The sequence below is a fragment of the Microcoleus sp. Aus8_D2 genome, from assembly GCF_036702665.1.
In the GTDB taxonomy this organism is placed as follows: Bacteria; Cyanobacteriota; Cyanobacteriia; order Cyanobacteriales; family Microcoleaceae; genus Microcoleus.
This window is the reverse complement of sequence record NZ_JAUBUN010000006.1, coordinates 15,377-68,429: the sequence shown is the minus strand read 5'-3', so window position 1 is coordinate 68,429 and position 53,053 is coordinate 15,377. Positions and strand designations below refer to the sequence as shown.

The window sequence follows — 53,053 nt, the reverse complement described above, 5'->3', positions numbered from 1 at the left end:
ACAGGAACTCTGGGATTAGGGCGACAAGGTACAAGCCTGGTAGTTGACCTCAACAAAGACGGAATCACCCGGGCTACGGATGACGTGGTGATTTTAGACTTCTTCGGTGCATCGCCGACTGTCGCAGGTGCTGGCTTTATCGAAACCATTAACAACCTCTCTGGTACTGCGATCCTTGCTGCTAATCTCACTGACGCTACGGCGCCAACAACGCCAACGCCAACAACACCAACCCCAACAACACCAACCCCAACAACACCAACCCCAACAACACCAACCCCAACAACACCAACCCCAATACCGAGAAGAATACCTACAACGCCTACACCGGAAACAACGCCCACACCACCCACACCAACAACCGGCACAACCACAACGTTAGTCACGGGTACAACCACAACGTTAGTCACAGGTACAACCACAACGTTAGTCACGGGTACAACCACAACGTTAGTCACAGGCACAACCACACCTGCACCCGTTTTCAATCCGTCGCCGGATCTGTCGATCGCACTGCCGATCGCACCCACAGCCACGCCTACACCCACGCCAAGCGGCTCACGGCCTTCTACCCAGGGCAGCAATCGCGACGACATTCTAGCTAGCACCGCCAGTAACAATCTCCTGTTTGGCAATGGCGGAAACGATTCCTTGGTAGGCAATAGCGGTAACGACACATTCTTCGGAGGCAAAGGCGACGACGCCCTATTTGGCAACAGCGGCAACGATAGCCTGTTTGGCAATCGTGGCAACGACACCCTTGTTGGGGGCGACGGCCAAGATACCGCATCAGGAGGCAAAGGTGATGACGTTATTTTTGGTGGCGGCGGCAACGATCTCCTCAATGGCGATCGGGGTAACGACTTCTTGGTTGGTGCTGACATTACCGCTGCTAATCCCGGCCGCGGCGAAATAGATACGCTGATTGGCGCGGATGGTAACGATACCTTCTTGCTGGGAGATGCAGTCAAGTTCTACTACAACGATGGCATCGATAGCAGCACTGGCGCAGCCGACTACGCTTTGATTGTCGGCTACAACCCCAGTCAAGATCTCATCCAACTTCAAGGCGCTCCCAGCACCTACGTGCTAGGCGCTTCTCCCGCTGGATTGCCCGCTGGAACGGCTATTTTCAAGAAGACTCCGGCTGCGGATGAATTGATTGCGATCGTCCAATCTGTTTCTTCCCTGAGCCTTGATAGCAGCTCTTTGCGCTTCGTTTAAGCGTTGAGGGCGATCGATCGGGCGATCGATCGCCCGATCGATCGTTTCTCCAATAGCCTCGGCGGTTGAAACCGCGACGACACAAACGATGTCCGCCGGACGCCGACTCAAGAGTAGAATCTGTAGGGTGCGTCAGTTCTCAGGTTTGTACGAAAAATTCCGGCGATCGAGACTGACGAACCCTACTAATTTTGTCTGGATGGGCGATCGACAACCCCCAAAAATTCATTCTCAAAATCATTGACTAAAAATCCGAAAATCGTCGTATAATGTTTATCTAGTCATTGTTTACCGCAATCCCTAAAAAGTAAAAGCCAGTAAAACAGACTAAGCGCGGGCGTAATTCAGTGGTAGAATGTCAGCTTCCCATGCTGAACGTCGTGGGTTCGAGTCCCACCGTCCGCTTTGACTGAATTTTCATATAAATATGAAAATCAATTAGTGCTATCAATTCGATCTATGGCTAATTTCTTAACCGCTGCATTATATAAGTTCGTTGAACTATCCGATTTTGCCGACCTAAAAGCACCGCTAATCGATTGTTGCGATCGCAACAACGTCAAAGGCACCATCTTGTTAGCAGCCGAAGGCATCAATGGCACGATCGCCGGTTCGTCGGAGGGCGTGCGCGCAGTGCTCGCATTCTTGCGTAGTGACGCGCGTTTTGCTGATTTGGTTCACAAAGAATCTTTTTCCGAAAAAGCACCGTTTTACCGCCTGAAAATCCGCTTAAAACGCGAAATCGTCACGATGGGCATACCCGATATTAATCCATCTCTCATGGCTGGCAAATATGTCAAGCCCGATGAGTGGAATCAATTGCTTGACGATCCTGATGTTGTCATAGTTGATGTGCGTAACGACTACGAAGTATCTATGGGTACTTTTGCAGGCGCTATCAATCCCAAAACCAAAAGCTTTTCCGAGTTACCTGAATGGGTGCAGCAAGAAACTGCTTTGCGCGATAAACCCAAGGTGGCAATGTTTTGCACGGGTGGCATTCGCTGCGAAAAATCTACTGCTTTTTTGCGATCGCAAGGTTTTCAGGAAGTCTATCATCTGGAAGGCGGGATTTTAAAATATTTGGAAACGGTTCCGGAAGCAGAAAGTCGTTGGGAAGGTGAATGTTTTGTCTTTGATGAACGGGTTTCTGTTGTTCACGATCTAAAACCTGGTAACTATGAACTTTGTCGCGGTTGTCGCCATCCGATTAGTCAGGAAGATAAGGCTTCTGAATTTTTTGTGCTGGGCGTGAGTTGTCCTCATTGTCATGACTCGAAAACCGAAGCTAAAAAACAAGCCTTATTAGAGCGGCAGCATCAGATTGAGCTTGCTAAGCGTCGCAACCAAGTACATATGGGCGCGTGCTATGATGCTAAGGAAAAATTCGAGGGTGCGATCGATTAATTAGTATTAGCACTAAGCTGAAAGAAACCGGGTTTCTCTGAAAACTCTGGTTGGGTGACGTGAAATCTAGAAAGAAACCCGGTTTCTGACTCCTGTAATATTAGCGCGTTTCTCCAAGAAACCGGGTTTCTCTGAAAACTCTGGTTGGGCGACATGAAATCTAGCAAGAAACCCGGTTTCTGACTCTAAAGCCTTCATTCTTCCTTCTTCCTGACGACTAAGGACTACTGACTAAGGACTACTGACTCATGACTACTGACTACTGACTAAGGACTATATGTCAACAATATATCCAATTTTATATTCATTCCGTCGCTGTCCCTATGCTATGCGCGCACGCTTGGCGCTAATGGTTAGCAATCGCGCGTGTGAGTTGCGGGAAGTTGTTTTGCGAGACAAACCACAGGAAATGTTGGATGTATCTGCAAAAGGTACGGTACCGATATTGATTGATGTTGACGGGCGCGTACTAGATCAAAGTATTGATATCATGTTGTGGGCATTGGAACAACACGATCCTGAAAAATGGTTGATTCCTGAGCAAGGTTATGTTGCAGAAATGCTAGCACTAATTGCTCAATTTGATGATAAATTTAAATATCATCTCGACCGTTATAAATATCCCGAACGTTATACTGGTGTTGATTCCCAAGTGCATCGATCAGAAGGTTCTGTATATCTAGACAAACTCAATGCACAGCTAAGCATGAACAAATATTTGTTTGGTAATAATGTAGCATTGGCTGATATGGCGATCGCACCTTTTGTCCGTCAATTCGCCCATACCGATAAAATTTGGTTCAACGAACAGCCCTGGATTCCCCTACAAGCTTGGTTAACAGCCTTCACAGACTCGGAAATTTACGCCTGTGTGATGCAGAAATACCCGAAATGGGAATCGGGGAATGCAGGCGTTATTTTTGGGCGATCTTAATTACCTATCAAGCTGTTTGATCGTGAGGAATGCGAGTCCGCAGAAAAGAGAGGAGTAAAGTCCTCACGATCGAACCTTGTGGTTCGATCGTGAGGAATGCGAGTCCGCAGAAAAGAGAGGAGTAAAGTCCTCACGATCGAACCAATGTTATTCTAGTCCCTCAGGCGTTAGTGTATTCTAATAGATATTGTCAGGCTAAAATTATGATTGATGTTGGTTCATTAGTTCGATCGCCCAAAAACGATATGGGAATCGGAAAAGTCGTCGAGGTATCCCACCCAGACGCCATAGTTGAATATTTTTGCTCAGTAAAAAACCGCATCCGCAAAACTGTACCCCTCGGTTTGCTACAAGAAGCCAGACTTCAGCGCCAAACCCGCTGCTATCTCTGGAGTACAACTCAGGAAAGATGGATAATTGGTCGAGTTTATGACTGGGACGAAGATAAGTTAGAGTACGAAATTGACCTCCCCGACAGCCAAAGTTTGCAAGCTGTCGAAGCCGAGCTTTACGTTCGCTGCAATATCCCGATCGCCGATCCGATCGACATTTTAGCAGTCAAAGGCCAAGAAACGCCGTATTTTCACGATCGCCGCTTGGCATTTGTCCAATCTGCGATCGAACAGCGCGCCGTCAGCCGCGGTATGACCGGGCTAATTTCTGCGAACATAGACCTGTACCCGCACCAAGTTGAAGTCGTGCGGCGCGTCCTAGAAGACCCAATTGTACGCTATTTATTGGCAGATGAAGCAGGACTCGGCAAAACAGTAGAAGCCGGCACAATTCTCCGCCAATTTCTGCTCGACGATGCTAACGGACGTGCTGTGGTAATCGTTCCCAAATATTTGCTGGAACAGTGGCGACAAGAGTTAGAAAATAAATTCTATTTGTCTCATTTTGCTGATAGAGTGCAGCTTGTTGCTCTTAGCGAAATCAATCAAATTAGCCGCAATGCTAACCTAGATTTTCTGATTGTTGATGAAGCGCACGAGCTCGCAGCAATGGCCAAATCGAGCGATCGCAATCAGCAACAATCCTTTCAACTCTGCCAGAAACTAGCTCACAAAAGCAAAAACTTATTGTTATTATCTGCAACGCCAGTTCTCGGCCGCGAGCAAGATTTTCTAACAATGCTGCACTTGTTAGATCCGACAACTTACCGTCTTGATGATTTGGAAAGTTTCAAAGAACAGGTGCAAAACCGTCAGGAAATCGGGCGCGCCTTGCTGGATTTCCGAGAAACAGCACAGACTTCTGTTTGGGAAACAAAACTCGATCAACTCCGCAATTTGTTTGCCAAAGATGATTATTTAATCGGATTAGCAAATGAGTTAGAAACTTGTTTTAAAACCGCAGAAACTACAGAACAATCTCGCCTTGTCCGAACTATTCGCACTCATGTTAGCGATACCTACCGCCTGCACCGCCGAATGCTCCGCAATCGCCGGGATGCGGTGGAAGATGTGATTTTCGATCGCGATGCTGTCCCCAAAGCCGAGTACGATTTGAATGACGAACAGTGGTCAGAAATTCAAACTATACTCGATAAATGGCGCGCTGCTGCTCCCAAATCCAGGGAATATCAGAGAATTTTTCTGCTGTTTTTCCGCGCTTCTGGTACTTGGCTGAATGTTTTGGAACGGGTTGTAAAAGCTCGTTTGCAGAAAAAATCCAGTCCAGAGCTCGATCGCGAATTCGGACAAAGCGACACCGCAATTTTGACCAGAATTGCACTGTTTCCAGAAGAAAGGGCAATGCTCGAAACCTTGCTCAACACTGTCGCAAAGCCCCAGGAAGGGTTCGATCGACCGGGTTTGTTACGAATCGCAATTTTGCGATTTTTGGCAGTTGCTTTGAAGGTTCCGCGCGAGTATCACAGCAATCCTCGCGATTTGCTCTCCAGAATTCAGCAGCAAATTAAACGGCCGATTCCGGGCGAGCGTTTCCCGAAAATTGTGATTTTCACCAGTTTTACGGTGACTTGTCAAGAGATTGCCGAAAATTTAGCTAAAATCTTTGGTAAAAAGGCGATCGCCAGCCATGACACGAGCAAGTCTGCGGATGATGTTGAGGCGAGTCTCCATCGGTTTAAGACTGAACCGCACTGTTTTATCTTAGTTTGCGATCGATCGGCTGAAACAGGCGTCAACCTGCAATTGACAGATTGGTTGATTCACTTCGATTTACCCTGGTTTCCCAACCAGTTAGAACAAAGACTCGGCAGAGTCGATCGCATTGGCAGCAAAATGGGAGTACAATTTTGTTTGTTTGCAGGCCCAGATCTGCCCGATAGTCCCCACGAAGCTTGGTTTCAAGTTTTAAAAGACGGGTTTGATATCTTCAACAAATCTATTGCTAGCCTTCAGTTTTATGCCGATCAAAAACTGATCGAGCTTGAAGAAAAGTTGTTTGCTGAGGGAGCAAAGGGCTTATCCAGCGAACTTGAATCGATTCAAACTGAAATCGAACAAGAGAAAATCAAAATAGACGAACAGTACGTTCTAGATGAAATTGATATTCTCGATGACAGCGCATCTCAGTATTTTGAATCCCTCGATAACTGCGATGCTCGCCATAAAGAAATGCAGCGGGCGACAGAAGGTTGGCTGTGTCAAGCTCTCCACTTCAAACAAATCGAACATCCGAGTATATCGGGGTTGATGCGCTATCAACCTACTCAAAAAACCTTGATTCCCTCGAAGGATTTGACAACTCGATTGGTTCCGTATTGTCAGCAGTATGGTAGCTACAATCGGCGCATTGCTCATCAGAATACAGATGTCGTTCTTTACCGAACAGGAGAGGGATTAATTGATGCACTGGGCGCTTATGTTCGCTGGGACGATCGGGGTCAAGCTTTTGCGATGTGGCGCCACGATGAAAGTTGGGACGCTGCGGAAGGGAAGGAATGGTTCGGCTTCCAATTTAATTATTCAATCCAGACTGATGTGCAGCCTGCTGAGCAAATTTTGCAAGCACAAAACATCGAAAATTACAACTTAAAAGCTTTGCAGCGGCGGGCTGATGCTCTGTTTCTCCCAACTTTTGAAACTGTGTTTGTAGATGCTCGCAGCGAGCAGATGTCTCTGGTGGAAAATGCGGAACTTTTGGCGATTTTGCAGCGGGCTTATAAGGGGAAAGGCGGGCCGAATCGGGATTACAATTTGTCTAAAAATCGCACTTCGCTGATTGACAATTTTGTGGATTCCCTGGATTGGGATGATTTTTGTCAAAAGGGGCGGGTGGTATCGGAGGAATTGCTGCGCGGGCGTGAGGCTTTTGTGGAAATGTGCAATAGTTCCGCTGTCAGTGCTGCTGTTCAACTCGAAAACCGGGTGAATCAATTGCAATTGCGCTTGAATCGACTTTCTCAATCGGAACAACTTTTAGCATCGGTTTTGGCTGATGAAATTAGTACCGAAAGTTTGTTGAGTCAAGCGGTTTTAGCGGGAATTCGCCGCCCGCAGTTGACCCTGGAATCGGTGGGATTTATTGTGATTTCTGGCCGTGCTCCTGTGAAATCGGAGGATGAGGCATAATTTAGCTATAATATCAAATCTGCTCTTCACCGGAATGATTCATTTCTCTATTCTCTCCCTCTGTGTCCTCTGCGGCCTCTGCGGTTTAATCATTCCGGTACAGCCGGATTTGACATAAATCGAAAAGAATACGCAGTCTTTCCTCTACCATCATTAATGTTGTTGGAGAGACTGCACCCCACTGTTCAGAAAGCCTGTACTATCATCTAAACCTCCTCAAAAATTGCTCCCCGCTGCTGTAAATTCAGCTTCACATCATCCGCAAGTCCCGAGTTATTCCCAAACCTGGCTGACTTAACATTCGCACCGCTAAAATTAGCGTTTGTTAAGTTAACTTCGAGCAGATTTGCGCCGCTCAAATCCGCACCGCTGAGGTTTGCTAAAGCCAGACTGGCGCGGTACAAATCTGCGCCGCTCAAATCGGCATTTCCTAAGAAAGCGCCGCTCAAATCTGCACCGCCGAATTTGGCGTTTTGCAGGTTGGCGTCGCTGAAATCGGCATCGTTTAAGTTTGCACCCCGGAAATTTGCCGCCGGGAGATTTGCGCTGCTAAAATCCACTGCACTTAAACTCGTCCCGCGCAAGCTACCACCCGCGAAATCCTGTGCGGGATTGAGATTGGCGATTTTTGCCAGTTGTGTAAAATCGTCGGTTTCAGCGGCTATAATACGATCGACTATTTGCTGCAATTGGGCTTCATCCTGCGCGACAATTTCCACCTCTGGCGGTTCCACCGGAGGCAAATCATAGGATAATAGCGCCCAACTGAGAGCAGGTTGCAGTTTATTTCCTTGCAAATATACAGTCAAGATTCTTTCTAAAACCGAATGTTGATTTGGCGTAATATCGTGCGGCCACAAACCCTCAGCATCTGTTAAATAAATATCTTCTTTCGCAATTTCAAAACTCGCTGCAATCCGCAATGGTTTCGCGACAAACTCTCCCAGTTTAACACTTGTGAGCAAACCTTTTAATACGGGTTTTCCCCGTTCTAATGAAAAAATCCAAACGGGCTTTGTATCGTCCCCGATTGTGGAAACATGACAAAACGTGCAGTCAGTTTCCTTAGTATTTTCCGAATTTTCGCTGTCTCGGACTTCCCCCTGACTTTCGGTTGACGAAATTCCTTTACTGCTTTCGATTGGCGACAGCTTGAAATCTCCGACTAACTGACGCGATGCTAGGGGAATTTCGCAGTTTTCCAGATTTAGCTTGAGCGTTCCGCCTTGGAGACCAAATTTGACGCGGCCGCCCAGCAGCGGTTCCCAATGCTCGTTAAAATTGAGGCTCAAGTGAATGTCGAGCTGCTGGGTTTGGGCTGCAACCGATGGTACTGGAATTGCTTCTAGTTGCATCCACAAGCAATCTGGGTATTTGTTGTGAGACTCTAGCGATCGCATATCGGTAGAAGTGCTGGCTCTGCCAGACTGTGATGGAGTTTTTGACGAGTGCTTCATTTCTAATTTATCACAAGTTGGCAAGTTTTTATTGGTTATGATTATGATTTTTTTTAGTAGTTGGTGATCGGCGCCAATCGCAAGTTAATTGGTTGGTAGTATTTCGCTTTTGACCCCATTCCGAAATGCTTTAACTAATTCTAAATAATCCATTGTTTCCGCCTGGTGCAAAAACTCGACAATTTCTAAAATATGTACAGTGGGGAATGCTAAACTGCGATCGCACGAAAAGTATTCTGTCTTTTCTAATTTGTTGATAATCAGCCGTTCCCCGTTATAAATCCAAACTTCCGGTACGCCGACATCGGCATAAACTTGCAAGCTATTTTCCCAAAAACTCGTGAGATCGAGTTCCACTACTAAATCTGGTGGCGGATTTTCATTCGTGTCGATGCTTGTTTGGCCTTTAATTGCACATAAATTCTGGATGTAAAAACATTCATTTGGTTCTGCAATGCTGAGTTCTGGACGCTTGAAAGTTGTGGAACCGACGGCTGCAATGTTCAGTCCCAATTCTTCAGCGAGGGTTTCAACAAATCTACCGATTATTGTTTGGTAAAATTGGTGTTCTGGAGAAGGTTCCAGAATCTCTAGATTGCCACCATTGTATTTCAGTCGCAGTGGCAGGTGACTGAATTCGGCGACCAAGGTTTCGTAGGTTTGCCAAGTGATACCCGATAGCTGGATGTTTTGGGTTGGCGAGGTGAGATTTTCAGCGGTCATAGCGGTATTTTGCTGAGTAGTTAGATCGCACTTTTGGATTATACCATCAATCCGGGCGATGGCTACGCCCCGGCTTGCGCCTACGCACTCCTCACCTTCACTCACCCATCTGCGCCGGAAATACCGCAGATAAATCGAGAGACAAATCTGGGAAACCTGGAATTACCACAACCTCATTCCGCAAAACCACTCGTTTGACTCGATAATCGAAACCACCTGTTTGTTTCTGATAAGGTTCGCTGTGCATTTCCAGTTGAATATCTACCAAATTAAATATCCAATAATCAGAAATTCCCGATTCAGCATAGAGAGATAACTTGGTTATCCTGTCGTATTTCAAAGTAGAATCAGAAACCTCAATTACCAATAAAATATCAGCAGCTAGAGGGTGAGAAGATAAATAATTATCAGAGCGATTGCGGGCAATCACCACATCAGGCTCAGGTTCGCTATCATCAGACAAGATAATTGGGTCTTGACCGCGCACGATCGCTCGTTCTTCCAGCAGTGGGTACAATTTTTTAAGCAAGAGCGAGTTGCAAACAGAGTGAAACGTACCTTTTGCAGCCATTTTGATAATTTGTCCGCGAATCAATTCAAATCGGTTATCGGACTCAAAAAAACCCAGTTCTGCCAAACGGTGATATTCGGCGATCGAGAATCGTTTTGCAGTTACGGCAGTCATAGTTTTTAATTCCCCTCTACCATTACCAACATTCCCATTCTACTCAAAAATCCCGCCCCGCGTCCTCAATTCAACTTTGACCGCTTCCGAAATCCCCAAACAACCAACAAACCTCGCATTCTCAACCACCACATTTTTTAAATCAGCGCGACTCAAATCTGCACCGTTTAAATTGGCACCGCTCAAATCAACACCGCTCAAGTCAGCATTTTTGAAATCAGTGTTTGTCAAATTCGCATTAACTAAAATTGCATTCGGTAAATAAGCACTGCTCAAATTAGCCCCGGTTAAATTTGCACCGGTTAAATTTGCCCTCGGCAACTTGGTTCGCAAATCTGCACCGCTCAAATTCGCGCTGCTGAGCTCAGCATCCCGCAAATTAGCATTGCACAAAGTAGCATCAATTAAAATAGCAGCGCTCAGCAAAGCACCGCTGAGATCCGCCAAGGTCAAATCTGCACCTTGGAGGTTGGTTTCGCGCAAATCCGCACCGTTCAAATCAGCGTAGTTCAAGTCAAAATTCCTTAAATCAGCTCCGGCAAAATCTTCGACTGGATTCAAACCAACTGTTTCTGCAAGTTGGATAAAATCATGATGTTTATCGGTTAAAAACAGTTCCCGCACGATCGCCAATTGCTGCTGTCGGTACTCGTCGGCTTTCTCGTAATCGGCTAAATACTTGTAAGCCAGCTTCAAACTCTTGAGAGCACTGCGCTCAACGCGATCGTCCTTGTGGGCGCGCGCGATCGACAATTGCTGCTGATAACACTCGATCGCACCGGGCAAATTTCCATTAGCATCGCAAGCCAGGGCCAAATTGCCCAAAGCTTCCAACTCTCCGCGAAAGTCGCCAGTCTCTCGCGCGATCGCCAAACGCTTCTGCTGGTAATCAATAGCACCAGAAAAATCCTCAAGGGCACAGCAAGCATTACCCAGATTTCCCAAAGCATTCGCCTCGCCCCGGCGATCGCCAATTTCCCGCGCTAACACCAAATGCTGCTGATAACAGTCGATCGCGCGATCGTAATTCAAGAGCGCCTCGTAAGCCACGCCCATATTACCTAGCGCTGCACCCGATCGGCGCTTATCGTCCATTGAGCGATACAGCGTCAGGGCTTCCTGCCAAGAATTCAGCGCCGCCTCAAATTGGTGCGCCTGATATTGCAAAATCCCTTGCTTGATTAGCTCGCTAGCTTGTTCGCTCATACTGTCAAATTTATTTAATAACTGAAGTTGATATTAATCGGTAATTGGCAATCGGTAATCGGTAATCGGTAATTGGTAATCGGTAATCAGTAATCGGTAATCGGTAATCGGTAATCGGTATGGCCAACTCTCACCAATCTCCCAATCTCCCCCTCTCCCTCTCCCCTCTGGCAATCTCCCCTTCTGGCAATCTCCCCCTCTCCCCAATTCTGACAAAAAAAAGGAGAGTCACCGAAGTAACTCTCCCAACCATCAGGGTGCATCTTAGTAACATAATATAACATATTGAGAATGAGGGGCAAAACCCATTTTGTCAGGTTTTGATGAAAAAGTAGAGTTAGCCCAAAGATTTAAACCTTCCGGCCTGAAGATTACCAGAAAGAATTGGTTTAAAGCGAAGCCCTTGTAGGGAGAAATTAAAATCAGGCTGTTCGTTGCTCCAATCCTCGGACTTCCAGGTAAAGTGCTGTCCCAGGTCAACTGTCCCAGGTCAACTGAACTGCTTCTTATTTTCTATTCCTTTGTGTCCTTAGCGTCTTCGCGGTTCCCAAATTCGGTATTTTTCCACGGAGAAACCACTCGTCGGTATTTTTACGTCCGTGCTCCACAAAAAAAAGACAAAAAAAAGAGAGAGCTACGGAAGTAACTCTCCCTGCCATCAGGGTGCATCTACATAACACAATATAACACGAGGGGAATGAGGGGTGACACCCCTAAATGTGAAGATATTGTCAAGAAATGTAGACTTAAGTGTAAAGTTATCATGAAGCGGGAAGGGCGATCGCGCAGCGGACTCAGGAAAAACCGATCGCCCGCCGCTCGCGTCCGCTACAAAAAAACCCTTAACGGCTGCTTAGGCTGGGCCGTTAAGCTTGGCTGCCAGCAGCTCGTTGGTCAATTTGGGATCGGCCCGGCCACCTGTCTCCTTCATCACCTTGCCGACGAAAAAGCCCAGCAGTTTAGTTTTGCCAGCCCGGTACTGTTCGAGCTCCTTGGGATTGGCGGCCAACACAGCATCAATTGCCCGATCGATCGCCCCAGTATCCGAAATTTGAATCAAACCCTTACTCTCAACGAACTTCTGAGGCGAACCGCCGCCCGAGAGCAACTCCGGCAAAATATCCTTAGCGATTTTGCCGCTGATCGTGCCAGCATCAATTAGCGCCAGCAATTCGGCCAAATCCTGCGGTTGAAACGGAATTTCTGCGATCGCCAGTTTCTCATTTTTCAGATAAGCAGTGATATCGCCCATCACCCAATTCGCAGCTTGTTTAGCCACAGCACCGGCAGCGATCGCTTTTTCAAAATACTCCGCCACCGCTTTGTCGTCAGTCAACACCCGCGCGTCGTAGGGAGAAAGAGCGAGTTGAGTTTCGTAGCGGTATCGCTTTTGGGCCGGCAATTCCGGCAGTTGAGCTTTCCAATCGTGCAGTTGATCTGCCGAAACTTCGATCGGAGGCAAATCCGGTTCCGGGAAATAGCGGTAATCGCTCGCACCTTCCTTAACCCGCATACTGAAAGTACACTGCTTGTTTTCATCCCAAAGCCGCGTTTCTTGGACGATGGTTTCGCCATTTTCGATCGCTTGAATTTGGCGCTCGATCTCGTAATCGATCGCCCGTTCGATCGCATTAAAAGAGTTCATGTTTTTAATTTCCACCTTAGTGCCGAACTCTTGGCGGCCAACGGGGCGCACCGAAATATTCACGTCGCATCTAAGCGAACCTTCCTGCATATTCCCGTCGCCAACACCGATGTAGCGCACGATCCGGCGCAATTCTTGACCGTATTCGGCAGCTTCCGCGCCCGTTCGCAAATCCGGTTCCGAAACAATTTCGATTAAAGGCACGCCGGCGCGGTTGTAATCTACCATTGAATAGGTAGAACCGTTGAGGCGATCGCTGCCGCCGTGAACCAATTTCCCTGCATCTTCCTCCATGTGTAAGCGAGTGATGCCGATTTTTTTTCTAGTAGAATTTCCCGTCTCGTCCACCAGTTCAATTTCTAGCCAACCGTTAGTAGCGATCGGCAAATCGAACTGAGAAATTTGATAATTTTTTGGCAAATCGGGATAGAAATATTGCTTGCGGTCAAACTTACTGTAAGGTGCGATTTCGCAGTTAAGAGCTAGCCCTGCTTTCACTGCATACTCCAGCACTTTTTGATTTAATACTGGCAACACTCCAGGCATTCCCATACAAATGGGGTCAATGTTAGTATTTGGAGCATTGCCAAATTCTGTAGAAGAACTGGAGAAAATTTTAGTATTCGTACTCAATTGACAGTGAGTTTCGAGACCGATAACAGCTTCGTACTGAGTTTGGTTTTTTATCGAAGAGGGTGCAGCAGCAGTCATAAGCGACCTATAAAGACTGAATAACTTTAAGATTATATTTTAGCTGTTTATTGACGAAACCGACTTGAGATTATTTGTCGGGTAGGGACAATTTCATGGGTGTCAACCAGACTGAAACCCCTCACAAATCTCGCCGATCCCCTAGTCTCCATCTCCCTCGCATCCCCCTAAAAAAGACTCACTTTGAGGCTCTTGTCCCCTTTTTTAGGGGGCGCCTGGGGTATCTGGAAGACTTTGAGGCTCTTGTCCCCCCCTTGTCCAGGGCGATCGGCCTTAACAATCGCGTATTGAGATCTAGGCAAGCGAGCTGGACGCACTCGTAAAAAACACTTTTTACCAAATCGGGATGCTCCCCAAAAAAGATTGAGCGGCCATTTGGGCAACTTGCGGCGAATAATTCACCTGATTGCTTGCTTGTGGAGCGCCGCGCTCATCTGGTGGCGATCGGCACACCCAACGCCCTGCTACAGATTGGCGAGCGCCCGACACCCCGAGTTCCGTCGGTATCTTTTCGATCGTCCCCAAACAACAATCCTGTGCGAGAATATACTTAGCGCCGATCTCGCCCCCACGCTTGCCCAGGAGAGTTTTGGGGCGATCGACCGCAATTGCCGATCTGCTGCACGCCAAACCCTTGAACGGGAAGGCTTTAATAGCGCCGCCCCCATCCAACGACCCGAGCCGCGCAGAAATTAATAATTAAAAATGTATAATTTAACCAGAAAGTACATATTTTTAATTCTTAAAAATTAATTTTTAATTCTAAAAGTAACACTTGTCTAACTGTCAAAAATATGCCGGAAATTACAGTTGAAAGTGCCGCACTGTTTCAGAACAGCATCACTGAGCTAGAGCAGGCGGAATCAGCCCTCGAACTCGCTTGGAACGAACTCGAAAAACAAACAGCAGAAATCATCGATCAGATAGTCAAAGCAGGCTCCGCAAACGCACAGGAAATCAGCCAGCGCTTCGCAAACGCCAAACAACTGCGCCAGCAACTTCAAACCAAAATAAAACAAGCCAACTCGCGACAGGAATTTCACCTAGAAAACTCGCCAATGGCAGTTATAGAGTGGGACAGGGAATTTCGGGTAGTGCGGTGGTCGCCAATGGCAGAACAAATATTTGGCTGGAGTGCAGCAGAAGTAATCGGCAAATACTGGCACGAATGGTCAATAGTTCATGAATTCGACTTCGAGCAAGTGTGCGCCGTCACAAATCAACTCTTGCACGGCCAAGAATCCCGCAACGTTTGCCGCAACCGCAACTATACTAAAGATGGCTCGGTAATTCACTGCGAATGGTACAATTCTGCACTAATCGATGCAGAGGGCAAAGTAGTTTCAATTCTCTCTTTTGCCAGAGACATAACCGAACACCACCGTACTCAAGAAGAACTGCACCGGCGCGAACAGGCATTCAGGGCGAGCGCCGAAAATGCCACCGATATCATAGCGCGGTTCGATCGAGAACTGCGCTACCTTTACATCAACCAAGCAGTCGAAGCTGTTACCGGAAAACCCGCAGCACAATTTATCGGCAAAACTACCCAAGAATTGAGACTATCGCCGCACTTGTGCAACCAGTTAAACGCAGCCTTCCCCAAAGTTTTCGGCACAGGTAAACCAGAAACTATAGAATTTGACTATCCAACTCCCAGCGGCACAAAATATTACCACTGTCGAATTATTCCCGAATTTGCTGAGGACAATTCAGTAGAAACAGTTTTAGCGATCGCCCGCGACATCACAGAAATCAAACAAGTCGAAGCTCTGTTGCGCCAAAGCGAGGCTAAATTTAGGCGCCTCGTCGATTCTAACATCATCGGCATAGCATTTTGGAACATCAACGGCAACATTGCAGACGCTAATGATGCCTTTTTGAACACCGTAAAATATACGCGAGAAGACCTGATCTCAGGAAAAGTTAGCTGGAAAGAAATGACACCGCCCGAATACGGCAGCCAAGACAAAGAAACACTTGCAGAACTAGCAGCTACTAGCATAGCTACGCCCTATGAAAAAGAATACATCTGCTCGGACGGGAGTCGCGTTCCGGTGCTGCTCGGCGCTGCATTTTTAGAAGGAACGCAGGAATTTGGGGTAAGTTTTGTGCTAGACTTGACACACCGCAAACAAGCCCAATCGGAACTGCAAAAACATCAAGAATTTTTAGAAAGCATCATTAAAACCCTCCCCAACTTTTTGTATATTTACGACACAGAAGCACAGCAAAATATCTATGCAAATGCAGCAGTTACTGCCATGCTCGGCTACAGTCCTGAAGAATTGCAAGAGTTGGGTTCAGAAGCTATCTCTACCTTGGTTCACCCCGAGGATATGTCCACGTTAATTGCAGGTATGCAGCGGCTGGAAAACAGCACCAACCCCCACGAAATCCAGGAAATCGACTACAGGATCAAACACAAAAACGGGGAATGGCGCTGGGTTCACGATCGCTCGACAATCTTTAAAAGAACCCCAGAGGGACAAATAAAACAGATCATCGGTTCCGTACTCGACATCAGCGATGCCGTGGCAGCAGCTACGCAACGCAAACAAGCCGAATCAGCCTTAAAACAGCAAAAAGAAGTGCTGCAAACAATCTTCGACAACGTGCCGATCATGCTGTCATTCTTGGGTAATAGCGGTGAAATAGAGTGGGTAAATCGCTACTGGGAAAAAGTGCTGGGCTGGAGTTTTGCAGATATCAAAAACCACGATATCTTTACCGAATGTTATCCGCAGCCAGAATACCGCCAATACGTTATCGCTCAAATTAAAGCAGCAACTGAGAACTGGGAAGACTTCAAAACAACAGTTAGAGATGGTCGAATTCTGGACACTACTTGGGCAAATATTCGTCTCTCAGACGGCAGATGTATCGGCATCGGTCAAGATATTAGCGATCGCAAGCGAGCCGAGGCAGAACTCAAACAGCTCAACGAAACTTTAGAAGCTCAAGTCGCCCAGCGTACTGCCGAACTAGAGACTTTTTTTGATGCTTTGCCCGATCGCATTTTTGTGGTAGAACGCGAAGATATGCGCCAGCCTTTTGTCAATAAACCTTTGGCAACAATGGCAGGTTTCAACAGCAGAAAAGAAATGCAGGGCAAAACTGTGTATGAATGTTTTCCCCCTGAACTAGCCACAAAATTTGTGCAGGAAAACTTGCTGGTATTTGAATCAGGCGAAACTCTACACTTGCAGGAAAAATATGTTTTGTCCGAGCGCAAAACTACTTACTTCGATACTTTTAAAATTCCCCTGAGAAATCTCGCCGGCGAGGTTTATGCTTTAATTGGCACTTCTCGCGATATCACTGAGTTGGTTGAGACGAAACAAGCTTTGTCGCAACGCAGTGAGCAATTACAGGCTGCCAATCAAGAATTAGAATCTTTTTGCTATTCTGTTTCCCACGATCTCCGCGCTCCTTTGCGCCATATTTCAGGTTTTGTTAATGCTTTGAAACAGCGGTTAGAATCAACTGAGGCCTTGAACGATCATAAAATTGTTCACTACATGGAAGTAATTGAGGACAGCAGCCAAAAAATGAGCTTGTTGATTGACGGTTTGCTCGATCTTTCGCGGGTGGGCCGCACCGAGTTAACGCACATTCCGATCGATCTCACCCGTTTGGTGCAAACTGCGATTAAATTGACTAAACCCCGAACAGCCGGAGATCGGGGCCCAACTCCCGACAGCGTTGAATTTGCAGTCGGAAATTTGCCGGTGGTGACGGGAGATCCCACCTTGCTCCAACAGGTGTTTAGCAACTTGATTAGCAACGCCGTCAAGTTCAGTCGCGGACGCACTCCGGCTACAATAGTTATTGATTGCTTACCTGATGGAACGATTTTTGTCAAGGATAACGGCGTGGGTTTTCCTTCAGAATATGCCGATCGACTGTTTGGAGCATTTGTGAGACTGCACTCCCAGAGAGAATTTGAAGGTACGGGCATCGGTTTGGCGATCGTCGGGCGGATTATTCACCGCCACGGCGGCACGATTTGGGCAGAAAGTATACCTAGTCAAGGAGCCACGTTTTACTTTAAACTAGGGCAGATCATCTCAAACGTTCAGTTGACCTGGGACCTGGGACCTGGGACCTCGGAGGGCGACCTCTACCCTTAAGTCCGAGGATTGGAGTAATGAATCGTCTTCTTTTAATTTCTCCGGATCGGGCGGGCGGGCTTTAAACCGATTTTTTCTGGTAATCTAGATTCTTGACACTCTCGGGTCTAAAGACACCCTCGATTCTTGATTCGTAGAGGCAAATTGCTGATACAGGATTTATCCAGATACATTTAACCCGGTAATTCCTGGCAATCCAAGGTTACTGAGTATGGTAAGATTTGGAAATCGTCAAGAATTCCAGTCAAAGAGGTATCTCTCAAAGCTTTCCACAGGATATTAAAAGCGCCATTTAAGTCACGATCTAATTTGTGACCACAGTCGGGACAAGTAAAATGCTTGTTGCCTCCCAGTTTTTGGTGAATATGACCGCACTTTGAACAGGTCTTAGAAGTATATTCTTCTGTTACGTCTACTACAACACAACCGTATTTGGATGCTTGATGCTTCAACGTTTGCTTGAATTTATAATGGCTTAGTGTGACCATTGCTCTAGCTGTTTTCGTAGCCAGACGACGCTTACCCTTCTTGACCATTTAACGAGTCATGGCAGTTACTTGTGCTTTTTGACAGGCTACCAGACTTTGCAACTATATTCCAGGAATTAGTAGCAAATGGCTTACTTTGCGTAAGCAGCATCAGTAGAGGTCATCTCTGCACAAGCGTTCACCTCGACTTCGCGGGCGTGAGCGGAGCCGAACCGAAGTTCCGGTATGCCCTACCGTACTTGATTAATCTTCTCGATCTAGTTCAGTTTTTGTTCTAATGCGAGTTTTCCTAGACGGCAACACCTATCGGTGTGACGGGAGCAATCAACAATCCAGTTAAGTTTTTACGTTGTCTAGTTATACTCAATTTTCAACAACTTATGACGATCGTATCACACCTAGTACAAGACTCATGAGCACTCGCTCGACTGAGAGTCCTTTGAGACGTTCGGACTTCGACTACGCTCAGTCGAGCGAGGTAGCAGAGTGTAGCCGAAGTGTCGAGCCGTCGCTTTCATCGAGCGGACTAAAGTCACAGCTTTCCGCTGACCAGGTTTTCCCTGTAAGTTACCAGTATGGTAGTTTTAAATTCAGAATTTCCCACTATTATACACTTAAATAAGTTATAGTCGGTTCTGCCAGCCCTCGGTTGCACGTGCTAAATAAATGTCGTAACAGTATAATTAAATTTGCTAAAAATAACTAAAAATTCCGACGTTCAATTAAAACTCCATCTAAAAAATGCCAGTTAGGAACAACACAAACAACCAATTAAAGACTCCCAAATACCGTATGCTAGAGCGAAATCAGACCAACTATCTACTAAAAATGGTAGCAGAATCAACATTAAACTTGTTGATTGTCGAAGATATGGCAGAAGATATGGAATTAATAGCGCTCGCCTTAGAAGCGGGGGGAGTAAATTTTAAGTACGACACTGCCGAAACAGCAACAGAGTGCAGACAACTGCTCGAGAATTGCCAGTACGACGCTGTGCTGTCAGATTACCGCCTCCCAGGCTTCAACGGTTTAGAAGTGTTGAAATTAATGCAGGAATTAGGGCACAACATACCATTTATTTTAGTAACGGGAAGTTTGGGAGAAGAAGCGGCAGTTGAGTGCATCAAAGCCGGAATGACCGATTATGTATTAAAAGGGCGGCTGTTTAGGTTGCCAACAGTCTTAGAACGATCGCTCCAAGAATACAAAATGCGCCGCCAGCAACAATTCGCGATCGCCCAAATTCAGCGCCAAGCAAGTCGTGAGGCGATCGTTAACCGCATCGTCCAAGCCATGCGCTTCACCCTTGTACTCGACGAAGTGCTGCAAACCACCGCAGACCAACTGCACGAAGCTCTCGCAATCAGCGGCTGCGCGATCTTGCAGCCCGATACTGAAGGCGGCATCATCGTTCGCTACATCAGCTCATCCGCAGACAAACAAGGACTGATCGGGCTAAATTGCGAATTTTCAGAACACTACCGAACCTCCCTCGCGGCAGGAGAAACCCTCGTCATCGAAGAGTTATCGACTCTGTGCCCGTCCCTGCAAGCATCAGCAGAGTTTATAGGGTTCCGCGCCGTCACGATCGCACCGCTGCTCTACCAGCAGTCATTTTTGGGAGGAATTAGCATCTACCAGTGCGATCGCGATCGCTCTTGGAGCGCCGAAGAACTGTCGCTACTCAAAGCGATCGCGGATCAATGCGCGATCGCGATCCACCAAGCCGAACTCTACCAACAAGCCCAAACCGAACTCGCAGAACGCAAGCGCGCCGAAGCAGAAGTGCGCGGCATCCAGCAGCAGCTAGCCACAATGGCAGCCAACATTCCCGGCTCAGTCTACCGCGCCGTGCTGCATCCAGACGGCACCACCTCCATGCCCTACATCAGTCCGGGCGTGCGCGAAGTTACAGGGATCGCACCAGAAGAAGTAATGGCGCGCCCCCAACAGTTGACCGAAATCATCCATCCAGACGACAAAAGCTCGTTTGACAGCAGCGTAGCAGCATCGAGTGCCAGTCTGTTGCCCTGCGATCGCCAGTACCGGATCGTTCTCAACTCTGGGGAGGTCAAGTGGGTGCAAGACAGCGCCAGATTTTCCAAAAACGAAAACGGCGACATAATTGTAGACGGAGTAGCCCTTGACATCAGCGGACGCAAACAGGCAGAATCAGCCCTCAGACAAAGCGAACAGCGATTTCGCTCGCTGATTGAAAACGCCACAGACATCACGATCATTCTCGACGGCGAGGGCATATTCCGCTACATCAGCCCTTCCGTCAAGCGAATTTTAGGATACGCGCCCCACCAGACGATCGGGCGCAGCGCCCTAGGGACAGTTCACCCCGACGACTGCGCGGCGATCGCCCAAACCCTCCACAAAACCATTGAAAACCCCAAAAGAAGCCAGTCCCCAGTTGAGTACCGAGTCCGCCACCGCAACGGTTCCTGGTGTTATGTAGAAGCAGTAGCCACCAACTTACTGCACGATCCCGCAGTCAAAGGCATCGTGATCAACTGTCACGACATCACTCAGCGCAAACTCGCCGAGGAACAACTGCTGCACGACGCTTTTCACGATGCCCTCACCGGATTGCCCAACCGATCGCTATTTACCGATCGGCTGGAACACGCTCTGAGGCTGGCAAAACGGCGCAAAGACTACTTGTTTGCCGTCCTGTTTCTCGATTTAGATCGATTTAAAGTAGTCAACGATTCTCTCGGCCACGCGATCGGCGATCAACTGCTAGTTGCGATCGCGCGGCGTCTGGAAACTTGTCTGAGGGCCGGAGATACAGTCGCCCGCCTCGGAGGAGACGAGTTCGTGCTGTTGCTCGAAGACATCGGCGGCGTCAACGAAGCTACCAACATTGTCAACCGCCTGCAAAAGAAAATTACCTCCCCCATCCTGCTAGACGGACACGAAGTATTTATCACCGCCAGCATCGGCATTGCTTTGAGTTCTGGCGAATACCTGGAACCGACCAGCCTGCTGCGCGATGCCGACACAGCCATGTACCGCGCCAAAGAACTCGGTAGAGATCGACACGAAGTTTTTAACAGTTCCATGCACGCCCATGCTTTGAAGCTGTTGCAGCTAGAAAACGACCTGCGGCGGGCGATCGAATCTATTAGAGACCCAGCCAGAGAAGAAGACTCTCCCCAATCAGCCCCATCAGCCTTACCTCCCTTATCCCCAACACCCCAGTTTATCATTCACTACCAACCGATTATGTCGATCGCCAATAACATAATTATCGGTTTTGAGGCTCTTGTGCGGTGGCAGCATCCAGAACGAGGCTTAGTTTCGCCCAACGAATTTATTCCCATAGCCGAAGAAACCGGATTGATCGTACCGCTGGGCCGCTGGGTACTGCGCACAGCTTGCCAGCAAATCCGCCAGTGGCAGCAGCTAGTTCAAAACAACTCGCCCTTGAGCGTCAGCGTCAACCTGTCAGTCAAACAGTTTTCTCAGCCAGATTTAATCGAATATATCGATCGAGTTCTCGAAGAAAGTCACCTCGACGGCAGCAGTTTAAAACTAGAAATTACCGAAAGCGTACTCATAGAAAATTCCGAATCAGTAACAGCAATGCTGGTACAGCTAAGAGCCCGAAACATACACTTGTGCATCGACGACTTCGGCACCGGCTATTCATCCCTCTCCTACCTGCACCGCTTCCCCACCAATACCTTAAAAATAGACCGCTCTTTTGTCAGCAGGATGGGAGGCGACTTCGACCTCGGCAAAGGAGGCATCGACCCCACAGAAATTGTGCGATCGATCGTTAGTTTGTCGCACAATTTAGGCATGGACGTAGTAGCCGAAGGAGTCGAAGAAGCCTCGCAACTATCGATACTCAAAGGATTAAAATGCGAGTTCGCCCAGGGATTCTTTTTCTCAAAGCCAGTAGACTCTCAAACAGCAGCAGCCCTAATCCGACAGCAAGCAGAAAATCAGAATTTGCTCGCATTTAGTCTGTTAGAGAAAAGCAGTTAAAAAAACACTGCACTTTGTGCGTCCCGTTTCAGCATAAAATCTTAAAATATTTTAAAGCTGTCCCTAACTGGCGTCATCCAAATCATTATGGCTATTGGCTACCTTGCCCTCGTTCTCCACGCCCACCTGCCGTTTGTCCGACACCCCGAAAGCGACTACGTTCTAGAAGAAGAATGGCTGTTTGAGGCGATCGCCGAAACCTACATTCCCCTGCTGCAAGTCTTTGAAGGGCTAAAACGCGACGGCATCGACTTTAAGATTACCATGAGCATGACACCGCCATTGGTGGCAATGCTGCGCGACCCCTTGCTGCAAGACCGTTTCGACGACCACTTAGCCAAACTCGAAGAACTAGCGGATCTCGAAATCGAACACAACAGCGGCAACGGTCACCTCCGCTACTTAGGCGAACACTACGCCGCCCACTTCTCCCAAGTCCGTAATTATTGGGAAAAGTTCGATCGAGATTTAGTCAAAGCCTTCAAACAATTCCAAGATAGTAACAACCTCGAAATCATCACCTGCGGGGCCACCCACGGCTACCTACCGCTGATGAAAATGTACCCCGAAGCAGTTTGGGCGCAAATACAAGTAGCCTGCGAAAGCTACGAACAAAACTTCGGCCGCCGCCCAAAAGGCATTTGGCTGCCCGAATGCGCCTACTACGAAGGCTTAGAAAGGATGTTAGCCGACGCCGGCCTCCGCTACTTCCTCACAGACGGCCACGGCATCCTCTACGCCCGCCCGCGCCCCCGCTACGGTAGCTACGCCCCAATTTTCACCGAATGCGGAGTAGCAGCATTTGGTCGGGATCACGAATCATCGCAGCAAGTTTGGTCATCCGAAGTCGGTTATCCGGGCGCCGCCGAATACCGGGAATTCTACAAAGATTTGGGTTGGGAAGCCGAATACGACTACATCAAACCCTACATCATGCCCAACGGCCAGCGCAAAAACACCGGGATTAAATATCACAAAATCACCGGTCGCGGATTGGGTTTAGGCGACAAACAGTTATACGATCCGTACTGGGCGCGGGAAAAAGCAGCCGAACACGCCAGCAACTTCGCCTTCAACCGCGAACGCCAAGTCGAACACCTCAACGGCATCATGCAGCGTCCGCCAATTATTGTATCGCCTTACGACGCCGAACTTTTCGGTCACTGGTGGTACGAAGGGCCTTGGTTCTTAGATTACTTATTCCGCAAGAGTTGGTACGACCAAAATACCTACGAAATGACGCACTTAGCCGATTATTTGCGAGAAAATCGGACTCAGCAAGTGTGCCGTCCTTCCCAGTCTAGCTGGGGTTTCCGGGGTTTCCACGAGTATTGGTTGAACGATACCAATGCTTGGATTTATCCGCATTTACACAAGGCTGCGGAAAGGATGATTGAGTTGGGAAACATGGAAGCAGAGGATGAGTTGCAGTTGCGGGCTTTGAACCAAGCTGCGCGGGAAGTGCTGTTAGCTCAATCGTCTGACTGGGCGTTTATCATGCGTACAGGGACGATGGTGCCCTATGCGGTGCGGCGGACGCGATCGCACTTAATGCGCTTCCACAAGCTGTACGATGAAGTCAAAGAAGGCAAAGTCGATTCCGGCTGGTTGGAGAAGGTTCAGGAGATAGACAACATCTTCCCTGAGATAAATTATCGCGTTTATCGATCGCTTTAAGCAAAATTCGAGCCAATTCCCGACAGTTTAAAACCCAATACGCTTGGGTTAAAGCCGATCCCCCCTAGCCCCCCTTAATAAGGGGGGAACAAGAAATTCCTCTTGCGTCCCCCTTTTTTAGGGGGATGCGAGGGGGATCTCCGGGGAACAAACAGTAGTCGTAGGGTGCGTCGCCCCCAACAATATGTGGAACAAATCGAAGCATATAATAGCGACGCACCATCCCAGGAGTGGTTCAACTAATATCATTTCGCAGTCGTAGGGTGCGTCGCCCCCAACAATATGTGGAACAAATCGAAGCATATAGTAGCGACGCACCATCCCAGGAGTGGTTCAACTAATATCATTTCTCTCAATTCTTGCTACAAAAAAAGAAGTGTTGGGTGTGTTTACTCAACTATTTGTCAGGGTCAGGTGCGGATCTGTGAGATTGTCGATTTTTATTGAGGATTTTCGATGTATCCGCACCCTACGGCTTCTGACTACGAACCAAATTACACCTTTTTTATCCGTCTTCTCTTCCACAATAAACCCATTCCAGCCGCCACAACCCTACCAGCCACCGTCATCGGTTCCGGCACAGCTTCAAACTCATAAGTTACACTAGCAGCAATATCCGCCGACACCTTACCGCCAAAACTACCTCTCGCCGGACTCCCCAGAATTTGAGTTAAACCAGTTGTCGCCACACCAGCAGTAAAAGTATCACCATCACAGCCAGTTAAAGCACTCAAAAACTTCGGCAAATCATAACTCTTCGACACACTACCAGAAGCCGAACCGCTAACACTTCCCGTACCACCATTAGCAATCTTCGTTTCCGGCGGACTCGCCAACACACTCAAAGTCAAATTCGGGTCAGTTTTCAACAGCGGAATATTCACAGCAATATTAGCATTAGTCGCAGCCGTCCCCGTAAAATCTCCAGTCAAAGGAGTAATGCTCACACTATTATTAACAGTAGACTTAACAGTAACATAAGCCCTCAACAGAGTACCCAACAGCGAATTAAACTTCGGCAAAACCACATTCGTACTGCTATTTAACGGCTGCGAATCCAGATTCACAGTATAAGTTTGACTCAGAGTAGCAGCTTGTACAGAAAAACATTGACTCAACACCGCAAAACTCAAACTGCCGCCAACAATTCCCAACTTTTGACAAACATTCATATCAGTAAACCCCCTAACTAAAAAAATCAAACAGTATTTCATCCGCGTTAATCCGCGTTCATCTGCGGTTAAAAAATCCAAACCCGCAAAACCCAATTTCCCATCAAAGACATTAAATAACTCAAAGCAAAAACAGTATAAACGATACTCAAAGGCGCATAAGCCGCCAAAACTAATCTCTCACTGGGTTCAGCCTCAATCTCCTCCCTCCGCAACAAATCAATATAAAAATCAAACGATTTTTGACGCAAATTGTTAATTCCAGTGCCAGCGACCAACAAATAATAACCGTCAAATCGGTTGAGAGGATTCAAATTAATTGCAACAGTCAGCAACGCCGCCAACATCAACAAATAACTAACTTGATGACAGACAGAATTCGACTGAGAAAACAGCCAAATCCAAACAGCACAAGCCCAAATTGTTACTTGCATCAAAACTCCCGCCGCCACGACTACAACTCGCTGTTTCCGCTTGACAAAACTGTATTGGTCGCTAGTATCTGTATAACATCCGGGGATGAAACACATAAACAGCAATCCAATTTCTTTAACAACGCCGCCGTAGTGTTTGAGCGTGAAAGCGTGACCGAGTTCGTGCAAAGATATTACCAGGATTGTCAGCAAGATAAATGTGATAATAGTCTCAATTTTCCCGGCTGTCCATAACTGCTGGTGCGAGACAACAACTTCCGCTGAGGAACCAAACCACGCTGCGGCGGAAGATGCGATGAAAGCGCACAGAAAAAAGCCAAACTCCCACGTCCAAATCCAGCGCAGTTTGTCGATGTGCTGCGACAACCAGACATCGGGATTGATTAGGGGAATTGTGAAAGATAGGATGTTGAATTTGGCTTTCGGGGCTTTTGTTCCTTCTAGCATTCCCGTTTGTGCTAAGCTTCTCAATAGATTTTGCACATCTTCTAAATCGATGTCATATTCAGCGAGAGTGTTAGTTACGGGTTGTTTGCTTAGTTGCAAGATTACCTGTTTGTCCAAGTCGTCAACTTCCATGAAAGTCATGTCTTCGGGATTGCGAAGTATCCAATGACCGTCTGGATGAGCTATCCACTGCACCGCTGATTTGAGTTCCATAGCAGATTGTTACTTTGGCTGACCAAGTGCGATCGACTAAATAAAAATTATGACTTTGTAGTCTGAAATATCGCCCCTAGCACGTGTTTTCAATTTTCACCATCAAATTCATATCCCCTCGCATCCTCCTTAAGTAGGAGATTTTGAAGAAGCTCTTTCTCCCCCCTTAAAAAGGGGGGAAGCTCTTTCTCCCCCCTTTTTAAGGGGGGCTGGGGGGGATCTTAGGGTTTGAAAACACGCGCTAGGGTGTGTTTTCAAATTGCCCTTTCCCCCTCAAATTCAGATCCCCCTCGCATCCCCCTTAAGAAGGGGGACTTTGACGAGGACGACGACGGCTTTTGTTATCCCCTTTTTTAAGAGAAGAAAGTTCGATCGCCCTAAATTTTCCTGAAAACGTCAAGTTTCCAAGCACTGCTTGCCCCTGTTTCAAGGAAGCAGGGAAATGAAAGAGTAGTTTTTGAAGAAGCTTTAGTGATATTTACTAAGGCTTTAGACCTTATTCCAAATTTCACCTCTGCGTTCATATTATCAGAAATCAGAAAAAAAGCAAGTGCAAGTTTTAACTATTTTCGGAGTGTAGCGCTGGCGGCCGGAAACCGGGTCTCTTGATTAACTTCCTAGACGCATCAATACCAAAGAAACCGGGTTTTTCATCGATATTAAAGGCTACAATCCCATATTTTCGTAAAAACCCGGTTTCGGAGTCAGCCCTAATTAAGTTACCAGAACAACTTTACACAAACTTTATAATCAAAAGAGGGTTTTTGATGTAGGATAATCGTGAAGAAGCAAAAAAAACCTAAAAATTAAGCATTGACAAAGTATTGGCTCGATCGCCAGCCAGACCGTTAGCAAAGCGCGGCAGATGTGAAAGGATCGCCAATACGTAAAATTTGTTAAGTTTGCGTAATTTTTCAAACAAACAGAATTTTTCCGAGTATTACTTACAGATTTTTGTCAAGTAAGGATTTTGGTTGAATGCTGGAGGCATTTGAGCGAGTCCGCGCGATGGAATTCATATTAATCAGGGTGCAAAAATTATGGGTTGGCTAAATTTTGGTGGCAAAAAACGCAAACAGGCTACAGGTTTTGGGAATTCACCGAAACGCAAAGGCCGCAAAAAATCCCGCAGTCATGTGTTGGAAAGAATTGTGACTCCGAGTGCGGGTGTTGGGGGATGGTTGGATGATTTCGATCCGCTGCATCAGTTATTGGGTTCTTTGTCGCTACCAGATTTACATTTACCTAATTTTCTGGCCGATAGCGGTGTTTGTCCGATCGCACCTCCTGGATCGCCAATAAACAATTTACCGCCGCTGATTGATTTTGACCCGCTGGGTCTGTACCATGATGGGATTGCCACTCAATCACCTTACAATCCGGGCGGTGCGTTTGAGACTTTGCCGATCGCTCTAATTCCGATCGATCCGGGTTCGCCGAATCCGAAAGATCCGAATGCAATTCGGCAATTGCTAAATTTTCCGTTAGCTTCTCAGCCGTTGGTGGGGACAATTGATACTGGCGTAAATGCGAACAGTCCCTATTTTAATTACGCGAATATCAAGCAGGGCCGCGATTATGTGGGCGGGGATGATAATCCGTTGTTGAAGGCTGGAGAAGGCAGCGAGCACGGTACTTTTATGTTGGGGATTATTGACGCAATCAACAAGACTGCGCCGAAATGGGTGTCCAGGGCGATCGACTCTGGGAGATGGGCGGATTCTTTGGTAGAGTTTGTGGATGCTGCGAAGGCTTCGGGACAGAAAAATGCGATCGCCAATCTCAGCTTAGATTTGACTCAAAAGAATCCCGACGGAAGCGTGACGACGCGCTATGAGTTGACGCCGCAAGAAAGAAGTGCGATCGAATATGCGCGTCAAAATGGAGTTTTGCTGGTAGCTGCGGCGGGTAATGATGGCGGCGTGATGTCGGTTCTGGGTCAAGCTTCTCAGGAGTTTGATAATATTATTACGGTTGGTGCTGGGGATATTAACGGGCGATCGATCTATTCTAGTTTTGGTCGTGGATTGGATATTGTGGCTGATGGCGGCACGACTGAACACCCTGGTTTATCGACTGTGGGAAATGATTTGGGGACGATGGCGGGGACTTCGGTAGCGACGGCTAAGGTTACGGGTGCGATTTCTTTGGTTTGGGCGGCGAATCCTGGGTTGAGTTACCGTCAGGTGATTGAGATTTTGAAGTCTACGGCGAGGGATGTAGGGAACTTCGGATGGGATGATGAGACGGGTTTTGGGTTTTTGAATACGTTGGCTGCGGTGGATTTGGCGAAGAAGACTGCGCCGGAACAATATGATGAGCCGGCTACCATTGTTCCTGAAACTTGGAGTGGCGAAGGAAAGGTAACGCCTGGGGAACGCGCGGTTGGTGTACCCCTGTGGCCAAATATCGAAGCAGCAAACTTTTCTGGTTCGGTAATGGCAACGATTGGTGCAAATGTGCGATCGGGGCCTAGAACTAGCTTTGGGATAGTCGGCACATATAACTATAATACTACTCTTCAATTTAGCGGTTGGACTTATGGAGAGCGCATTTCTGACGTTCTACTAGGAACGCCCGATGAGCGGTGGTATCGGATCGCGGGCACGAATAACTGGATAGCGAGCGCACTTATTAACGGGAATGCGCCCGGTTCTACTCCGCTACCACCTATACAAACTCCAACTCCAACTCCAACTCCGACACCAACTCCAACTCCGACACCAACTCCAACTCCGACACCAACTCCAACTCCGACACCAACTCCAACTCCAACTCCAACTCCAACTCCAACTCTAATACCGCAAGTTCCAATTAACTCTAATTCAGCTAACTACCGTAATGGATTAGTCAACCCGTTTGCTTACAACTGGCAGGGGCAATGCACTTGGTATGCTTACGGAAGGATGCTGGAAACTGGCTTGCTACCTGCTGCTATCAAGAATAATGCTCTGTTTCGGGGCAATGCTGGGGCGTGGAGGAACGATGCTCTAAAGGTAGGTTTGCCAGTTACTTCTACACCAACTGCTGGGACGCGAGGACTGGTAGTTTGGCCACCTAATACTAAAGGGGCAGGAAGTGTCGGTCACGTTGCATTTTTGGAAGAAGTTTATCCTGATGGACGGGTTCGGATTAGTGAGGCAAATTGGCCGACTGGTAGCGGGATTAAGGAACGAATTCTGACACCAGCGCAATATGCTGGTGTGTCATTTGTGCGACTGGAAAATGCTCAGACAAATTCCTATAATGCACCTCCTGCAACACCTGGAAAGCAGCGGCAGTACATTGTGCGATCGGGCGATACTCTATCAGGCATTGCAAAACGTGAACTAGGGGATGCTAACCGCTGGCGTGAAATTCAAAAAGTCGGTGGCGGTACATTTACGGAAGCTGAAGCGCTTAATTTGCAGGTAGGACAGTCGGTTTATTTACCTGTAGGTTATCAGACTGGTACTGGTACACCTGTTACCGTTACTTCAGCACCGAAGACTATGCCGAGTCTAATTCGCACTGGAGGGATGTCGCTAGAAGACCTCAAACAGAAAATTCAGACTCTTCAGAATGACATAATAAAAATTTCGGATCAAATTAAAGCTAAAGAAACAACAGCAAAGACAAAAGAAGATAACGCAAAGAGCAAAGAATGGTGGCTCTGGTTCCCTGGAATTCAAGCTGAATACGATAAATTAAAAAAGGAAGCTAGTGAAATACGAGGCGAAATATCTACACTTGAAACGGAGAAAAAGAGTAAGGAAAAAGAGCGATCTCAGACCATTCAGGACTTAGAAAGACAGGAAAAGCTTATCAATGATTATAGGATAGACTGGGACTTCATCTCAGCGCGAGAGGGAGGTAGTCGCACACAAGGATATATACCAGAACTCGGTAAATCTAGCAGTGGTGTAACTATAGCAACCGGCTTCGATTTAGGTCAAGAGGACAAAATGGGTCTGAAAAAATTGGGGTTGTCTGATGTTCTAATCACGAAATTAGAACCTTACCTTCTTCTTAAACAAGGGGAGGCTGATAAAATTCTCAAAAAACAGCCACTAACTATCAGTGATAATGAAGCAAAAGAGATAGATAAATTGGTTAAAAAACAAAAAACCGAAGACGTGGAAAGAGCCTATAATAATAATTCTCAGGTCAAATTTAAGGAATTGCCACCAGAAGCGCAAACAGTAATAGCATCGGTTTGGTATCAATGGGGAGATTTGAGTACAGAAAAAGTTGGTCCAAAACGTAAAGAGTTTTGGAAATTTGTAACACAACAGAAGTGGTCAGAAGCAGTCAATACTTTGCGAACTTTTGGAGATGACTACCCAAGCCGACGCGGACTAGAAGCTGACTATCTAGAAAAAATTCCCAAATAAAGCAAACGCAATTTGGTCAATGATACATGGGCAGAGAGAGAGTTTTTGTGTAATCCTTGGAAATAAAACTTGATCTTTTTGAGGAAGGGAGAGTAAAAGTGAGCGCTTTTTTGAGAAATTTTTGGGGAGAGGCGCGATGTTTTTAGCATCGAAAGGTCGAGATCCCTTTACGACTTTTTCATGGGCGGCGGGCGATCGCTCTTTTTGACATCGAAAGGTCGAGAGCCCTTGACAACTTTTTCACGGGCGACGGGCGATCGCTCTTTTTGCATCCAAAGGTCGAGAGCCCTTGACGACTTTTTCACACGCGACGGGCGATCGCTCTTTTTGGTATCGAAAGATCGAGATCCTTTTACGACTTCTTCTCAGGGAAGGTCGATCGCTCTTTTAGCATGGAAAGGTCGATAGCTTTTTTTACGAATCGCGCGATCGATATTGAGTCAACTTTTCCATAGTACAATGGAATTATGCCGCCTAATATTTTATCCGATCGCCCCGATCGCATCCAGCAACCCATTCAACTCTCCTCCCTCATGTCCCCCCCTTCTTAAGGGGGGCTAGGGGGGATCTAGCCTCAACAATCACCCTCAATCAAACCCAACAACTCCCCACAAACTCCCTCACAACTCTGCAACACCTCAACATTCGTAAACCTGACAACCTTCAATCCATACCCCTCTAAAATCCCGGTTCTTTCTGCATCATATAGTTTCCCTTGTTCCGTAAAATGACTCTCCCCATCAATCTCAATTACTAACAGTAAAGCCGCACAATAAAAATCTACAATAAAATTGTCTATCGGTCGCTGTCTCAAAACTCGAAAAGGGAAATTTCTCAGAAAATCCTGCCAAAGTTTCTTCTCCGCTGGAGTTGGATTTTTCCGAAGTTCCTTGGCGATGGGGATGAGTTTTGGGTTGTAGGGTAGGTGGAAGTTGGAGTCGTTTAATTTGGGCATAATCGCTTCTAATCTTGGCCTGATCCCCCCTAACCCCCCTTAAGAAGGGGGGGACTGGATGTTATTTGAGATTATAGGTGAAGAGGGGATTATTTTGGAATGGAGAGCGATCGCCCGTTACAACTTTTTCACACGCGACGGGCGATCGCTCTTTTTGCATCGAAAGGTCGATCGCCCAGCAGTATCAGGCATTGTTTCTCAGTGAGCAACACGATGTATAGATTCAATGTATCGCTCAATTTCCTCATCCGTCAAACCAATTCCATTCTGCCAAAGTTCATACTCACTAATATCGATGTCCTCATTCCAAACCAGTCCATAACCACCAGGTTCAATTCTAAAATTTCTGAAAAACCCAGGATTGCGTAAGGCTGCAAACATCGGATTGTCTAATAATTTAGAAATGTTGTATTTCCTGATTTCAAGATTGGTAAACTTAACCATCAAGGTTTTATCGTCAATAGCTTTAGCAGAAACAATGCGCTCGGGTTTCATAAAAAAATCAAATTTATTTTAATGGTGGAAGTTTACTAAATTCTTGGCTGTTCCACATATCCAGCAGTTCTTTTTGATACAATGCAGCCCATTCTAATACCAGCTTTTCGGCCCGATTCGGTAAATCTCCTTCGATAATCTCTAAAGATTCAATGCCGATTAAAGCATTGTACTCACCGTAAACTGCATGAAAATGAGGAGGTGGGTGATCCCCAAAGAAAATTTTGATGATAATTCCGTAAAATCGTGCAACTTCTGGCATAAAGCTTCTTTAAACGACGATACGAGGATTATTGTAGCCGAACTCGCGGGCACAATCACATTTTAGAGCGGATTTTCAGCGATCGCTCTTTTTGGCATCGAAAGGTCGATCGCCCGTTACGACTTTTTCTCAGGGAAGGGCGATCGCTCTTTTGACATGAAAGGTCGATCGCCATTTCCCCACAATCTATTATCTAGTTGACTGCAAAAAACTTGACTCTGCTTCAGCATCCTTAATCGCCTGCCTCAAGCGTACCAAACGCTTTTGCCTGTTATTATTTTCTAACTGCATCGTGATATCTTCTAATTCCAGCGTAGCTGTTTCCATCGCTAAACGACTGTGGCGCAAAGAGGCCAATAATCTCTTAGCTGTTTCTGGATCTGGAATGTGGGGTTGGCTAGTCATGGCAAGTTCCACTCCGTTTTCACTTCTTGAATACTCCGTTCCATTGCGGGAATTTCCCTTTGGATGCGTTCAATAGATTGGTTTACTAAGTTTAGCATATCAGCCGGAATCGCGGGTTGAGACTCAGCTATGCGTAATTGAAAATTAGACAACCGCGAAAACCAAGGTGCAGCACGTTCAGCCACGCTTTTGAGTTCATCCAAAAATGGGATTGTGTCACTGGTTTCTCCAAATAGTTCAAACAAGGTCAATTCTGCTGTTGTTGCGGCATCAATAATATCTAGTAACTGACGTTTTAAGTTCCAGATGATTTCCGCAAGTTCATTTTGAAATTTTGCCATATTTGCACATTCCTCATAGCTGCTTAATCATTGTAAATCTAATTGTGATTCACTTTTGATTTAATTTACCTTTAACGAAAGGTCGAGAGCCGTTGACTGTTGTTTTCCAGAAAGGGCGATCGCTACCAATTAATTACAGTTAAACTTGTTACCTTAGCAAACTCTCTATCGGCAGTCACCAAATTTGCTTAATTTTGGATTGCCATTGCCGCAATAACCGCATCCGGTAGTTTCAAGCGATATTGCTGGCGAATTTCAATAATTTTCTCTATCAAAACAGCATCAATCGCCGCTAAACCAAGAACCTCCACTCGTTGCAGAAACTGCTCAAAAATCTGACGGACGATCGTCTTGAGTTAGCCCAGGAAATACCAAAAACTCTATTTGGCTAATAACTGAAACTCCCAGCCACTCAGCATCTTTAAGTAATTCTCTGAGTTGAATATTTCCTTGAAGCAGAGCCACGATAGCATTTGTATCTAACACATAGCGATTACCACTCATCGCGTAGATTCCTCTGCATTGTTACCGCATCTCCTTGCCAAGTTAATCGTCCCACCAAATCTGAAAAATCATAACTTGATTTCTGCTTTACGTCTGACAAAATCGGATTCAAAACTACTAAAATTTCCCGTTCTTTTAGCAATCGTAACGCAGCCAGTATTACTTCTGAAGCCGATGAGTACCTACCGTTTTCGACTGTTGACTGAACAAATTGTTCTAGTTCAGGAGTTAAGGATATATTCATAATGTTGAGTCACCTATTTGAGTCAACTAAGATTTCCATAATAACACAAAGTATCACATTTTGTTATTCAAGATATTTGGGTATGGAAAGATGACGCTAGTGTTCTTTTGGTATCCAAAGGTCGATCGCTCTTGACAACTTTTTCACAAGCCACGGGATCTCGATCTTTTAGCATCCAAAGGTCGAGATCCCTTAACTCCTGTTTCACGGGCGAAGGGATCTCGACCTTTTCGACATCGCGCCACTCGATCGCCCTTAACAACTTTTTCACAAGCGAGGCGCGATCGCACTTTCCACCCTTCTTGCACTCCCCGCATCTCGATCGCACTTCTCAACCAAGTGTAAAGTTTTGTGACAATTTAAAATTTGTAGCTTTAGATACAGAATTATCTGATATATTCATAAATAGGGACAGAAAAACAGCCCAACATTAAATCAAGGAAGACGGAGGAACCGGATATGTCTACCGAAAATCAAGCCCGCTCTCTGATGATGCGCCACCACCACATGGTGAAGAACCGGCAGCAATCCATGCTCAACCGCAGCGCCAGCGAAGTCGGGATGGAAGATACCCACTACTGGGGCCACATTCAAGGCAAGCCGCAGCCAAGCCTTCAAGCCAGTTACGATCGCAGCAACGCCACCATGAGCTAAGGCAAAGCTCAATTTCCCCAATTGCCCGCAAACCCATTACCTACATTTGGAGAAACCAGTTATGTCTACTCAACAACAAGCGCGCAGCCTGATGATGCGCCACCAACACCTTGTCAAAAACCGTCAGGAATCCATGCGCTCGCCGCGCTGCTGCTGAAGTTGGTTTAGAAACTGGTTCTGCGTCGAGTGTCGATCGCAAATAACTCGTTTTTTCAACAGCGAGACAGTTGAATCGAGTTTGTTGTTTGCCAGCTAAAAATTAATAATGACAGTTACAAAACCGTCGCGACTTCTTCTTGAGTTCGATCTCTACAGCAGAAGTCGCGATTAATTTTATTAGTCATTGGGCATGGGGCATGGGGCATGGGGCATGGGGCATGGGGCATTGGGCATGGGCCCGCGCAGGGCAGTGGGGCATGGGCCCGCGCAGGGCAGTGGGGCATGGGGCAAACAGGGCATGGGGCATTGGCGCTCGCAGGGCATTGGGCATTGGGCATTAGGCATTAGTCATCAGTCATTAGTCATTAGTCATTAGTCATTAGGCATTAGGCATTAGTCATTAGGCATTAGTCATTAGTCATTAGGCCTTAGGCATTAGTCATTAGTCATTAGGCCTTAGTCATTAGTTATTAGTCATTGCCAAGATTTTAGTTGTAGTGCTGGTGAGCAAAAGGTGAGCTTGCATGAGAGTTAGTTCGCCTCAAACCTATACATCACAAAGAATAAAAGACGTTTGTGCCGAGAAACTTGATATAATCCCTTTTCAGCAGATTGAAGGCTACTAGGGAGGTCATCATGTCGGACTGGAAAGAAATTGGCGGCGGAGTTACAGCACCCAGAGGATATCGAGCATCGGGAATTACAGCGGGTTTGAAGCCTTCAGGCTTGCCGGATTTAAGTTTAATTTTGTCAGAGGTGGACGCGATCGCCGCCGGAGTCTTCACCACATCCACAGTCCGGGCCGCTTGCGTGGACTACTGCCGCCAGCGTTTGCAAGCTAAACCCAGCGCCAAAGCAATTTTGTGCAATGCCGGACAAGCCAATGCTGCTACTGGCGAAGCAGGCTTAGCAGATGCCCTCGAAAGCGCGAAATTGTTGGGAGAAGCGCTGAATATTCCTTCTGAATCAATTCTTTTGGCCTCCACTGGCGTGATCGGACAGCGGATTAAAATGGAGCCGCTGAGGGCGGGAATTCCACGATTGGTTGCTGAGGCATCGGAAACAGGTTCTGATGCGGCTGCTAAGGCTATTTGTACGACTGATTTAGTGCCGAAAACGATCGCTCTGGAAACCATGTTTGGCGATCGCCCGGTACGCATCGGTGGCATTTGCAAAGGTTCGGGAATGATTCACCCGAATATGGCAACAATGCTAGCATTTGTAACTTGTGATGCAGCAGTATCGTCACATTTGTGGCAGGAAATGCTGAGTCGAGCGGCTAACAGAAGTTTCAATCAAATTACTGTTGACGGCGATACCAGTACCAACGATTCGCTAATTGCTTTGACTAACGGCCAATCCCGCACGCCGGCAATTACAGAAATGGGCGCGGATGCTGAAAAATTAGAAGCAATGCTGACAGAAGTTTGCGTGCATTTAGCAAAGGCGATCGCCCGCGATGGCGAAGGTGCAACCTGTTTGGTGGAAGTGCAAGTTAGCGGCGCCACCGACGAAGTTTCTGCGAGTAAAATTGCCAAAACAATTGTCGGTTCTTCTTTGGTGAAGGCTGCTATTTTTGGGCGCGATCCAAATTGGGGAAGGATTGCGGCGGCGGCGGGGCGCGCTGGTGTTGCTTTTGACCAAGAGAATTTGCGGATTCAATTGGGAGATTTTTTGATGATGGAAAATGGACAACCCAAAGAGTTCGATAAATCTGCTGCGAGTAATTATATGAAGGCGGCTGCTATTGGTGAATATCTGAAGGAAGACACGGTTTTAATTCAGGTTGCTGTCGGGAATGGTGGCGGTTTTGCGAAGGCTTGGGGATGCGATTTGAGTTACGACTACGTGAAGATTAACGCTGAGTATACGACTTAAGGGCGGTAATTTCAGATGCCCGGGCGGTTGCAAACTGCGCCTGCACAGCCCGGGCGGTTGGAATCGCGGCGACACAGCCCCGGCGGTTGGAAACCGCGGCTACACAGACAAAACCCACCTCCGTGGGTTGAAGATGCGCCGGCGATTGAAATCGCGGCGACAGATCCCCGGCGATTGAAATCGCTGATTCTTCTAATTCTCATTCAAACCATCGGCCAATTCAACACAAATCCCGGTAACACATCTTCCCCAGACAAACTAACCGGAAACTGTACAATCTCCACCTCGCGATTAGCGCGATAAATTTCCACTTGTTCGTCTTGAGGATTAATCAACCAACCCAAACGCAAACCGCTGTTGATATATTCCTGCATCTTCTCCTGAATCGGCTTTAGTGGGTCTGTGCGCGATCGCAATTCTATGACAAAATCTGGACAAATCGGCGGAAACTTTTCCCTTTGTTCCTCAGTTAAAGCCGACCATCTTTCCAAACTAACCCAAGCAGCATCAGGAGATCTATCTCCATTATTTGGCAACCGAAAAATTGTTGAGGAACTAAACACTCTCCCTAACTGCGTTTGACGGTTCCACAAGCCCAAATCTGTAATTAAATCCGCTTCTCGATTGCCGCTGACTCCGCCTACTGGTGACATAATGATAATTTCTCCTTTAGCAGTCCGTTCAAATTGCCAATCTCGATTCATCTGGCATAAACGGTAAAACTGTTCGTCGCTTAATTCGACAGTATCTAAGTTTAAAGTAACTGTTGTCATTTTATTACCTCCCTTCTATCTTCAGTCCGCGCAGGCGGACTTCGTTTGACAAGAAGCGATTTCAAGATCCGATTCCAGTCGCTTCTAGCCGAGTCTCGATCCCCCTAAATCCCCCTTAATAAGGGGGACTTTGAACAACTCTTGTCCCCCCCTTACTAAGGGGGGTTAGGGGGGATCGGTTCCCTGATTATAAATGCGTAAATCCTACAACTATTTTAGCGCCGTTTCTTGCCGATCGCGATTAGGGCGATCGCGCTTAACACCCCAGCAACAATTCCCAAACCCATACTCAACCCAAAAACCGCATTCGCATCCATCGGATTTTGCGGAGGTTTAATTTGGCCTGCATAGACGCTGGCTGCTACGCCGCTAGTCGCAATTCCTACGCCCACTGTACCAATGGTAAAGTTTAAAGTGCGATCGCTCTTAGCCCTCTCAATCTCAATAATCCCCTCAATCGTCTCAATCGCATTTTCCAACAACCTCAAACCTCCACTCAAACTCCGATTATCAGCTTCCACTTGCCAAACATACTTCTCCTTAACAAAAATGCTAAATTTCCCCATAAATTTGAAATCTTTTGCATCAGTTCCCATTTTTTGGCTGATTTTTTTCAGGCGGATCTGGTAATTTATGAGGTGAGTTTTGATTGTATTTTCTTGCTGTTCCAGTCCGCTGATATTACTAGCATAAGCCGAGTAAATTGTCAAAAAATCAACTAAATTTTTCTGTAATTCTTTGAGGTCAACTTGAGGGGAATTCACCAGTGCTAGGAGTCGATTAACAACTTGTTGAATTTTCCCATAACTGTCTTTGAGGCGAACTTTAAGTTCGCGGCTTTGAGTGTAAGCCCAAATCACTTTATGGCGACAGGCAAATAATCGGATTAAATGCGTATAAAATTCATCAAAGGTATTGCTAAGAACCAGAATTGATTGACCGCTATTGTAAGGAAACAAGCAAATTAAAACGTGATGATTTTGGCTGATATTGCCCTGGTCTCCAGGAGGCTGCCACAATTCGTAAAAATTTGCACCTAAAAATTGCCCTTCGGTTTGCAAATCTCTGTCCCCTACAGCATTAGGGAATAGATTCAGTTTAGTGTAGCAATTTTTAGCAGTTGTTAAAGCGTCTCGATCGTCAGCCGTCAATTGTCCCGAAATAAACCAACTTTGACCGATGGTAGCGGGTGAATTTATGCGGCAAATCAATTCTTGTTTCAGCAATTCTCAACAGTCGATTTCTTTTTGTGCAAATCTCTTGTCTGCGTCGGGTTCTATTTTGCCAGGTCAAATTGTGCCGCATAAGTATCGCCGAGTTTGACGGGATAGGAATAGCCATTTAAGGGAGGCTCAAATTCTGCTATGTTTGGGTTTTTTAGTAATTCTATATAATCATCAGTTTCAGTTTCAGCTTGTTTGAATTGTTCTCGCTGTAGCGCAGAGATATTGTCGCCATAAATTTTTGGCAAAAACAGTTCGCGGTTTTGGCTAATCTTGTCCTCATTTTGTCCGATACCGTCTGCTAAATCGTAGACAAATAAATCCACAGTTGGGTAGATTAGCCAATTCTCGTTACTCACGATCTAAACCTTCTGCCATTTTTGCCATTAACGATAATATTTGATCTTTAACTGCTTGTACTGAGTCCACAGCTTGCAAAATTTCTGTTTGATCAATTTGAGCTATAATTTTCGACACATCTGGTAAATCGCCGATGCTGCCAGCGCTCTTATCAATTTCAGGATTACTATTGTTATTTTTTTCTGTTTGAGGGGCTTACGCTCTAATCCTTTGCTGCGTTGGCTGCTATGATTCTTTAAGAATGAATAGTTTTATTCATAAGCAGCTAGCAGAGGAGGATGTAGTTCCTTAAGTCTTAAAATATCTGAAATTTTGAAATTTTTAGCGGTTTTATTAAACTCTAATTGAACATGAGCTGGCAACGGTTCGGTTTGTTGATATAGCGCCACAAAAAAAGCTTTAAGAATCTCGTTTTGTGTGTCTTTCATAATAATCCACTGATAGTAAAGGCAGCCCAGTAGTAGGGATGCTTATAGGGTTGATATTCTTTTTTATCCAGTTCTCGCTGAGCGGTTTTCAAAGACTCGATTAGCATAGCTTCATCTTCAGACTGTTCGCTGCTGTTTCCGGAAATCTTGTTAATTTCCCCTTGATACCAGGTGGCTAAATCCTCGCGGGTGGCTTCTCGCAGCCATTTTTGAGCATTTGCTAAAGCCACGGGTAGAGAATCGCCGGCTTCTCGCCACCGTTGGTAAAAATAAATCATTAATAAGGTACTCGCACCAGATTCTATGGGCCACAGGGTACTGACGACACAGCCAACTCCCGCGCGCATAAAACCGCTAGTCAATCCCACATATTCGGCGAGAATTGTTTGTTTGTCTGTCAAGGCGGTTTCGCAGGCGGGAAGGCAGATTAATTGGTAGTTGCTGAGATTGTGTTTGATGATTTCTCTGACTGTTAATCGATGGGTGTTGCTTAAGTATAAAGTTGATTCTAGGGGCTTATCAAAATTATAGCTGCCGTGGCCTGTGAAGTGAAAAATTTTGTGCGACTGTTGCAATAATCTTTCGACTTCATCGAGGGTGGCTGCGTCTTCTTCGAGTCGGGTGGAATTGTCGAACATTCGGCAAATAATTTCCGATTCGATTTCGGCGGCGGGGAGAGGGGCGAGTCTTTTTGGTTGGCCGTTTTTATCGGTAATTACGCTGTGGGGATTTTCGATGGTGAGGATAGCTAAATCCCCAGCATTCAAAGTCCCCGCAACGATTCGGGGGAGTAGGGGGTATGCGAGGGGGATCTAGACTTGGAGGTAAGTCAGAGATTTCGGCTGGGTTTTCAAGGCTTTGATCCCCCCTAACCCCCCTTAATAAGGGGGGGACAAGAGAGTTCAATGTTTCGCTGGTTAAGGGAGCAATCTGTTCATTCAAAGTCCCCCGAATCGTTGCGGGGATGCGAGGGGGATCTAGACTTGGAGATCAGCGAGAGATTCCGCTAAACCGATGTTGCAAACTAATCCCAACGGCGGCACTAGGCAAATAACTAACCACAAAATCCCGACTAAACAAAGCATGAATTGGGAAGCGGTGCAAGTCCCGGTGCGGAATCAAAATCAACTCCGTAATCCCCTCTAATTGCTGTTCAATCGCATCAATTTTCAGGATTGCATTGAGTTGTGCAAATTTACTTGCCATTCCCCCGCGCCAAGGATGATTTACTTGACTTGTTTTCTCCTTAGATTGATAATCGGTGTATTGTTGATTCCACTCCTTCACCCATTTTTCAAGTTCATCGGGAGAATCGCTGAAACAGGTTTCTGGAGACAACAAGCCATCGGATTTAATGATAAATGTTGTCAGGGCTGCGTCGCCCAGATGCCAGTAAATCGCGGCGGTTGTGGGATTGAGAAGTTGCTGAATTTGGGCGTGAGTGACTGTCTCTTCTGTTTGGTAATCGGGAATTGGCAAAGCATCCAGCAGCCAAGATAGGCAGACATTTTTATCGGTTTCTGCTGTGGCTAAGGCTTGGGAAAACTGCCCGGATTGGATGAATATATTTACGGTTAATTGTTCAAAGCTAACTAATTTGTCGGTGAGTTGCTGTTGGGTGAGTTGGGAAGAGTTTTGCTGTTTTAGCAAGCGTTGCAATAAATCGGTGGCATCTCGTCGTAATTTATTGGCTTGTCCGGTTTCTTTTCGGTTTACTAAAGTTCTGATGAATTTCTGCAAAACTTCTAGATGCAGTTTGAGGAAAGCATCTGGTGTTAGAGTTTTTAGGGCTTCTTTATAGCTGGTGGTGGCTTGATTCCAATAGGTGTTGGGATTATTGAGTTTTCCTCGATTATAATGAGTATCTCCTAGTGCTTGATGTAGTTCTCCATATCCTTCGGGGTGGGTATTTTGTTGGCAATACTCTCAGCCTGTTTTTAATGTTAATATTTCTCCTTCGTAGCCGCGCTGTGTCATGTTGTGAGTTATGATAGTTCTAGTTACTGGTGGAGATTTAGGGAATTTTACCTGTAAGATTTCATAAACTACCTGGTTATGTCTAGGTGCGTTGCTGACGGCAATGCCCCGATTAATCCTGGCTGCATCATCATCTGGTTTGATTTCTAAGGCTTGATCGTATGAGGCGATAGCCTCTTCATATCTGTTTAAATAATCGCCAAGTATAATGCCCCGATTGAACCAGGCTTCGCGATCATCTGGTTTGATTTCTAAGGCTTTGTCGTAGGAGGATCTCGCATCTTCAAGCAAGCCTAAATCATCCAGTGCATTGCCCCGATTGTACCAGGCTTCGTGTTGATCTGGTTTGATTTCTAAGGCTTTGTCGTAGGAGGATCTCGCATCTTCAAAATCCCCTTTCATAAATTGCTCATTCCCTCGATCGAACCACATTTTAGCTTCGGGATCTACACCCCAAACAGGTGGAAAATCAACCAAAATCCCCCTACCAACATTCCCCGCCACCTCTGGCAATTCCCCACCCGCAACTCTACCCAACAACTCCAACCTGCGCGCCAATTCCTGAAGCGATACCACCGCATCTGTAGACGCTGTACTCCCCTGCGCGCCCTCCAACGATCGATCGCCAAACCTCCGCAACCAAGCCGCCAAATCACCATTTTTAATTTGTTTTGCGATTAAGAATCCCGCAACATCGCCTCTTCCCCAGCCCTGATTCACCCCTTCGAGAAGTTCCATCAACTTCGCCTCGTATTCCGCATCTGTCAAAGTTGGAAGAACCCCCCTCAGTCCCCCCGGGCTTCGGGGGGAGGAAAGATTTTCTTTCTTGTCCCCCCCCCGAAGCCCGGGGGGGGTTAGGGGGGGTAAGAATCTTTGGCAAAAGCGCGGAATAGCCGCTGAATGAATTGTTTGAGGAAGCGCCAGATTTTATCCAACATTGGTGATGTTTTGAGGCGGTTTATTTTTGTTATTGTACCAATAATTGTGGGGATTTGTCATCCATCCGCTAGGGGTTGAAAAGTCCGTCGGGATTTGTCGTTAGTCCCCAAGTCCGCCAGGGGTTTCAACCCCTGTCTCATAGCGAAAGTCCTCTCAAAGAGGACTAAAGAGGTACAATATGTGAATCAATAGTGACATTTTCAACCTGGTTAATTAGCCTTTACATCCCGCTCATCAGTCCTCTTTCAGAGGACTTCAGCTATGAGACGGGGGTTTAAACCCCCGTCGGACTTCGCTACGAGACGGGGATTTAAACCACATCCAACTATTACACCAGCGATCAAATTTAAACAACCAATCCCAACCCAAAACAAAAAATGCTATAAGATCAACTTTAACTCCTAAACTTGTCCAGCAAACAAAGCACAAAGCAAAATAACACGATAGTTATTACCTCCCAAAAGATTGCCCTATTTCGCTCAGAATTAGCCGCCTATCCCGAAGCTTTAAAAGCCCTCGACGAAATCGAAGATTGCGAAGTAAATATCGAAGATTCTTCAACCCGCCTCCGCAGGTTTCGTTTGTGTCGCCACGAATTCGATTCGCCGGAAATCTCAATCTGCCGCAATTTCAAGCACTATTTTACCCGTTACTGAGCCTGTTTCTAACAACTCATGGGCAGCTTGAGCTTGTTCTAGCGGGAAAGTTTGGCTGACGTGAATTTTGAGCAAATTACGATCGCACAAACGAGCACACTGCTGCAAAATCTTCGCCTGCTGTTGCTGTTCCTCCACCAAACCTTGCAGCATCGGAGTTAACATTAATTCCAGACTAATTCGCAGATTGCGCATTCTCGCTGTTTTCAAATTGCCCAAAGCCGGATCTGGTTCCAAAATCGTTACCAAATCTCCGTAAATCTTCACAGCCGGAATAGTTTGGTAAAAAGTTTCTCCCCCGACAGTATCGAAAGCCAACTCAACTCCTTGTCCCTGAGTCCAAGTCAAAACCTGATCGACAACATCGGTATTTTTGTATAAAATAACTAAATCTGCACCCAAAGAGCTACAAGTTTCGGCTTTTGCTTCGGAACTTACAGTAGTGCAAACCTCAGCACCCTGCAAGGAAGCCAACTGTATCGCGACGTGGCCGACACCGCCGGCACCTGCTAGAATTAGCACTTTTTGGCCAGCTTCCAAGCGCCCTCGATCGTACAGCGATTCCCATGCTGTAATTAAAACTAACGGTGCAGCCGCCGCCTCAGCAAAACTTAAAGCAGCAGGCTTGAGGGCGAGAAAACGTTCGTCTACAACGGCAAACTCAGCATAAGTACCGATCGACCCGCCCAAACCGCCATTGCAGAAAAAAACCTCGTCTCCCACTTGGAAACTCTGCACGCGGGCACCGACAGCCTCTACGACTCCAGCCCCGTCGCACCCCAAAACGTGAGGAGTTTTCTCGGGGTAAAAAGTGCCGCGCGATCGCAACTTAGTATCTATCGGATTGATCCCCGCCGCCCGCAACCGCACCAAAACTTCAGTTTCTGTTTGTATAGTAGGAGCGGGGATATCTTGCAGTCTCAGTACGGAGGGGCTTCCGGGCGTTTCAAAAACAATAGCTTTCATAGCGTGGTCTTAACTCTCTTGTCGCCTGCACTTGCAATCCTACCTTGTATGCGTTACCCATCTGTGACGATATTTAGTTATTTTTAATAAATAGATTGGCTTCAGATAACTACTATAATTTTCGAGCGGTGCTAATCAATGTTCAATCGAGATTTATTCCTGTACTTTGAAATTCTTGCATATCTTCTGGGATTATCGGCGACGTTAGTCTTTGTAATCGCGATTTATCTGAAGTGGCAGCCAAGGTCGCCCAGTTGGCCAACCGCCGCAGAGCAACCGCAGTTTCCAGAATTAAATGACGATTTATCTGCTGGATTGAAAATTCGGAAAAACTTTGGGATTTTCCCCAACTCAAATCCGTTGCCGATCGCTGACAGATTCTTGGGTAAAGTTTTAGGTATTGGCCGCGCTCTATGCTTCGCCCTGCAACAGCGCCCAACTGTCAATTCTTCGCCTCAGATCGGGCCTTCTACCAGCAAAACCCTAAGTCTGAGCATGGAAGGTTCGATCGCCCAAAATGCCGACAACCCACCCAAAGTTCGGGCTTCCCCGCAATTAGAGGAAGACTTGCTAGGCGACATCCTCGCAGGTACTGATTCGCCGGGGGGAGCAGAATTCTTTGATGCCTTAGTTCGCCACTTGGCCTCAGCACTCGGAGTTCGCAGCGCCGTTGTTTCCAAATCGATTAAGTCGATCGAACGCAGCAATGCAACTCCCGCTCAATTGCAAGCTATCAGTTTTTGGAGCGACGGACAGCAGCAGCCAAACTTTGAGTGCAACACCGCCAATACTCCGGAAGCGCTGGTGTTCGAGGAGGGAATGTACTCCTGTCCAGATTCCCTGCTGGAAACCTTCCCACAAGACCGCAGAGCAGTATTTACAGGTGCGCGCAGTTTCCTAGGAGTCTTGCTCAAAAACTCCTACGGCGAACCTTTAGGGATTATTTGTATTTTTCACGATCGCCCCTTGCTAGAATCAAATCTTGCTAAATTTCAACTAATTATCAGCATCTTTGCCGGACGGGCCGCCGCCGAATTAGAGCGGCAGCGCCTAGAAGCAGCACTCTGCACCGTAGAAGCGAAATACTGCGCCCTTGTAGAACAAATGCCGGCTGTCACCTACATTTCTCCCCTCAACCGCAGCGCTGCCAAACTTTACATCAGCCCGCAAATCGAGACTTTTCTGGGTTATTCTGTAGCTGAATGGAGGGCAGACCCCGACCTGTGGCTGAAACTCGTTCACCCAGAAGACCGCGATCGGGTGTTAGTTGAAAACGCCACACAGAAATTCACCGACGGAGAAGATATCTTTGGCGACGAGCCGCTGGTTTCAGAATACCGCGCGATCGCCCGCAACGGTAAAGTCGTCTGGTTCCGCGATCGAGCGCTCGCAGTTCGCGATCGAGCCAGCAACTCCGTGATCTTTCAAGGCGCAATGTTTGACATCACCGAGACTAAAGTAGCCGCCAGCGCCCTGCTAGAAAGCGAGTACCGCTATTACACCTTGGCAAAAATACTGCCAGTCGGGATTTTCCGCGCCGACGCTGCTGGAGATTGCTTGTACGTCAACGAGCGATTTTTGGAGATGGCGGGACTGACTGCGCCAAAGGCATTGGGCGAAGGTTGGGCGCAAAGTTTGCATCCCGAAGACCGCGATCGCATTTTGAGCCAGTGGTATCGCGCTGTCAAAGAGCAGTTGCCTTGTAAGTTAGAATACCGCTTTTGCAACGGCGACCTCACAACCTGGGTATTTTGGCAAGCAGTGCCGGAAATTGGCAACAGCGGGGAAGTTCTGGGCTATCTCGGCACGCTAACCGATATCAGCGATCGCAAACAGGCCGAATTCGCGCTGCAAGAAGCCGAAGAGAAATACCGCAGCATCTTTGAAAATGCGATCGAGGGAATTTTTCAGACGACTGCTGACGGGCGATACCTCAGTGCTAATCCAGCTTTGGCCAGAATTTACGGCTACGAGTCGGCCGCCGAACTGATCGCAAACATCCACGATATCGATCGCCAACTCTACCTCGATCCCAACCGCCGTGTCGAGTTCTTGAGTGCGATCGAACAACACGGTTTTGTGTCTGAGTTCGAGTCCCAAGTTTACCGCGCTGACGGCACCACCATCTGGGTTTCCGAGAACGGCCGGGCTGTTCGCGACGCTAGCGGCAATTTGCTTTACTACGAAGGAACTGTCGAAGATATCACCCTCCGCAAAATAGCCGAAGAGAAGTTGGTACACGATGCTTTGCACGATACGCTCACGGGTTTGCCGAATCGAGCTTTATTTATGGATCGCTTGGGACACGCGATCGATCTTTCCAAACGCCGTCCCGAAGTTTTGTTTGCCGTGCTGTTTATCGATCTAGACCGCTTTAAGGTTGTCAATGACAGTTTGGGGCATTTAGTGGGCGATCGCTTGCTGATCGCGATCGCGCAGCGCCTGGAAATCTGTTTGCGCACTGGAGATACCGTTGCCCGTCTCGGCGGCGACGAATTCGCTATTTTGCTGGAAAACATCAAAAACACCGAGGATGCGATCCACATTGCCGAACGAGTGCAAGCAGAACTAGCACAGCCTTTTTACCTCAACGAATATCAAGTTTTTAGCAGTGCTAGCATTGGCATTGTTTGTTCTGGTTTGCCGCAGCCTTCAAGGGAAAGCAGCCAACTGTTTAGTCCAGGAAATCTGGGAAATATCGATCTGGAAACTTCTTTGTCTTGCTTACCTTCCGACTCCCCTGTTCCCCCGGTGCCGTTCCGAATGTTGTACGATCGACCAGAAGAACTGCTCCGAGATGCAGATGCTGCCATGTATCACGCGAAGGGATTGGGCAAAGCTCGCCACGAAGTTTTTGACTTAAGTATGCACACTCGCGCCGTCGCCCTTTTGCAACTGGAAAATGACCTGCGGCGCGCTTTAGACTCCCAGGAATTTCAGCTTTACTACCAGCCCATCGTCTTTCTAACTAGCGGTAGAATCAGCGGTTTTGAGGCGCTGCTGCGGTGGTATCACCCCCAGCGGGGTTTAGTAGCTCCCGGCGAGTTTATTTTAGTAGCAGAAGAAACTCGATTGATTGTACCTATTGGTTGGTGGATGATGCGATCGGCTTGCCGTCAGATCCACCACTGGCACCAAAAATTCCCAGCAAATCCGCCATTGACTGTCAGCGTCAACCTTTCTAACGAACAATTTAAACAGCCGGATTTAATCGATCGCCTGAGCGAAATTTTACAAGAAACTCAGCTTGACCCACGCACTTTAAAATTAGAAATTACTGAAGGCGTCATCATGGACAATGCCGAATCAGCAGCCGCTATACTCGCCCAATTAAAAAAATTAGAAGTTCAATTATATATTGACGATTTCGGCACTGGCTATTCTTCTTTGAGCCGCCTGCACACTTTTCCCACTGACGCTTTAAAGATCGATCGAGCTTTTGTCAGCCGCATGACTGAAGATGAAGGAAACGAAGCCATCGTACAGACTATTTTAATTTTAGCCAGTCATTTAGGCATGGATGCAATCGCTGAAGGAATAGAAACCATCGAACAGCTTAATTTGCTCAGAGCGCTGCAATGCGAATACGGACAGGGATACTTTTTCTCAAAGCCTGTAGACACCATCACAGCCACAGCTTTGATCGAAAGTCAACCAGTATGGTAATTTGTCTTTGGCCCGCGCAGGGCATGGGGCATGGGGCATGGGGCATGGGGCATGGGGCATGGGGCATGGGGCATGGGGCATGGGGCATAGGGCATCGGGAATTGACCAAACAGGCCAAACAGGGCATTAGTCATGGGTCATGGGTCATTAGTCATATCCAATTGCGTTACATCGAAATGATAACGTAGTGCGAGCATCCCGCTCGCGAGCTGAGGTGAATCAGAGCGCTGAACTCCGAAAATTATGATTCTGATACAACCTGACACGATATCCTTAGTCCTGCCGTCATTCGTCATGAGAAGTCGAAAGTTAAAAGTTAAAAGATACTTTGTGACTAATGACGGCAGGACTAATGACCAAGGACCAATGACTAGCCTTCGACTTCGCGAGCGTCTAAAATGACTAATGACTAATGACTAATGACTTCTTCGTTACACTTTCGCTTCCAAAGACTTGAGAAACTCAGTATTTACCCCCGACTCCCGCGTCAGGGCAATTTTTCCAGTCCGAGCAATTTCCTTAATCCCAAATCTATTTAGAACCTGGACGATCGCCACCATCTTACCCGGATCTCCGACAACTTCCAAAGTCAGCGTATCATCACCAATATCCACCACTCGCGCTCTAAAAATCTGAGCTAACTCAATGATCTCCGATCGCGTCCCGCTAGCAGCATTCACTTTCAGCAACATCAACTCCCGTTCCACACAGGGAATTTCCGTTATATCCTGAACTTTAAGCACGTTAATCAACTTGTACAGTTGTTTAGTCAACTGTTCGATAATCTGGTCATCTCCCGGTACAACCATCGTAATCCGAGACACACCCACTTGCTCCGCCGGGCCGACGGCCAGACTTTCAATATTAAAACCCCGACGCGCAAACAAACCAGCAATTCGAGTGAGGACACCCGCTTCATCTTCTACTAAAACCGAAAGAGTGTGTTTCATTTCTCCAAAAAAGACGCATTTTGTGCAATTCTACTTTCGCGAATTCGCCTTTTAGCAGAAGTGCACGCCCATTGAACCTGCCTTAGATATTTTATCGCGAGTTATTGGCAGTTCCTCTCCGAGAAAAAACCTTAATAAATTTCGCTTTTACCGCAGTCTCGATCCCCCTCGCATCCCCTTAAAAAGGGGGACTGTCGATCGCACTCCTGTCCCCCCCTTCTTAAGGGGGGCGCCGGGGGGATCGGCTTTATATGAACCCTAAACCCGCCCCAACCCGGTTCAGACGGCACGCGATCCAAGTTTTTTGTGTACGAACGTACACAATTCCTCGAGCGAAGAAAAAAATCTTCAAGTCTGGTGGCTGACGGAAACCACAATTTTGACACCAATTGGTGTCAAAACTGCGAAGTACCCAACCGCCCTAACTCACAGAAAAACCCGGTGTTGCAGCGACGGCATTTGGCGGCGGACTTGTTCTAGTCGATCGGGATTAATCTCTGCAATCGCCACACCCGGTTCCTCTCCAGCATCCGCCAAAACCACACCCCAAGGGTCTACAATCATCGCGTGACCGTGAGTTTGACGGCGGCCGTAGTGGTGTCCAGTCTGCGCTGGGGCGATCGTATAACAAGTATTCTCGATCGCCCTAGCTTGCAACAAAACCTTCCAGTGATCCTTGCCAGTGTAAGCAGTAAACGCCGCCGGCACGAACAAAACATCAGCACCCTTGTAGGACAAATGCCTGTACACTTCCGGGAACCGCACGTCATAGCACACCGAAAGTCCCAGCGTCCCCAACTCCGGCGACACATAAATCGGCGGCAAATCTTCACCAGCTTTCACAGTGTTCGATTCCCTGTAAGTAATGCCGTCTGGCACATTCACATCGAATAAATGTACTTTTTTGTACCTTGCCACTTCGCTGCCGTTTGGGTCTACCAGCAAGCAAGTATTGTATACCTTCCCCCCATCCGTCGGCACGGGAAATCCGCCGCCCAGAATCGTCACCTGGAACCGCTGGGCCATGGTTTTGAGGAATTTTTCGCTTTGGAGTCCGATCGTCTCTGAAGAAGCAATCTTCTCCTCCTCTTCTCCCATAAACGAGAAATTTTCTGGTAAGGAAACTAACTCTGCACCCCGACGCACTGCCAGGTCGATTAATTCCTCTGCCTGCACCAAATTTTTTTGCAGGTCAGGCAAGCTAGTCATTTGAATTGCTGCGGCGAGATAAGACTTCATCGATTCACAATATTAGTCATTAGTCAATAGTCATTGGGCATGGGGCATGGGGCATGGGGCATTGGCCAAACAGGGCATTGGGCATTGGGCATTGGGCATTAGTCATTGACTGTCAACTGTCAACTGATTAACGCTGTCAACTGTCAACTATCAACTGATTAACGCTGTAACTGTCAACTGTCAACTGTCAACTCATTAACGCTGTCAACTGAATGAAGCCGACGTGGCATTCAACCAACTCATCAGATTTGAGAGTTTTGAGCTTTGAGCTTTAAATTAACCTTTAACTCACAACTCACAACTCAAAACTCTCAACTTTTCTACCTAGGTTTTGCAACCTAATCCCCGTCAAATCTTAAGGCATCGGATGGAAAAGCAAATCTGGGAAAAAGCGGTTAAATTCAATCAAACCCGCAGCTTGAATAGCGATCCAAAGCGTTGCCAATACTGGTGCGGTCGAAAGAAACTTGACAAAATATTGCATGAATTCTGCTCCTGAAAATTCGAGACAGTTGGTAATTGCCGATCGCTCGGTAAGGAGCTAATTGCTAACTTGCCGTTAATTGATTAACTGTTAGCTATTAGCGTTGGCTCCATTTCCCTATTTTAGCGGGGGGAAACAGTAATTTCGTCGTCCTTGGCAAACATTTCACCAGTGGTGATTTCTTTGAGAGCTGCCAGAGGCCACAAAAAGCCAGTCAGCATACAGGAGATTGCCACAGGAACGTCGATTATAATCTCTTTTTCCTCTGGAGTCGCTGATTTTTTAGCAATTTGCAGATAAGCGCGGCCTACCCAACCAATCCAACCAGCAATATACAAGAACAGCACGCTAGGAATCAAAAAGTCGCCAGCATAAGCCAAGTTACCGTCTACGATTAAGTGTGGGTATCCTTCCGGGCCGCACATAGCCGCAGAATAGCGCTCGAATCTTGCCTTTGCAGATGCCGGGTCGCCATTGGTAGAACGTGCATCTTTAGCCAGTTCCTTGAACGCGGGGGAGTCCTTGCACGGCACTAAATTGTAAGCCGAAGCAACTGGAGCAAAACTGATCCACAGACTAACCACTAAAATTGCAGCAAACAATCGTCGCATGAAATTGTTTCCTTTTGTTACAAAACAATAAGTTTTTCTACAAGCATTTCAACTTGCCGATCTCTAATCCAGATTACCGCATTTGTTGACAATGCGAAGCATCGATCGTTGATGCGGCAAATCCCAATAGAATTAGGGATTCGCGTTTCATCACATCAGTACATCAGTCAGTGCCAAGCTAGCAATACCGCGAGGATATTTCACAGCCTGCATCTGATGATGGGCTTAACTGTCGCGAGCGGGCAAATATCCTTAACAATAACCTGAGTACAGGCATAGCGGGGGACTTGCACCAAATTAGTTAAGCTAGCAATAGCTAACCTATCAAATAAAATTACCAGTTAATGGCAACCATTTTCGCGATCGAAACAAGTTGTGACGAAACAGCAGCAGCAATTGTTAAGAATCGTCAAGTTTGCAGCAATGTTGTAGCATCACAAATTAAAATCCACGAGGAGTACGGCGGGGTAGTGCCCGAAGTAGCTTCGCGGAGCCACCTAGAAATGCTAAATCAGGTAATTGCCGAGTGTCTGAGTGAAGCCAACCTGAGTTGGTCAGAAATTGACGGGATTGCAGCGACTTGTGCCCCCGGTTTAGTAGGTGCATTGTTAGTCGGGCTGACAGCGGCGAAAAGCTTGGCAATAGTCCACCAAAAACCTTTTTTAGGCGTCCACCACCTGGAAGGGCACATCTACGCTTCTTACCTAATCGAACCAGACTTGCAGCCGCCGTTTTTGTGCTTGTTAGTTTCCGGGGGACACACCAGCTTAATTTATGTTAAAGATTGCGGCGTTTACGAAACAGTAGGACAAACGCGCGACGATGCGGCGGGCGAAGCTTTTGATAAAGTCGCCAGACTGTTGCAGCTAGGATATCCCGGCGGGCCGCTGATGGACAAATTGGCCGCCCTGGGGAATCCCCAAGCATACCCCCTCCCAGAAGGCAGAATTTCGCTACCTGGTGGCGGCTACCATCCCTACGACAGCAGTTTTAGCGGGTTGAAAACAGCAGTTTTGCAATTAGTGCAGAAACTCAAAAAACAAGATATTAATGTCGGCGGCGAAGGCGTCTTGGCTGCCTCTACAATTAATGATATTGCGGCGAGTTTTCAGGAAACAGTAGCGAAGGGTTTAACCAAAAGGGCGATCGACTGTGCGCTAAATTTAGGACTTACCACCATAGTAGTCGGCGGCGGAGTTGCAGCCAACAGCGGACTGCGATCGCACTTACAAGCCGCAGCAGTCAAAAATAACTTGCGAGTATTGTTTCCCCCATTAAAATATTGCACGGACAACGCAGCAATGATCGGCTGTGCGGCGGCGGAACACTTGCAGCGAGGACACACATCACCCCTAAATTTGGGAGCAAATTCGCGGATGCCTGTTAGCGATATCATGGAACTGTACAATCTGAATATTGACAGTTAGATCGGACAGCAGTTGAAACTACGTCTAGACAAAGGAAGTATTTGTAGGGTGTGTCGCCCTCAAAAACGCCTAAAAGTCGATCGACAATCTTATCGCGACGCACCTTACACCATATTTGAGGAAACAAGCCCGAAAATTTCTTGTAGCAATAATTTTTATAAATTGTATCTGGTGCGTCGCCATAAGATCGTCGATATTTGTTTGGGAATTTTTGAGGGCGACACACCCTACGACTACAAATACTTCTTCCTTCAGTATCCGTTACATCCGTTATATAATCCGTTGCCGAACTTCCTTCTTCCTTAACCCATGAACATCCGCGACGCCGTTGAAAGCGATTTACCAGCAATTGTCCAAATATACAACGCAGCAGTACCGGGCAGAATGGCGACAGCAGATTTACAAGCAGTCTCAGTCGAAAGCCGCCTCGCATGGTACAGAGAACACTCGCCCTATTCTTTGCCAATTTGGGTAATGGAATCAGAACAAAATATCGTCGGGTGGCTGAGTTTTCAGCTTTTCTACGGACGCGCCGCCTATCAGCATACAGCAGAAATTAGCATCTACGTAGCGCCCGATCGCCAAAACTGCGGAATCGGAAAAAAATTATTGCAATCGGCAATCACGCGGAGTCCAGAATTGAGACTTAGAACCCTGATGGCAATAATTTTTGCTCACAATCAGCCGAGTTTAACTTTGTTCCAGAAATTTGGTTTTCAGCAGTGGGGATATCTGCCGCAAGTTGCCGAACTTGACGGCGTGGAAAGAGATGTGATTATTCTGGGTTTGCGCTTGAGCGCACAATCGCGATAAAATTGGTTCGATGGTTCGGATTTGAGTCCTCTGATTTTTATGCGGACTGAAGTCCTCACTACAAACCTTTGGGATTGAATATAATTCGCTCTATCTGCTGATTTTTATGCGGACTGAAGTCCTCACTACAAACCTTTGGGATTGAATATAATTCGCTCTATCTGCTGATTTTTA

Annotated in this window: 47 protein-coding genes and 1 tRNA gene; 18 read left to right on the top strand and 30 right to left on the bottom strand. The window is 46.9% G+C overall.

Going from position 1 to position 53,053, the window contains the following annotated elements:
• The 5 genes from QUB64_RS06750 to dpdE all read left to right on the top strand — a co-directional run.
• A partial coding sequence (locus QUB64_RS06750) for a calcium-binding protein (protein WP_369124797.1) occupies nt 1-1,224 on the top strand: 1,224 nt, incomplete at its 5' end.
• Nucleotides 1,225-1,557: 333 nt separating this feature from the next.
• Nucleotides 1,558-1,629 (top strand) — tRNA-Gly (locus QUB64_RS06745).
• A gap of 54 nt (nt 1,630-1,683) precedes the next feature.
• Nucleotides 1,684-2,631, top strand: a complete 948-nt coding sequence (gene trhO, locus QUB64_RS06740) for an oxygen-dependent tRNA uridine(34) hydroxylase TrhO (protein ID WP_333267058.1) — start codon at nt 1,684-1,686, stop codon at nt 2,629-2,631.
• A gap of 277 nt (nt 2,632-2,908) precedes the next feature.
• Nucleotides 2,909-3,565, top strand: coding sequence for a glutathione S-transferase (locus QUB64_RS06735; RefSeq protein WP_333267056.1), 657 nt, complete (start codon nt 2,909-2,911; stop codon nt 3,563-3,565).
• Nucleotides 3,566-3,768: 203 nt separating this feature from the next.
• On the top strand, nt 3,769-7,104 hold the full coding sequence (gene dpdE, locus QUB64_RS06730) for a protein DpdE (protein ID WP_333267054.1): 3,336 nt from the start codon (nt 3,769-3,771) through the stop codon (nt 7,102-7,104).
• A gap of 206 nt (nt 7,105-7,310) precedes the next feature.
• On the opposite strand, the gene QUB64_RS06725 is transcribed toward dpdE, so the two are convergent.
• From QUB64_RS06725 to QUB64_RS06700, 6 genes are all read right to left on the bottom strand, one after another.
• A complete protein-coding gene (locus QUB64_RS06725) occupies nt 7,311-8,561 on the bottom strand; it encodes a pentapeptide repeat-containing protein (protein ID WP_333267052.1) in 1,251 nt (416 codons plus the stop codon).
• Nucleotides 8,562-8,645: 84 nt separating this feature from the next.
• Nucleotides 8,646-9,284, bottom strand: coding sequence for a Uma2 family endonuclease (locus QUB64_RS06720; RefSeq protein WP_333267050.1), 639 nt, complete (start codon nt 9,282-9,284; stop codon nt 8,646-8,648).
• Between the two features lie 97 nt (nt 9,285-9,381).
• Nucleotides 9,382-9,969: a Uma2 family endonuclease gene (locus QUB64_RS06715; RefSeq protein WP_333267048.1), complete on the bottom strand. Its 588-nt coding sequence runs from the start codon at nt 9,967-9,969 to the stop codon at nt 9,382-9,384.
• A gap of 39 nt (nt 9,970-10,008) precedes the next feature.
• Nucleotides 10,009-11,175 (bottom strand): pentapeptide repeat-containing protein, encoded by a 1,167-nt coding sequence (locus tag QUB64_RS06710; RefSeq protein WP_333267046.1) that lies wholly within the window; start codon nt 11,173-11,175, stop codon nt 10,009-10,011.
• Nucleotides 11,176-12,028: 853 nt separating this feature from the next.
• Entirely contained in the window at nt 12,029-13,531 is a 1,503-nt protein-coding gene (gene gatB, locus QUB64_RS06705; protein WP_333267044.1) for an Asp-tRNA(Asn)/Glu-tRNA(Gln) amidotransferase subunit GatB, read from the bottom strand.
• Between the two features lie 333 nt (nt 13,532-13,864).
• Complete coding sequence (locus QUB64_RS06700) at nt 13,865-14,161, bottom strand: hypothetical protein (RefSeq protein ID WP_333267042.1); 297 nt, start codon at nt 14,159-14,161, stop codon at nt 13,865-13,867.
• A 164-nt stretch (nt 14,162-14,325) separates the two neighbouring features.
• Between QUB64_RS06700 and QUB64_RS06695 the strand changes: the two genes are divergently transcribed.
• A complete protein-coding gene (locus tag QUB64_RS06695; protein WP_333267040.1) occupies nt 14,326-17,664 on the top strand; it encodes a PAS domain-containing sensor histidine kinase in 3,339 nt (1,112 codons plus the stop codon).
• 173 nt (nt 17,665-17,837) lie between these two features.
• Here the strand turns inward: QUB64_RS06695 and QUB64_RS06690 are convergent, their stop codons facing one another.
• Nucleotides 17,838-18,152 carry a transposase gene (locus tag QUB64_RS06690; RefSeq protein WP_333267381.1) on the bottom strand — a complete coding sequence of 105 codons (315 nt, stop codon included), beginning with the start codon at nt 18,150-18,152 and terminating at the stop codon, nt 17,838-17,840.
• A gap of 792 nt (nt 18,153-18,944) precedes the next feature.
• Here QUB64_RS06690 and QUB64_RS06685 point away from each other — a divergent pair.
• Nucleotides 18,945-22,154 (top strand): EAL domain-containing protein, encoded by a 3,210-nt coding sequence (locus tag QUB64_RS06685; RefSeq protein WP_333267038.1) that lies wholly within the window; start codon nt 18,945-18,947, stop codon nt 22,152-22,154.
• Between the two features lie 87 nt (nt 22,155-22,241).
• Nucleotides 22,242-23,831: a glycoside hydrolase family 57 protein gene (locus QUB64_RS06680; protein WP_333267036.1), complete on the top strand. Its 1,590-nt coding sequence runs from the start codon at nt 22,242-22,244 to the stop codon at nt 23,829-23,831.
• Nucleotides 23,832-24,325: 494 nt separating this feature from the next.
• Here QUB64_RS06680 and QUB64_RS06675 read toward each other — a convergent pair whose 3' ends face one another.
• Both QUB64_RS06675 and QUB64_RS06670 read right to left on the bottom strand, forming a co-directional pair.
• Nucleotides 24,326-25,003 (bottom strand): PEP-CTERM sorting domain-containing protein, encoded by a 678-nt coding sequence (locus QUB64_RS06675; RefSeq protein ID WP_333267034.1) that lies wholly within the window; start codon nt 25,001-25,003, stop codon nt 24,326-24,328.
• A gap of 68 nt (nt 25,004-25,071) precedes the next feature.
• Nucleotides 25,072-26,097 (bottom strand): site-2 protease family protein, encoded by a 1,026-nt coding sequence (locus QUB64_RS06670; RefSeq protein ID WP_333267032.1) that lies wholly within the window; start codon nt 26,095-26,097, stop codon nt 25,072-25,074.
• A 1,040-nt stretch (nt 26,098-27,137) separates the two neighbouring features.
• Between QUB64_RS06670 and QUB64_RS06665 the strand changes: the two genes are divergently transcribed.
• Both QUB64_RS06665 and QUB64_RS06660 read left to right on the top strand, forming a co-directional pair.
• Nucleotides 27,138-30,470 (top strand): pesticin C-terminus-like muramidase, encoded by a 3,333-nt coding sequence (locus QUB64_RS06665; protein WP_333267030.1) that lies wholly within the window; start codon nt 27,138-27,140, stop codon nt 30,468-30,470.
• 228 nt (nt 30,471-30,698) lie between these two features.
• A complete protein-coding gene (locus QUB64_RS06660; RefSeq protein ID WP_333267028.1) occupies nt 30,699-30,878 on the top strand; it encodes a hypothetical protein in 180 nt (59 codons plus the stop codon).
• A gap of 166 nt (nt 30,879-31,044) precedes the next feature.
• Here QUB64_RS06660 and QUB64_RS06655 read toward each other — a convergent pair whose 3' ends face one another.
• Nucleotides 31,045-31,425 (bottom strand): endonuclease domain-containing protein, encoded by a 381-nt coding sequence (locus tag QUB64_RS06655; RefSeq protein WP_333267026.1) that lies wholly within the window; start codon nt 31,423-31,425, stop codon nt 31,045-31,047.
• A gap of 58 nt (nt 31,426-31,483) precedes the next feature.
• On the opposite strand from QUB64_RS06655, the gene QUB64_RS06650 reads away from it, so the two are divergent.
• Nucleotides 31,484-31,630: a hypothetical protein gene (locus QUB64_RS06650; RefSeq protein ID WP_333267024.1), complete on the top strand. Its 147-nt coding sequence runs from the start codon at nt 31,484-31,486 to the stop codon at nt 31,628-31,630.
• Here QUB64_RS06650 and QUB64_RS06645 read toward each other — a convergent pair.
• The 8 genes from QUB64_RS06645 to QUB64_RS06610 form a co-directional block, all read right to left on the bottom strand.
• Nucleotides 31,624-31,920 (bottom strand): DUF2442 domain-containing protein, encoded by a 297-nt coding sequence (locus tag QUB64_RS06645; protein ID WP_333267022.1) that lies wholly within the window; start codon nt 31,918-31,920, stop codon nt 31,624-31,626. The two genes, QUB64_RS06650 and QUB64_RS06645, sit on opposite strands and share 7 nt — an antisense overlap.
• A 13-nt stretch (nt 31,921-31,933) precedes the next feature.
• The gene (locus QUB64_RS06640; RefSeq protein ID WP_333267020.1) at nt 31,934-32,182 is read right to left on the bottom strand and encodes a DUF4160 domain-containing protein; all 249 of its coding nucleotides are present in this window, start codon (nt 32,180-32,182) and stop codon (nt 31,934-31,936) included.
• A gap of 189 nt (nt 32,183-32,371) precedes the next feature.
• The gene (locus tag QUB64_RS06635) at nt 32,372-32,587 is read right to left on the bottom strand and encodes a hypothetical protein (protein ID WP_333267019.1); all 216 of its coding nucleotides are present in this window, start codon (nt 32,585-32,587) and stop codon (nt 32,372-32,374) included.
• Entirely contained in the window at nt 32,584-32,928 is a 345-nt protein-coding gene (locus QUB64_RS06630) for a hypothetical protein (RefSeq protein WP_333267017.1), read from the bottom strand. Before QUB64_RS06630 ends, QUB64_RS06635 begins: the two co-directional genes overlap by 4 nt.
• A gap of 188 nt (nt 32,929-33,116) precedes the next feature.
• Nucleotides 33,117-33,239, bottom strand: coding sequence for a hypothetical protein (locus tag QUB64_RS06625; RefSeq protein WP_333267015.1), 123 nt, complete (start codon nt 33,237-33,239; stop codon nt 33,117-33,119).
• A gap of 16 nt (nt 33,240-33,255) precedes the next feature.
• Nucleotides 33,256-33,432 carry a hypothetical protein gene (locus QUB64_RS06620; protein WP_333267012.1) on the bottom strand — a complete coding sequence of 59 codons (177 nt, stop codon included), beginning with the start codon at nt 33,430-33,432 and terminating at the stop codon, nt 33,256-33,258.
• The gene (locus tag QUB64_RS06615) at nt 33,422-33,676 is read right to left on the bottom strand and encodes a type II toxin-antitoxin system ParD family antitoxin (protein ID WP_333267010.1); all 255 of its coding nucleotides are present in this window, start codon (nt 33,674-33,676) and stop codon (nt 33,422-33,424) included. The genes QUB64_RS06620 and QUB64_RS06615 overlap by 11 nt, the downstream gene beginning before the upstream one ends.
• 143 nt (nt 33,677-33,819) lie before the next feature.
• On the bottom strand, nt 33,820-33,984 hold the full coding sequence (locus QUB64_RS06610; protein WP_333267008.1) for a hypothetical protein: 165 nt from the start codon (nt 33,982-33,984) through the stop codon (nt 33,820-33,822).
• Nucleotides 33,985-34,135: 151 nt separating this feature from the next.
• On the opposite strand from QUB64_RS06610, the gene QUB64_RS06605 reads away from it, so the two are divergent.
• The 3 genes from QUB64_RS06605 to argJ all read left to right on the top strand — a co-directional run bounded on the left by QUB64_RS06605 (nt 34,136) and on the right by argJ (nt 36,367).
• Entirely contained in the window at nt 34,136-34,330 is a 195-nt protein-coding gene (locus QUB64_RS06605; RefSeq protein WP_333267006.1) for a hypothetical protein, read from the top strand.
• Nucleotides 34,331-34,626: 296 nt separating this feature from the next.
• The gene (locus QUB64_RS06600) at nt 34,627-34,830 is read left to right on the top strand and encodes a hypothetical protein (protein WP_333267004.1); all 204 of its coding nucleotides are present in this window, start codon (nt 34,627-34,629) and stop codon (nt 34,828-34,830) included.
• Nucleotides 34,831-35,125: 295 nt separating this feature from the next.
• Entirely contained in the window at nt 35,126-36,367 is a 1,242-nt protein-coding gene (gene argJ / locus QUB64_RS06595) for a bifunctional ornithine acetyltransferase/N-acetylglutamate synthase (protein ID WP_333267003.1), read from the top strand.
• Between the two features lie 203 nt (nt 36,368-36,570).
• Here the strand turns inward: argJ and QUB64_RS06590 are convergent, their stop codons facing one another.
• The 8 genes from QUB64_RS06590 to QUB64_RS06555 form a co-directional block, all read right to left on the bottom strand.
• Entirely contained in the window at nt 36,571-37,140 is a 570-nt protein-coding gene (locus tag QUB64_RS06590; RefSeq protein WP_333267001.1) for a Uma2 family endonuclease, read from the bottom strand.
• 215 nt (nt 37,141-37,355) lie between these two features.
• Nucleotides 37,356-38,366, bottom strand: coding sequence for a hypothetical protein (locus QUB64_RS06585; RefSeq protein WP_333266999.1), 1,011 nt, complete (start codon nt 38,364-38,366; stop codon nt 37,356-37,358).
• A 50-nt stretch (nt 38,367-38,416) separates the two neighbouring features.
• Entirely contained in the window at nt 38,417-38,722 is a 306-nt protein-coding gene (locus QUB64_RS06580; protein WP_333266997.1) for a hypothetical protein, read from the bottom strand.
• Between the two features lie 252 nt (nt 38,723-38,974).
• The gene (locus QUB64_RS06575; RefSeq protein WP_333266995.1) at nt 38,975-39,151 is read right to left on the bottom strand and encodes a hypothetical protein; all 177 of its coding nucleotides are present in this window, start codon (nt 39,149-39,151) and stop codon (nt 38,975-38,977) included.
• Entirely contained in the window at nt 39,148-39,918 is a 771-nt protein-coding gene (locus QUB64_RS06570) for a CHAT domain-containing protein (RefSeq protein ID WP_333266993.1), read from the bottom strand. The genes QUB64_RS06575 and QUB64_RS06570 overlap by 4 nt, the downstream gene beginning before the upstream one ends.
• 223 nt (nt 39,919-40,141) lie before the next feature.
• The gene (locus tag QUB64_RS06565; RefSeq protein WP_333266991.1) at nt 40,142-40,891 is read right to left on the bottom strand and encodes a hypothetical protein; all 750 of its coding nucleotides are present in this window, start codon (nt 40,889-40,891) and stop codon (nt 40,142-40,144) included.
• 186 nt (nt 40,892-41,077) lie between these two features.
• Complete coding sequence (locus QUB64_RS06560) at nt 41,078-41,896, bottom strand: tetratricopeptide repeat protein (protein ID WP_333266989.1); 819 nt, start codon at nt 41,894-41,896, stop codon at nt 41,078-41,080.
• Nucleotides 41,897-42,681: 785 nt separating this feature from the next.
• Nucleotides 42,682-43,689 (bottom strand): zinc-dependent alcohol dehydrogenase family protein, encoded by a 1,008-nt coding sequence (locus tag QUB64_RS06555; RefSeq protein WP_333266987.1) that lies wholly within the window; start codon nt 43,687-43,689, stop codon nt 42,682-42,684.
• Between the two features lie 138 nt (nt 43,690-43,827).
• Here QUB64_RS06555 and QUB64_RS06550 point away from each other — a divergent pair, with 138 nt between their 5' ends.
• Together QUB64_RS06550 and QUB64_RS06545 are read left to right on the top strand one after the other, a co-directional pair.
• The gene (locus QUB64_RS06550) at nt 43,828-47,355 is read left to right on the top strand and encodes a sensor domain-containing protein (RefSeq protein ID WP_333266985.1); all 3,528 of its coding nucleotides are present in this window, start codon (nt 43,828-43,830) and stop codon (nt 47,353-47,355) included.
• Between the two features lies 1 nt (nt 47,356).
• Nucleotides 47,357-47,485 (top strand): hypothetical protein, encoded by a 129-nt coding sequence (locus QUB64_RS06545; protein ID WP_333266983.1) that lies wholly within the window; start codon nt 47,357-47,359, stop codon nt 47,483-47,485.
• Between the two features lie 301 nt (nt 47,486-47,786).
• On the opposite strand, the gene ilvN is transcribed toward QUB64_RS06545, so the two are convergent.
• From ilvN to QUB64_RS06525, 4 genes are all read right to left on the bottom strand, one after another.
• Nucleotides 47,787-48,305 carry an acetolactate synthase small subunit gene (gene ilvN, locus QUB64_RS06540; protein WP_190739991.1) on the bottom strand — a complete coding sequence of 173 codons (519 nt, stop codon included), beginning with the start codon at nt 48,303-48,305 and terminating at the stop codon, nt 47,787-47,789.
• A 426-nt stretch (nt 48,306-48,731) separates the two neighbouring features.
• Nucleotides 48,732-49,544 carry a carbon-nitrogen hydrolase family protein gene (locus tag QUB64_RS06535; protein WP_333266981.1) on the bottom strand — a complete coding sequence of 271 codons (813 nt, stop codon included), beginning with the start codon at nt 49,542-49,544 and terminating at the stop codon, nt 48,732-48,734.
• Between the two features lie 355 nt (nt 49,545-49,899).
• A complete protein-coding gene (gene psaJ, locus QUB64_RS06530; RefSeq protein WP_293260147.1) occupies nt 49,900-50,028 on the bottom strand; it encodes a photosystem I reaction center subunit IX in 129 nt (42 codons plus the stop codon).
• Nucleotides 50,029-50,150: 122 nt separating this feature from the next.
• On the bottom strand, nt 50,151-50,639 hold the full coding sequence (locus QUB64_RS06525; protein WP_333266977.1) for a Photosystem I reaction center subunit III: 489 nt from the start codon (nt 50,637-50,639) through the stop codon (nt 50,151-50,153).
• A 344-nt stretch (nt 50,640-50,983) separates the two neighbouring features.
• Here QUB64_RS06525 and tsaD point away from each other — a divergent pair, with 344 nt between their 5' ends.
• Nucleotides 50,984-52,066 (top strand): tRNA (adenosine(37)-N6)-threonylcarbamoyltransferase complex transferase subunit TsaD, encoded by a 1,083-nt coding sequence (gene tsaD, locus QUB64_RS06520; protein ID WP_333266975.1) that lies wholly within the window; start codon nt 50,984-50,986, stop codon nt 52,064-52,066.
• A 309-nt stretch (nt 52,067-52,375) separates the two neighbouring features.
• Nucleotides 52,376-52,879, top strand: coding sequence for a GNAT family N-acetyltransferase (locus QUB64_RS06515; RefSeq protein WP_333266973.1), 504 nt, complete (start codon nt 52,376-52,378; stop codon nt 52,877-52,879).
• Nucleotides 52,880-53,053 lie beyond the last annotated feature (174 nt).

Coding starts and splice junctions, on each gene's coding strand:
- trhO (WP_333267058.1), top strand. CDS start 1,684: ATGGCTAATTTCTTAACCGCTGCATTATATAAGTTCGTTGAACTATCC.
- QUB64_RS06735 (WP_333267056.1), top strand. CDS start 2,909: ATGTCAACAATATATCCAATTTTATATTCATTCCGTCGCTGTCCCTAT.
- dpdE (WP_333267054.1), top strand. CDS start 3,769: ATGATTGATGTTGGTTCATTAGTTCGATCGCCCAAAAACGATATGGGA.
- QUB64_RS06725 (WP_333267052.1), bottom strand. CDS start 8,561: ATGAAGCACTCGTCAAAAACTCCATCACAGTCTGGCAGAGCCAGCACT.
- QUB64_RS06720 (WP_333267050.1), bottom strand. CDS start 9,284: ATGACCGCTGAAAATCTCACCTCGCCAACCCAAAACATCCAGCTATCG.
- QUB64_RS06715 (WP_333267048.1), bottom strand. CDS start 9,969: ATGACTGCCGTAACTGCAAAACGATTCTCGATCGCCGAATATCACCGT.
- QUB64_RS06710 (WP_333267046.1), bottom strand. CDS start 11,175: ATGAGCGAACAAGCTAGCGAGCTAATCAAGCAAGGGATTTTGCAATAT.
- gatB (WP_333267044.1), bottom strand. CDS start 13,531: ATGACTGCTGCTGCACCCTCTTCGATAAAAAACCAAACTCAGTACGAA.
- QUB64_RS06695 (WP_333267040.1), top strand. CDS start 14,326: ATGCCGGAAATTACAGTTGAAAGTGCCGCACTGTTTCAGAACAGCATC.
- QUB64_RS06690 (WP_333267381.1), bottom strand. CDS start 18,152: ATGGTCACACTAAGCCATTATAAATTCAAGCAAACGTTGAAGCATCAA.
- QUB64_RS06685 (WP_333267038.1), top strand. CDS start 18,945: ATGCTAGAGCGAAATCAGACCAACTATCTACTAAAAATGGTAGCAGAA.
- QUB64_RS06680 (WP_333267036.1), top strand. CDS start 22,242: ATGGCTATTGGCTACCTTGCCCTCGTTCTCCACGCCCACCTGCCGTTT.
- QUB64_RS06675 (WP_333267034.1), bottom strand. CDS start 25,003: ATGAATGTTTGTCAAAAGTTGGGAATTGTTGGCGGCAGTTTGAGTTTT.
- QUB64_RS06670 (WP_333267032.1), bottom strand. CDS start 26,097: ATGGAACTCAAATCAGCGGTGCAGTGGATAGCTCATCCAGACGGTCAT.
- QUB64_RS06665 (WP_333267030.1), top strand. CDS start 27,138: ATGGGTTGGCTAAATTTTGGTGGCAAAAAACGCAAACAGGCTACAGGT.
- QUB64_RS06655 (WP_333267026.1), bottom strand. CDS start 31,425: ATGCCCAAATTAAACGACTCCAACTTCCACCTACCCTACAACCCAAAA.
- QUB64_RS06650 (WP_333267024.1), top strand. CDS start 31,484: ATGTTATTTGAGATTATAGGTGAAGAGGGGATTATTTTGGAATGGAGA.
- QUB64_RS06645 (WP_333267022.1), bottom strand. CDS start 31,920: ATGAAACCCGAGCGCATTGTTTCTGCTAAAGCTATTGACGATAAAACC.
- QUB64_RS06640 (WP_333267020.1), bottom strand. CDS start 32,182: ATGCCAGAAGTTGCACGATTTTACGGAATTATCATCAAAATTTTCTTT.
- QUB64_RS06635 (WP_333267019.1), bottom strand. CDS start 32,587: ATGACTAGCCAACCCCACATTCCAGATCCAGAAACAGCTAAGAGATTA.
- QUB64_RS06630 (WP_333267017.1), bottom strand. CDS start 32,928: ATGGCAAAATTTCAAAATGAACTTGCGGAAATCATCTGGAACTTAAAA.
- QUB64_RS06620 (WP_333267012.1), bottom strand. CDS start 33,432: ATGAGTGGTAATCGCTATGTGTTAGATACAAATGCTATCGTGGCTCTG.
- QUB64_RS06615 (WP_333267010.1), bottom strand. CDS start 33,676: ATGAATATATCCTTAACTCCTGAACTAGAACAATTTGTTCAGTCAACA.
- QUB64_RS06605 (WP_333267006.1), top strand. CDS start 34,136: ATGTCTACCGAAAATCAAGCCCGCTCTCTGATGATGCGCCACCACCAC.
- argJ (WP_333267003.1), top strand. CDS start 35,126: ATGTCGGACTGGAAAGAAATTGGCGGCGGAGTTACAGCACCCAGAGGA.
- QUB64_RS06590 (WP_333267001.1), bottom strand. CDS start 37,140: ATGACAACAGTTACTTTAAACTTAGATACTGTCGAATTAAGCGACGAA.
- QUB64_RS06575 (WP_333266995.1), bottom strand. CDS start 39,151: ATGAAAGACACACAAAACGAGATTCTTAAAGCTTTTTTTGTGGCGCTA.
- QUB64_RS06555 (WP_333266987.1), bottom strand. CDS start 43,689: ATGAAAGCTATTGTTTTTGAAACGCCCGGAAGCCCCTCCGTACTGAGA.
- QUB64_RS06550 (WP_333266985.1), top strand. CDS start 43,828: ATGTTCAATCGAGATTTATTCCTGTACTTTGAAATTCTTGCATATCTT.
- ilvN (WP_190739991.1), bottom strand. CDS start 48,305: ATGAAACACACTCTTTCGGTTTTAGTAGAAGATGAAGCGGGTGTCCTC.
- QUB64_RS06535 (WP_333266981.1), bottom strand. CDS start 49,544: ATGAAGTCTTATCTCGCCGCAGCAATTCAAATGACTAGCTTGCCTGAC.
- psaJ (WP_293260147.1), bottom strand. CDS start 50,028: ATGCAATATTTTGTCAAGTTTCTTTCGACCGCACCAGTATTGGCAACG.
- QUB64_RS06525 (WP_333266977.1), bottom strand. CDS start 50,639: ATGCGACGATTGTTTGCTGCAATTTTAGTGGTTAGTCTGTGGATCAGT.
- tsaD (WP_333266975.1), top strand. CDS start 50,984: ATGGCAACCATTTTCGCGATCGAAACAAGTTGTGACGAAACAGCAGCA.
- QUB64_RS06515 (WP_333266973.1), top strand. CDS start 52,376: ATGAACATCCGCGACGCCGTTGAAAGCGATTTACCAGCAATTGTCCAA.